The sequence below is a fragment of the Paenibacillus sp. JDR-2 genome (assembly GCF_000023585.1).
Classification (GTDB): Bacteria; Bacillota; Bacilli; order Paenibacillales; family Paenibacillaceae; genus Pristimantibacillus.
The window spans coordinates 671,369-728,540 of sequence record NC_012914.1 but is presented as its reverse complement, the minus strand read 5'-3'; the positions used below and the strand labels follow the sequence as shown (position 1 = coordinate 728,540).

The window sequence follows — 57,172 nt, the reverse complement described above, 5'->3', positions numbered from 1 at the left end:
GGAGCAAGCTCTCGCGCACGATTTCTTCGCCGGTCGTCACAACCGCAAGGCTGCGGGTTGTCGGAATGCCAAGCGCATGCATCGCTTCGCTGATGATATACTCCCGAAGCATGGGCCCCAGCGCCGCGCGTCCGTCCCCGCCGCGGGAATAAGGCGTCCTTCCGGAGCCCTTCAACTGAATATCGACTCTCTCTCCTTGCGGAGTAACCTGCTCGCCAAGCAGCACGGCGCGGCCATCGCCGAGCCGATTGAAATAAGCGAATTGGTGTCCCGCATAAGCCTGGGCAAGAGGCTCCGCGCCTTCGGGGATCTGATTGCCCGCAAATACTTGGATGCCTTCGCTGCCGCGCAGCGCGTTCGCATTAAGCCCCAGCTCCGCCGCCAGCGGTTCGTTTAACTTGATTAACCCGGGAGCGCGCACGGGGACAGGATTTTGCTTGGTATATAATAAGTCCGGCAGATCGGCGTAGCTATTCTCGAGGTTCCAACCCGCGGTTGTTTTATGGTCCGTCATCTCTTGTTCTCCAATCTCTTTTTTCCTTATTATACCCTTTTCTTTCGCTCCGCCATAAAAAAAAGACCGCCAGCCGTAAAAGGCCAGCGATCCTCATTCTTATTATTCCGTGTACATCGCTTTCAGCTTCGCGCGTTCTTGTTTTGTAATACCCAAGCCTTTTTCAAGGAAGTTGTCGATCGAGCCGTATTTCGCCTTCATCTCGTCAATGGCCGCTTGAAGGAATTCTTTCTGAACGCCCATCATTGCCGTAATCGCCGCGACAACATTCTCATCCTTCACTTGCGCTTTAACGGCTTCAATCGCCTTCTTGTTTGCCTCCGCACGGTATACGTTGCTCAGGAGGTAGTCGTCCATAACGGTCTTCTCGTCTACGCCAAGCGCCAGAAGAATGATCGCGGAGCCAAGACCCGTACGGTCTTTACCGGCTGTACAGTGCTGAACGAGACCGATATTGTCAGGGTCGTTAAGCAGCTCCATCAACTGAATGTAGAACTTCGGAGAATCGACCATTTGTTTGTTAAAGCCGGCCATCATGGCAACCGCGCTTGCCTCGTCCTTCATTAAGCCGGAAGCGATCATGGAATTCAGATCCGCTGCGGAACCTGCATTTCCCGCATCCGTACGGATGTTAGCGATACCCGGGATTACCGGATCCGGAAGAGCATTAACCTCTGCGTCCGTACGGTAGTCCACGTTTGATTTGATACCCATTTCCTGAATCGTCTTAATATCCGCGTCCGTCAAATGTCCAAGCTCTTCGCCGCGGAACAGCTTGCCCCATTTTACGGTTTTTCCGTCGGTTGTTTTGTAGCCGCCGAGGTCGCGGAAGTTGTATGCGCCCTGCAGGTTTACTTTGCGTTCCGCAACCGTAACGGTCGCGCCGCTGCTTGTCTTAATGTAGAAGTACAAGCGGGAGCCCGGCTTCGGATCCGTAGTTACGTAACCGTTGTAGCTCGCATTAATGCGCTTCAGCTGCTTGCCGTTTGTGGCGATGTTGTCCGGCGAAGTGCTCCAGAGGATTTTTGCTGCGCCAAGGTCTGCATTGGAGTTCCAGTGAATTTTCAGCTTGCCGTCAGACGTGCGTTCAACGCTAGCTTGCGTGAATACGCCTTGCACTTTTTTCTGCGATACCGCCGCCGGTGCCGCGAAGCTTGCTGCCGGTGCAGCTACCGCGCCAAGCGCGAGAGATGCGGCGAGTACGGTTGCTGCGTAAACTTTGGATACTTTCATTTTCATTTTCCCCCTACAATTTGGTTGTGTTTTCGTTGTGTTATCATTGTGTTCCGGTTGTATATAGGTTGTATTCTTGCCCTTATTGTAGGGGGACTTTATAATGGCAATTTTAAAATTTGATAAAGAAATTGTAAAAGCGAAGGCCCGCATATTTGCATGCGAATCCAACCATATTATGGCTATGCCTTAGGGACAACGGGAGGATTCTATGTTTAAAACATCTCGGGAATGGGTGAGCCGGCGTTCGCCTGCCCAAGTCATTACCGGCTACTATATTCTGGCTGTGCTTATATCCATTCTTCTATTCAGCATTCCCGCCGTGCGGAGGCCCGGAATCGAGGTCTCTTTCTTCGATACCGTCTTTACGGCCGTCAGCGTCGTAAGCGATACCGGTCTGAGCGTATTTAACGTGGCGGAAACCTACAGCGTGTTTGGCTATTTCGTTATTATGCTCGTCCTTCAATTCGGGGGGATCGGCATTATGGCGATGAGCACGTTCTTCTGGCTCTTGATCGGGCGCAAAATCGGTCTGCGCGAGCGCAGGCTGATTATGGTCGACAACAATCAGTTCGCTTTATCCGGCCTGGTCCAGCTCGTAAAAGAAATATTGAGGATTACCCTTCTGACCGAGCTGCTTGGCGCAGTCATCTTTGGGTTACGCTTCCTCCGGTACTTCCCTACCTGGCAGGAAGCCTTCCTGCAAGGGCTGTTCGCATCCGTCAGCGCAACAACAAATGCCGGAATGGATATTACCGGCCAATCGCTAATTCCGTTCAAGGACGACTATTTCGTCCAGCTGGTGACGATTCTGCTTATTATTTTCGGCGCGATCGGTTTCCCGGTATTAATTGAGCTAAAAGCATTCCTCTCCCGAAATAAGCTGGATCTGAATCATCCTTTCCGCTTCTCGTTATTTACGAAGCTTACCACTTTTACCTATTTCGCTTTGCTTGGGATTGGCACGATCTGTATCCTGCTGTTCGAGTCGCAGCATTACTTCAAAGGGTTAACTTGGCACGAAAGCTTCTTCTACGCCTTCTTCCAGGCGGCAACGACGCGGAGCGCCGGCCTTACGACGATGGACATTACCCATCTGACGCTGCCGACCCTTCTGCTGATGTGCGTCTATATGTTTATCGGAGGATCTCCCAACTCGGTAGGCGGCGGGATCCGGACAACAACCTTCGCCCTCAATATGCTGTTTATTTTCCACTTCGCCAGAGGGCGGCGGGATTACAAGGTATTCAAGCGCGAGCTTCATATAGACGATATTCTAAAATCCCTTGCCATCTCGATGATGGCGATCGTAATGTGTTCGCTGTCCGTGGTCGCCATCAGCTTCTCCGACAAGCAGCATCAACTGGTCGCGATCATTCTGGAGGTGTGCTCCGCCTTCGGAACGGTGGGCTTATCTACCGGGATTACGCCGGATTTAAGCATTTTCGCCAAATGCATTCTCATGCTGCTCATGTTTATCGGAAGAATCGGACTGACGTCTTTCCTCTATATTATTGGCGGCCAGCAGACAACCTCGAAGTACCGCTATCCGGTAGAAAGAGTGATGACGGGATAGCCGGCTTCAAAATAATCCGATCGTAGTCTTGCCCTATTCCCCGGACCGCGTTATGCTGGGTGTAATCATATGGGATAGGAACGTTGTAAACTATGACGATCGGTATTTTCGACTCCGGACTCGGAGGACTAACGGTACTGGCGGAAGCGCTGAAGCGTCTTCCTGCCGAGAATTATATATATATGGCGGACACGAAGCATGTTCCGTACGGGACCAAATCGGAAGAAGAGGTCCGCGACTTCGTGCTTCAGACGGTTGAGCAGATGGTTGCGGAGGGGATCGATGCGCTGGTCGTAGCCTGCAATACGGCGACGAGCATCGCGATCAACGAGCTGCGGGAGCGGTATTCTTTTCCCATTATCGGGATGGAGCCTGCCGTGAAGCCTGCCGTGGAGATGAACCGCGCAACGGGGAAAAAGGTTCTTGTCTGGGCGACTCCTCTAACCCTTCGTATGCCGAAATATTACGCGCTGGTCTCCCGCGTGGATGAAGAAGGAATCGTAGATTCCCTTCCGATGCCCGAACTTGTGCAATATTGCGAAGCTTTGCAATTCGATAAAGATGTGCTGAAGGATTATTTTCTCGCCAAGCTGGCGCCTTACGACTTGAACGAATACGGCATATTGGTGCTGGGCTGCACGCATTTCCCGTTCTACACGTCTATTCTGCGGAATGTTCTGCCTCCGCATATTCAGATTGTAAACGGCAATCTGGGAACGATCCGCCGTTTAACCGCGATGCTGAGCCGCTACGGAATCGGCACGGGGCGCGGAAGCGGCCAAGTACGGTTCATGTGTACCGGCGGAGAAGCCGCATATATCGAGAAGATGCGCTCTGCGCTCTCTTATTTGAAAGAACAGGATCTATAGAACCGGTACCGCTCTGTGCGGTGCCGGTTTTTTTGTTGCGGGACCGGCCACCGATACATAAGATCGCACATGTTCATCGTAGGAATGCATCTTCAGCCTGACGGGCAACTGGATTATGCTATGCACATACGACTGCTCTTCCGATTACAACCACATGACGAAAAGATTCGAAATCGCCAATACCGCGTAACCCGTTAGGTATTGGTTTTTTGTTCATTCGAATGAATGCTTGCGAAGCAAGAATGATCGGTGATAATGAATCTTTTTAGGAGGTGGTTGAATGCAGCTTTGCTCCAAAATGTAAGCGCATTAATTATTAATCATTCTATTTAGGAGGTTTTTTATGTTCGCCAATAGTAAAAGGCTAAGCCGCAATCCGTTTATGATGTTCTCTCTTGCACTTACCATTTTGTTATCGCAGCTTACGCTCTACCCTTCTGCCTCATCGGCGGCGGGCGGTTCCAACCTTGCCATAGGCAAGACGGTAACGGCAAGCGGCTACGCGGATGTTTATGTCGCAGGCAATGTAGCTGACGGGAATCAAGCTACATATTGGGAGAGCGCGAACAATGCTTTTCCGCAATGGATCCAAGTCGATCTTGGCGCAAGCACCAGCATTGATCAAGTCGTTCTGAAGCTTCCTGCCGGCTGGGGCACGCGCACCCAGACGCTGTCCGTGCAAGGCAGCACGAACGGATCGGCGTTCACCGACATTGTTGGCTCCGCAAGTTACGTCTTTAATCCTTCCGTCAGCAACAACTCGGTTACCATCAATTTCTCGGCAGCAAGCACCCGTTACGTCCGCCTGAACATTACTGCCAATACAGGTTGGCAGGCAGGCCAACTCTCCGAATTCGAAATTTACGGAGCAGCGGTAACTCCTCCGCCATCCGGCACTTATCAAGCCGAGAGCGCGGCTCTGTCCGGCGGTGCCAAAGTGAACACGGACCACGCCGGCTACTCCGGAACGGGCTTTGTTGACGGCTTCTGGACACAAGGAGCCTCAACAGCCTTCACGGTAAACGTGGCCTCCGCAGGCAGTTATGACGTCACGCTCAAATACGCTAACGCCCAAGGCTCCGCTCGCACATTGAGCATTTACGGCAATGGCACCAAGATCCGCCAGACCACGCTGAACAGCCTGGCGAACTGGGATACTTGGGGTACCAAGACCGAGACTCTGACTCTTAATGCCGGCAACAACACGATCGCCTACAAATACGATTCTACCGATTCCGGCAATGTTAATCTGGACCAGATTTCCGTGGCAGCTTCGGCGACACCAACTCCTACGCCGACACCTACTCCTACGCCGACTCCAACGCCTACACCTACGCCGACGCCTACACCTACACCGACTCCTACACCAACGCCTACACCTACACCAACGCCTACTCCTACTGCGACGCCTACACCAACGCCTACTCCAACTCCTACACCTACGCCTCCGGCCAGTGGGAACGTAGCATTAGGCAAAACCATAACCGCTTCTTCTTCAACCTTTACGTATGTAGCTGCTAACGGCAATGACGGCAGCACGTCCACTTACTGGGAAGGCAGCGGCAATCCAAGCCAGCTGACCGTTGATCTCGGCGCCAATCATGACCTTACTTCGGTCGTGGTGAAGCTGAATCCGGCCACCGAATGGAGCACGCGTACCCAAACGATTCAAGTATTGGGAGCCAACCAAAGCACAACAACCTTCAGCAATCTGGTATCCGCACAGTCCTATACGTTTAACCCTTCTTCCGGCAACACGGTTACCATTCCGGTTACCGCTACCGTGAGCAAGGTTCAACTGAATATTACGGCGAACTCCGGCGCATCTGGCGGTCAGGTAGCGGAATTCGAAATATACGGCACGCCTGCTCCAAACCCGGATCTGACGATTACGGGCATGACCTGGACGCCAGCCAATCCGGTGGAGACGGATGCCATTACCCTTAACGCAACCGTAAAAAATATCGGCAACGCCAGCTCCCCTGCCTCTTCGGTGAACTTCTACCTTGGCAACGAGCTTGTTGGCACGGCTCCCGTAGCTGCCTTGGCTGCCAATGCGACAGCTACGGTATCGGTTAATGCCGGGGCAAGAAATGCCGGCAATTATCCGGTAAGCGCAAAGGTCGATGAGAGCAATACCGTTATTGAGCAAAACAATAACAACAACAGCTACAGCAACTCGGCGGGCATCACCGTTGCCGCCGTGCAAAGCTCCGACCTAATCGTATCGACGACCTGGAACCCAAGCAACCCAAGCGCGGGCAACACGGTTACTTTTACGACTAACCTGAAAAACCAAGGGAATATCGCTTCCGCGGCCGGCGCTCATCCGATTTCCGTGGCATTGAAGAACGCATCCGGCGCAACCGTTCAGACCTGGAACGGCTCGTATACCGGATCCCTTGCGGCAGGCCAATCCGTTAACGTAACGATGGGCACTTGGACTGCGGTTAACGGCAGCTATTCGGTAACCACGACGGTAGCCGCCGACGGCAGCGAAGTCAGCACCAAGCAAACCAATAACAGCAATACCGTAAGCTTGTACTCGGGCCGCGGAGCAAACATGCCGTTCACTATCATTGAGGCGGAATCGGCCTCCAATGCGACTAACGGCACAAAGCTGGCTCCTAACTTCAAACCTGGCGATTATGCCGGCGAAGCATCCGGCCGTTCATCCGTCTATCTGGACGCTGCGGGAGAATACGTGGAATTTACGCTGACTTCCCCGGCGAACGCGTTTGTTCTCCGCAATGCGGTTGCCGAGAATACGACCGGAACGGTCAGCATCTATGCGGATGGCGTAAGCAAAGGCAAATTCAACGTATCCTCCAAGTTCTCTTACCTGTACGCAACGCCTAGCACGCTTGGCCGTTTGGGCTACGACAATGCGCCCGGCGCAGGCTTAACGGCTTATTGGCTCTATGAGGACGCGCAGCTGATGCTGGATCAGGTATATCCGGCGGGAACCAAAATCAAGATCCAGAAGGATGCCGGCGACGTATCCTGGATCTACGTCGATCTGCTCGAAACCGAGAATGTGGCACCGCCTCAAGCGAACCCGGATCCAACCAAATACGTGGCCGTATCGGCGTCCAAGTCGATTGATCAGGCGCTGACGGAGTTCAGACAGGATAATACGAAGAAAGGCATCTACATCCCAGCCGGCGAATGGACGATCAACAGCAAAATCTTCCTTTATGGCCGCGCAACGGAAATCGTAGGCGCCGGTCCTTGGTACACGAAGCTGGTTGCTCCTCAAAGCCAGTCCAATACGGATGTTGGCTTCAACATCAGCGCGGCGGCTAACGGATCAACGATTCGCGACCTGTCGGCATGGGGCAACTACATCAACCGGGTGGATGGACCGGGCAAATTCATCGATGGCAACGGCATGCAGAACGTAACGGTTCAGAACATCTGGGTCGAGCATTTTGTCTGCCTCTACTGGGGGGTTAACTCCTCCTACAACACGTTCAAGAACAACCGGATCAAGAATACCTTTGCAGACGGGATCAACATGACAAACGGCTCCTCGTACAACGTGATCGACAACAATTATGCGCGTGGTACAGGCGACGATTCCTTCGCTCTGTTCAGCGCTACCGATTCCGGCGGCTCTTACAACGTTGGCAACAAGTATACGAACCTGACGGCGACTAACGTGCGCCGCGCGGCTGCTTTTGCCGTATACGGCGGTTCGGATAACCTGTTCCAGAACCTGTACGGCGCGGATACATTGACGTATCCGGGCATCACGATCAGCAGCTACAGCTTCGGCTACAACACGCTTGGCTTCGGCGACCAGGATACCGTCATTGACGGAGCAACGCTGGACCGCACGGGCGGCGACTTCTGGACCAGCGTTGGCGCCGACGATAAGATTAACGATTACCAGAACTTTGGCGCAATCTGGATCTACGGCGGGGACCGGGCAATCAAGAACATCCTGATCAAAAACGTAGACATCAATAATCCGGTCTACTTCGGTCTTATGTTCCAGTCCATGACGCCAAACAATATGGTGATGCAAAATATCCGCGTCGAGAACGTCAACATCAACAATCCTTCCCGTTACGGCATCAAGCTTGTCTTACGCGCCGAGCAAGGCCAAGGCCCTGCTTACGGCGGAGCAAGCTTTACCAACGTGAAGGTCAACAACCCGGGCATCTCCGCCATTTACGGCGAAGCGCAAAGCCCGAACTTCACCGTTACCCGCGTGTCCGGGAATAACTGGTAATAAACAACGAAGGCCCGCCCAGTCCTCGATGACTGGGCGGGCCTTTCCGTTCTGCTGCTCGCCGCGGGCGATCCGGAAAAAGCCTTAACGATGCCGCATATCGTTAAACTGCCTGTATGCCTGGAGCAACATAATAAGCCGGCTTTACTCGTAATACTTGCTCCTTCTCCGTATAATATAGTCAATAACGTTAAAGGAGCTGATCAAATGAACGTAATGGATGTCGCGATCGAGTTTGCAGCAACCGCCCATCAAGCCCAATACCGCAAAGGAACCGGCATACCTTACATATCCCATCCTTTCGGAGTGGCGATGCTTCTATCCTCGTACAACTACAGCGAAGAAGTGATTATTGCAGCCCTTCTCCATGATGTGCTTGAAGATACGGATACGACCGAGCAGCAGCTAACCGACCGGTTTGGTCCTGAGATTACGTTTATTGTGAAGGGCTGCTCCGAGCCGGATAAATCCTTAAGCTGGGAAGAACGGAAAACCCATACGATCGAGAGTCTCCCCTCTTCTTCGCTGGAAATCCGCTTGGTAGCCTGCGCCGACAAACTGCATAACCTTCGAAGCATGAAACGGGAGTTTGAAACATCCGGTCCTTCTTTCTGGTCACGGTTCAAACGAGGCGAAAAGGAGCAAGCCTGGTATTACAAAAGCTTGGCCGAAGCGTTCGCTAAGCCTGAGGACAGCTCTTCGCATCCCCTGTTTGCCCTGTTTATTCAAGAAGTGAACGATTTTTACGGTTAACCCGCCAGAGCGGCGGAAGCTGCGGCACAATCATGCCGACCAGCATAAACATGCAGCCGATTCCCGCGCGGACGCCAAGCACCTCGTCCAGCAGCAGGTATCCTCCGATGGCGGCAAACACAGTCTCCAGGCTCAAAATAATGGCCGCCTGCGCAGGATGCGCGTTTTTCTGGCCAACAATTTGCAGCGTATACGCAATACCCACGGAACAAATCCCGCCGTATAACAACGGAATCATAGCGTCGGACAGACCGGACAGCTCCACCTTTTCCGTAGAGAAGGCTGCTATAAAGCTCAGCACCGAGCAGGTCAAAATTTGCGCAAGCGACAGCTTTAGTCCGTCCGTCTTGCGGGAGAACCGGTCGATCATCAGGATATGAACAGACCAGAACAATGCCCCGACAAGCTCGTACAAGTCCCCTTTTCCCAACGTCAGATCATTAGTCATGCATAATAAATACAGGCCGATAACCGCCAGAACGGCACCTATGCCGCTGTTCACGCCAAACCGTTGCTTCAGAAACAACCCGAAGAACGGTACGATAACAATATACAGTCCCGTAACAAAGGCTGCTTTTCCCGCGGTTGTATACATCAGTCCAATTTGCTGCAAGGAAGCCCCAACGAACAAAATAAGTCCCGTGCACACTCCGTACTTAGAGGCGCTTCTAAAGGAACCGCGAAGCTGCGCCTTGGTCTGGCCGGATTTGCGATCCATGATCCAAATAAGCGGCAATAACGATATAGCGCCCAATACAAATCGGACCGCGTTAAAGGTAAACGGCCCTGTATGCTCCATCCCCTGACGCTGGGCGACAAAAGCGAATCCCCATATAAAGGCAGCGAGTATTAATAGTAAACTGGATTTCAATTGAGCTTGTTGTTTCATTAACGTTCTTCTCTCCTACCGGCTGACTAACTGCTGAAAGATTCATTATACAAAAAACAAAGCACAGCGGTAACCCGCCATGCTTTGTTTTACAAATTCCTATTGTTCCGTTTCGCCATCGGATACCCGGCAAGCGACTTGTTCAACTTCCATTGCCATCGTGGATGATTGCTCAACCAAGCTGCGTACCGGCACATCAAGCTCCTGCTCCGGATTGGATAACGGGTAGATGCGCGCCGTCCCCCTCGCATCATCCACGTGCTGAATGTACACCTGCATTTCGTTATACTTCACGTCCTCCATCACCGGAGAAGCGGCAATTTCTTTGGCGCGGTTAATGTCCACTTCAAGATCCTCCTCTGCTTCAAACTCATTACAGTATGAGCGAAGGAGGAATGGAATATGCGCCCAATCCGTTAGGGAACTTGGGCAAACCGTTCATAGTTAAAACGCAGCAGTTCAATGGCATGGGCAAGATCGTCTTCCGTGTTCAAATAAACGGAAACCCAGCCGGACTCCGGCAGAATATGGTGTGACTTGGCTTTGCCGGTCGTTACGGCTTCATCCCGCTTAGCCTTTGGCAATAATAGATCTACCAGCCGACCGCCATGAAGATGTCCGATCTCCTTGCCGTTCACCGCAAATTCGATTCCGCCGAACCGGTGAGGCCCCGTGGTTACGCCCGGCCAGGATAACAGCAGCTCTTCCAAAACAGCTTTGCTCCCCATGAGCCCACCTCCGTACTTCCACCTTTAAAAAGCCCTAATCCCATCCTATTCCGGCTGCCCCGGAGAATTGACCTTTCACTTACACTTAACTTATCTCGTAATCACCTGATCACGTTTAGGTCCAACGGAAATCGTCGCGATCGGAACGCCAATCTCGGACTCGACAAACTCTACGTATTGTTTGGCCGCAAGAGGCAAATCATCAAATTGTCTAATCTCGGAGATCGTGCTTTTCCAACCGGGCATTGATTTGTAAACGGGCTTTGCGCCTTCAAGCTTGGAGGTAATAGGGAAGTCATCGATAACCCCGTCCGCCGTTTCATAGCCGACGCAAACCGGAATCTCGTCTAAATAGCCTAAGACATCCAGGTTCGTCAACACGACCGATGTTGCTCCCTGCAGACGGCAGCCGTATCGCGTTGCAACGGCGTCAAACCAACCGACGCGTCTAGGCCGGCCGGTCGTTACGCCGTATTCGCCGGCATCTCCGCCCCGCTTCCTAAGCTCCTCCGCCTGTGCTCCTTGAAGCTCGGATACAAACGGTCCTGCGCCAACACAGCTGGAATAGGCTTTGGTCACGGCAACGACCTGCTGGATGGCATACGGAGGAAGCCCTGCCCCAACCGACGCAAAGCCCGCGAGCGTTGAGGACGAGGTGGTATAAGGATAGATCCCATGATCGGGATCCCGAAGCGCCCCTAATTGTCCCTCCAGCAAAATAGGTTCTCCATGGATATAGGCCTTCTGGAGCAACGAGGTTGTGTCGCCTATATACGGTGCCAACAGCTTCGCTTGCTCAAGCAGCTCCGGCATCAAGTCTTCCGCCTGCATCGGAGGCTGTCCGTAAAGATGCTGCAGGAGTACGTTTTTAGCTTCAAGCAAACGCTCTACACGCTTAAGCAAACGGGCAGGTTCTAGTAAATCGGCTGCCTGTATTCCAAGCTTGGTATATTTATCCGCATAAAAAGGAGCAATACCGCGTCTCGTGGACCCAAAGCTGTTGTTTCCCAGCCTCTCCTCTTCCAGCTCATCGAATAACCGGTGCACAGGCAATACAATCTGAGCTCTATCCGAAATGATTATTTTAGGAGTTGGTACCCCTCGCGCCGACAAGGCCTTCAGCTCATCCAACAAAACTCCAATATCCAGCGCTGTGCCGGGACCAATAACATTCGTAACGTTTGGGTTAAAAACACCCGAGGGAAGCATATGCAGGGCAAACTTCCCGAAATCGTTAATAATCGTATGTCCCGCGTTGCTTCCGCCTTGGAACCGGACAACGTAAGAGGATTGCGCCGCCCATACATCGGTCATCTTCCCTTTTCCTTCGTCGCCCCAATTTGCGCCTACGATCGCCGTTACTGTCATTCTCATAACCTCCGCTTCATCAATTGCTTACTTACTAATGATAAAGCCCGAGAAGTGTATTAGAATAATTCATATAACTAATATCTGATATAAATGTGAGGAATACCTATGGAAGTGAATTTGGAGTGGTACCGCGTTTTTTATTGGATTGCCAAGACCGGAAGCTTATCGAAAGCCGCCGAGCAGCTTCATATTACCCAGCCTGCCGTAAGTCATACGGTCAAGCAGCTGGAGAGCACGCTTGGAGGGCAGCTTTTCTTCCGGACGCCTAGGGGAGTCACTTTAACCAAAGAAGGAACCGTGCTACTGCAATACATCGAGCAAGCCTTCCAATCCGTTCAGATTGGAGAAAAAGCGATAGCCGAGATGAATAATCTCCATACCGGGGAAATAGCGATAGGGGCGAGCGATACGTTGTGCAAGCATTATTTGCTGCCTTATCTGGAGCAGTTCCATGAGCAGCATCCCGGCGTCCGCGTCAGGGTTACCAACCGGACAACCCCCGAGACGCTTGCACTTCTTAAAGAAGGCAAGATCGACTTCGGCATTGTCAGCTTGCCCGTATCCGACAAGCAAGTTGCTATAAGCGAAAGCACGCTGCTTCAGGACTGTTTTGTCGGGGGCAAAGGTTATCAATCGCTCTCCGGCGGTCCGCCGCTTACTTTGGAGCAATTGAATGCCTATCCGCTGCTGCTACTCGAAAAAGGAAGCAGCACGAGACGTTACCTGGATGATTACGCGGCGTCTCACGGAAGCACGTTTACCCCTGAATTCGAACTCGGCAGCGTGGACCTGCTCGTCCAATTCGCCAAAAGCGGCTTTGGCCTGGCCTTTGTTATTCGCAACTACGTCGCGGAAGAGTTACAGCGTGGAGAGCTGGTTGAAATCCCTCTAACTGAGACTTTTCCCGGCCGCCCTATCGGCATTGCTACGCTGCGAGGCATACCTATGTCCTCGGCGACGAAGTCCTTCCTGGCTCTATTGCCTTGAGAGAATCTTACCTCTAACAAAATTCATAGCCTTATTTCATGAAAACCGGCCGATTCTCGAATCTAACGAAACATAGTAACGTTATTGGACACTTTGGCGGTAAAAAGCAAAGTTGAAGCATGGAATAGCGTCACCTAGTTTCGTTAGAATCAAAAATCCCGCCAGATCAACCGAATAGCGTTACCTAGTTTCGTTAGCCGTGATGCAGATGGCACAAGGGTGTACAAGAGTGCTCAAGGGGTACGATTAGTTTCACGGCGGCTTCTGCCACCCATTTCATACAAACTAAAGGCCGGAGCTCTCCCGTAAGAAGCCCCGGCCTATCCTATCCGAAGATGCTCAGCCCTTGTTTAACTGCTTGCCGACTGCTGCATCCAACATGGATTATAATTTTCCTTTCAAGTCCATGAGATACTTCAGGAGCACTGCGAGCGCGCCCAAGTAATAACCAACCAGAACGACCCAGCCTGTTACGTCCATTAAGGAAAGTCCCGCAAGAAGAAGCAGCGGCATCACGTAGTACAACAGGTCTTTCAGGTAGCCCAATACGAAGTCCATCGAGAATTTGCCGCCTGTTACCATTTTGAACAAGTCAACCAACAAGTTTGCACCCATCGAGCCCAGCACGACCCACAAAGCAACTTCCATCCAAAGTGTAAGCGATCCTAGCACTTTTCATCACCTCCGAATTCGAGGAATGTGATACGCTTACATTTTATGCGGGAGGTGCGAAAGTTGTCTCCTTCAATAGCCTGTATCATCAACATATTCTTTAAAATAAAAAAAGACCCTCTGAAGGGCCTTATCGTACTTTATAATCGCCGGGCTCAATAATGATTGGATTCGCATGCGGATAGGTTACCCGCCCGCTCTTCGGAGCATCTCGTTTATCCTTTTTCACCGTCCATACCCTGTAGACCGTAAGCGCCACTACAATAGCGCCTGTCGCCCCGTACATCGCCTGCGCCCAAGGATAGCTTGAATCGGAGCCGATCAGAAGACCGTGCAGGAGGGCCAGAAAGTAGCCGGGAAATGCCAGCATATGCGTCATCTTCCACGCTTTCTTGCCAAGCTTTTTCATCATGTCCGAGGACAGAATAACAATAAAGCACATATAAAACGAGAGTGTCCCCATGCCCGTTAGAACGGGATGCGATTCTGCCGTGAACGGGATCAGCAATCCGCTTAAGGAATAGCCCACGTATTGGTCGAACAGCAGTACGGCTCCATGCATCATGCCGAACAAAAAGCCGAACCAGCCAGCGGACTGATGAATGGTCAACACCATCAGCTTGGCTTTATTTTTGATTAGTCGCGACCCCATTGAAATACCGGCAATCGTGGACAGAAACAGGAACAAATACGACGTAATGCCCGACGCGCGGGTTGTGGTCCATACACTTAAAGCATCCAACAGCTGGTTCATGCGTATAATCCCCTTTCCCCTACATACTGACCGATAGCGCCAACCGTCCGGATCGATCCGTCATGCAGCACGCCTACGGCCGCACAAGCCGGATGGTTACCCGCAAGCCATTCGAAACCCTGCTCCCGGCCGAGAAGAAGGACGCATTTCGCGTACACTTCGGCATCCATCAGATTCGGAGCAAACAGGGTCACCTGAGCCAGATCCGAATCGACTGGCGCACCCGTGCGCGGATGAATAATATGATGGCGACTTTGACCGGCGCTGTCCTTCCATTGCCGTCTGACCGTATTACTGGTAGCGATCCCTGCCGGGTATCTTACCTGAAGCGTCATCAGATCCCTGCTTGCTTCCCAAGGATCACCGATACAAACCGACCATCCCTCGTCCGGCACACCCCACAGCGTAATATCGCCTCCCGCTCCAATTGCACCGGAACGTACGCCCGCATGCTGAATCATAAGGGAAAGCTGGTGGGCGCTCCATCCTTTTGCGAATCCGCCAAGGTCGACAGCAAGCTTCAAATCCAGCGTTAACGCTCTTGTACCGGAGTCCAGAATCAAGGGCTGCTCGCAGTCAAACGGCTTAGCCGTAAGCACCGGCTCCACATGCGCCGACCTCCCCGCCAAGGATTCAAACGTCCCGGAGTACCCAAGCTCGTGAATGAGTTGTCCCATATAGGGATTAAACAGACCGTCGGTTGCTTCATAGTAACGGTTGGCCTCAGCCATTACTTCATAGAGCAGCGTGGAGGCGGAAAAAGGTTGTCCGGCAGATTGGTTCATTTGGGACAGCTCACTGCGCGGATTGAACCGGCTCAGCTTCTCCTCTACGACAGTGATCCAGCTTTCCGCCATCGCCTGCGCGCCGTCATGCAGTCCTTTTGTGAAAAACTGCGAATTCATCGCCCGGAATCTATGCAAAGTCATCTATGATTCCTCCCTGCTATGAAGCATGCGTCCGCATGCCTTCGTCGCCGGAACTTGTTCCGGAGTCCGTTCCCGAGCCAAAATCCTGTCCCATGCCGCGCCCGCGGCCAAACGGCCTTTGCTCGTAGGAGCCTGTGCCGTCATTGCCCTGGATTCCTCCATCTGATGGACTGCTATTTAAAACGTCGCTGCTGACCGGAGCTGTTGCTGGATTTGCCGATGAATGATTAATAACGCCGACCATTCCCGTGAATAACGCTACGCTGGAAAGCCCGACAACCCATTTCACCCATTTGGAATTCGCCATAATATTGCCTCCTCTACACCCATCAAATGTCCTATAATTGACAGTGTATCTCCTATTCCTTAAACGTAGCTGAAATAAGATTCCGGATTAATTTTACGAATAACGTCTTCCAACCGTTTCCTGCATCCTGATATAATCGGCAGTAACGGATATTTTTATCGTCAGGCTGGTGACCACCATTAACATACTGTTGGATTCGACAACAATCCTTATTTTTCTTGGAATTGCCTATTTATTTACATTCATACTTATAAGCGCTTATTGGCGGGATGTAATCAAAGCCTTGCCGGTCAGAATCTTTTTCCTGGCCAAATGCCTTCAGTCCTGCTCCTGGTTTCTTGTTGTCCTGCGCGGGGATATCCCGGACTTTCTGACCATCTCCGTTGCCAATTCCCTCATGTTTGTCGGAGCCTCCCTTGAGACCATCTCCATGTTGCGATTAAGGAATGAATGGCGGACACGCTATAAAATCATGTACAAGCTGGCTATCCCTCTCAGCATTGCGGGGTTCCACCTCATCATGCTTATCCATAACGAGGAAGAGGCCCGGATCGCCTATTGCTCTGCCGCTCTCGCCATCATACTTGCCCCTATGTACAGGCTGATCAAAGGACCATCCCCGCTAATGAAAGTCATAGGCTATATTTATCTGTTCGTGATTGCGGCCAATCTGGTCCGTGGAACAACCGCTCTCTTTACGGATATTCCCGCAAGCTTTTACACGCCGGGGATCTACCAATTGCTCTATCTGGTGACGATCTATATTCTTACGATCCTGGGGATAATGGGCTTTATGCTGCTGTGGAAGGAAAAGACCAACCAAGAGCTGCTTCATTACGCAAGCTACGACGATCTGACCGGCGCGCTTAATCGAAGAACGTTTATGACAAGCGCCAAACGCTACTTGAATCATTATGCCAAGAAGGGCGAAGCGGTCTCGTACCTGTTGTTTGATATCGACAGCTTTAAGGACATTAACGATAAATACGGCCATCATATCGGCGATCTCGTGCTGCAGGACGTAACGAAGCGAATCCGGCATTACTTGGACAAGGACGACTTGTTCGTGCGTTACGGCGGAGACGAATTCGGCATTCTGCTTCCCGGCAAAGGCGAGCAGGAATCAAGCGCGCTGGCCGAACGGATAAAGATTATGCTGCAATCCGCACCGACCACCCTGCCTGTCTCTTATACCATAAGCATGGGAGTGCTCACCGTCGTTCCGGATCAGCACACCCATATGGAATCGATGTATACGAAATGCGACCAGGCCCTCTACACGGCCAAAAGAAACGGCCGAAACAACATCTACCGAAGCCAGTTCGGCTAGAATTAGCCCCTCTTGGAAGAGCTTGCCGGATAACCGGCGGGCTCTTTTTTCGCTGCTCCAAGCAACGCTTACACTCCCTAATATTTTTGAGGTAAAATAAAATAGATCTACATTCGACAGCAAGCAGGTGAGCGCATCATGTTAGTCATTGACCGTAACGTTGTATCCGAATTATTAACGATGGAAGCCTGCATTCCGCTTATGGAAAACGTCCTGTCCGATTTGTCCGCCGGACAAGCCGAGCAGCAGCTCCGGTCCGTTGTTCCCGTCCGCCAGGGCGGCTTGATGGGACTAATGCCGGCGTATCTCGCCTCGCAGGAGACCGTTGGAGCGAAGCTGATCAGCGTCTTCCCTCACAACCATAACCGCGGCCTTCCCTCCCATCAGGGCGTTATTGCCCTGTTTGACGCGGAAAATGGCGCAATGAACGCCATTGTTGACGGCCGTAACGTAACAGCTATACGTACCGCTGCCGTCAGCGCGGCCGCAACCAAGCTGCTCGCAAGAGAAGACTCGCGGGTTCTTGCGTTAATCGGGACAGGCGAGCAGGCCCGGACTCATCTCGAGGCGTTGCTTCTCGTACGCCCGATCGAGCTTGTCCGTATATGGAGTCCTAACCTGGAGCACGCGACCAAATTTAAAAATGAGATGGACGCCAAATATGCGGAGCTGACGATCGAAATCTCGGCTACCGCGCGGCTGGCTGTTGCGGAGGCCGATATCATCTGCACCCTGACCTCCTCAACAACTCCCGTTCTGCAGGGAGAGTGGATTCCCGAAGGCGCGCATATTAACGCCGTTGGCGCCTGCCGCGCTCCCGACCGGGAGCTGGCAACAAGCATTGTCCGGCAAGCGAAGCTGTACGTCGACCGGTATGAATCGGCCGTAAACGAAGCCGGGGACTACCTGATCCCTCTTCAGGAGGGGGCGATCGGCAGCGATCATATTATCGGCGAGATCGGCGAGGTCCTTCTTGGCCGCGCTCCGGGCAGAGCCTCGGACAAGGACGTCACTCTCTTCAAATCGCTTGGTCTAGCCGTTGAGGATTTAGCTGTGGCGGCTTATCTTCATAAGCAAGCCAAGCTTCAAGGCAAAGGCATTACTATCGCAATCTAGGAGCGTGTCATCATGAAGAATCATCAAGGGTTGTACGACTTTCACCTCACGCCGGAGCAAGAAAAGCGGGCACTGGATATCCATGAACGCAGCATCGTAATCGACCTGCTGTTCCAGGGGCCTCTGTCCCCCCGCGTTGTTCCTGCCGAAGTATCGGCGCAAATCAAAGAAGAATGCGAAGCACTGAAGGATAACCCGATGGCGTACAGTGCCCTCCCTGCCAAACGTCTGCGGCAAATGTCCGTTAGCGGCGAGCTGCCTGCCTTCAAAGAGGAATGGTACCGCTCCGGGATCACAGCCGGCAACCGGGAAGTGGATTTGTCCAGCCCGGAGGCCATCATAACCAGCATGGGCGAAATGCAGGAGCAGTTCGACCGTTTCGGCTGGCTTGTGAAGGCCCTGTCGGCAGACGATATCCGCGAGGCCAAACGCAAAGGGCTTAAAGCCGGTATCGTCACTTCGCAGGATCCGGGCGGTCTCGGCAAGAACCTCGATCTGCTTGAGGCTCTTCACGGCTTTGGCCTTCGGGTGCTTCAATTAACCTATAATAATCAGAATTCCATCGCATCCGGGTGTATGGAGCTGGCTAACGGCGGCGTCTCCAATTTCGGCGTGACGTTTATAAGCCGCATGAATGAGCTTGGCATCGTTGTCGACACCAGCCATTGCGGCGAGCAAACAACGCTGGATGCCTGCCGACTCTCCACCCAGCCGGTTATCGCTTCCCATACGGGCGTAGAAGCGATCTATCCTCACCGCCGCTGCAAAAGCGATGAAGAGCTTCGCGCGATTGCCGCTACGGGCGGCGTAATCGGCGTATTTGCCATGCCATGGTTCGTTCATGGCGATCCGCAGGCTACAACAATCGACCATGTGCTCGATCACATCGACTATATCGTTCGCCTTGTTGGCGTTGACCATGTCGGCATCGGTACCGATTGGCCGATGAGCGATCTCGACTGGTCCCTCGTCTATTTCAAGGAGCATATCGCCCCTAAGCTTGGCTTTGCCAAAGGAGACGGACCGTCAACCGAGCTTGTCGCCGGACTCGAGCAATACGGCTTGTTCATCAACTTTACTCGGGGACTAGTGGCAAGAGGTTATTCCGATGAAGAGGTCAGCAAGATCATTGGCGGCAACTGGCTGCGTATTTTCGAACAGGTATGGGGATAGGAGGAGCTGCAAATGACGATTTACAACTTTTATTGCGCAGGTGTTTACGAGGGCAAGATTCGTTTTACAGAGGATAAGGTCATGCATGCCCGAGTAGACCGCAGACGGCGCACGCAGATGCGGGAGCATGTGCTGGACCCGCAAGCGAAATATATTCTCCCGCTTCAGCAACTTCGCGAGAATCTCCCGGTCTACAGTCAGACCGAATGGTCCGGGGAGCGTGTTGTGACCGCGAATGGCGAAACCTATCACCGCCACCTAACTTATACCGATGAGCAGGGACGCACTTCGCAGGTATGGGCCAAACGCAATGACACTGCCGTAGATATCGTAACGCTGGAAGGCGCCGTTATCGCCTTCCTCTGCCCGAACCGCTACGGCATGGAGATTATCGTGCGGGAAGGACTGGAGAAGCTCACTCCGCTTGTCGTATACGACGATCCCGGGCTGTCCAAGCCCGAATACGGCGTAAATGATCTCGGCACGTTCCTTGTTCCGATGCGTGACGGTCTGAAGCTCGCAACCGACGTCTATCTGCCGGAAGGCATTCAGCCGGGTGCAAAGCTGCCGACGATTCTCGTCCGTACCTGCTATGACCGGGCCGGCAAGAAGGAGCATTTCCTGCGCTGGGCGAACAAGGGGTATGCGGTTGTGAACCAGGATGTCCGGGGACGCGCCGATTCCGAAGGCGAGCTTGTCCCGTTCTATTACGAACGCGAAGACGGCAGCGATACGATCGACTGGATTATTTCCCAAGAATGGTCGAACGGCGATGTCGGCATGTGGGGTGCCTCCTACCTCGGTTACGTCGTCATGGCGGCATCCACCAGCGGACATCCGAACCTGAAGGCGGTCGTGAACGAAGTTAATGTCGGATCTCCGTTTGTCGATACGGTCCGCCGCGGCGGCACCGTGTGCTCCTGGCCGCTGCTGTCCTGGACGCTTGCCCAATCGGTTGGCACCCGGACAGACTTCGAAATCTTTGGCGGCATTACCGTTGATCCGGCCAAGGCCGTTGAAGCGCGGCCGATTCGAGAGATTCCGCAGCAGATGATCGGCAGGGATTCCGGTCCTTGGGACTTCTGGAGCCAGCATCCCGAGTACGACGAATATTGGAAGAACTGCACCCATTCGGAGCGTGCGGATCAGATTAAGGCTCCGATGTTCGTCATCTCCGGCTGGTATGACGGCGACAGTCCCGGCGTATCGGAAACCTGGCGCCTTCTCACCGAGCATGACGTTCCGAACCGGAAAATCTGGCTTGGCCCTTGGGAGCATGGTCCAAACCGCGCCCGCGATCTGGAAGGTACCGCCTTTGGCGAGGATGCCGTCGTCTACGACTATGACGTTAACGTCCTCCGCTGGTTCGATCATTTCCTGAAGGGTGCGGCAAACGGCATTAACGAGGAGCCCCGTGCCCGCTACTACGTGGTTGGCGAGAACAAATGGCGGACATCCACGGATTGGACGCCGGTCGAAGCGTCCGTTACGCCATTCTATCTCGGAGGCGGCGGACGGGCGAACTCGGCCTTTGGCGACGGCAAGCTGACGCTGCGGCAGCCGCAGGACAGCACGCCGGATGTTTATGTCTATAACCCGGGGGACCCGGTCGTGGATTCCGGGGAGCGAATCCCGGAAAACCGGCGTACGATCGAGCTGCGCCAGGACGTGCTCTGCTATACCGGCGACAAGCTGGAGCAGCCGCTTAAGATTGCCGGCGAATTGTCCGCCGTTCTCTATGCGGCAAGCTCGGCGGTAGATACCGACTGGGTTGTCGCGCTTAGCGACGTGGATGAAGCCGGCAACTCCATTCTGCTCTCCAGCTACATCGTCCGCGCCAAATACCGTCACGGTTATGACAAGCCGGAGCTGCTGATCCCCGGCAAGGTGGAGAGGTTCGATATTTTCTTGCCTAATATCGCGCATCAGTTCCCTGCCGGGCACCGCATCCGCTTCTCGATTACGTCGTCCAGCAAGTTTGTTGCGTTCCCGAACTCCAATACGGGTCTGAACCCGTATGACGATCCAGAGCCGATTCCGGCTACGCAGACCATCTATCACTCCGGGCAATATCCAAGCCACGTTCTGCTTCCCGTGCTTGGCGAATAATACGATGCAAGGCCGGGCTTCTCTTCCAACGAGGGATTCCCGGCCTTTTTCTCATTCTTATAAATGCGATCCGCCGCTTACATCTATGCACTGCCCCGTAATCCAGCGGCTGTCGGAAGAAGCGAGAAACGCCGCAACATCCGCGATATCCGAAGGCTCTCCCCACCTGCCGAAGCTTGAATACCCGGCACCGAATTGATAGCCCGATTCATCCTGCAGCATAGCTTTGTTCATGTCCGTGGCGACAAATCCGGGCTGCAGGGCATTAACGGTTATCCCGCGGGGAGCAAGCTGGGTGGATAATGATAACGTAAGCGTATTGACAGCCCCTTTGCTCATGCTGTACGCCGCCACCCCCGGCAAGGAAATTCTCGTTACGGCAGAGGATAAGTTAATCATTCTCCCGCCGTCTCTTATTCGGGACAACGCTTGCTGAACAAGGAAAAACGGGCCCTTTACATTGGTATTCATCACATGGTCGAAGGCGGCTTCCGTTGTTTCCTCGATAGCGGTCACAAGTCCCACGCCTGCATTATTAACGAGAATATCAATGTACTTCTCTCCCGTACGCTGCTCCAAGGCCAGATCCAATCCTTCAAAAAGCTTAACAGCGCTGGCAAGCGTACCAAGCTCCTGCCCTATCGCAAAGGCTTCTCCACCCATTTGCCCGATTTGCCGTACGACGTCCGCCGCCGCATCATGATTAGAACCGTAATGAACGGCTACTATCGCCCCCTCCTCTGCAAGTCTCAGCGCAATAGCGCGGCCAATCCCTTTGCTTGCACCGGTTACCAGCGCAATTTTTCCGCTTAATCTGCTCATGCTCTGCTTCAGCTCCTCCCGTTTTTTACATCCTTATTTGTACCATAGGAGCTATTTTGTAATGTTGCGGTCTCATTCCAAGCCGAGGAAAGCTTATGGAAATAGAAAGGGATTTTTGTATTGATAAGCGAATCTATACAAAATAAGCCAATACGATAGATTGGAGCGCATCATGACTTTCCCTGTCTGGATTGATCTTGGTTTTGTAAAACTGCATCCCCATGCGGTATTTGAAACACTAGCGTATTTTATCGGATTTCGCGTCTATCTCTACACTAGAAGCAAGGACAAAATTCCAATCGTGCAAGGCATGTGGGTCATCGTTGGCGCCATCATGGGTGCGGCGGTCGGCTCTAAGCTGCTGTATTGGTTCGAGGACCCTTCCTTAACGCTTGAGAGCTGGAACAGCTACACCTATCTCATGGAAGGCAAAACGATCGTTGGAGGGCTGCTCGGCGGCCTTATCGGCGTCGAATGGACGAAGAAGCGGATCGGCTATTCCCGCTCCACGGGCGATGATATGGCTTTGCCCCTTATCGTTGGCATGGTCATCGGGCGAATCGGCTGCTTCCTGACCGGTCTTGACGATCATACGTACGGCGTGGCCACTAGCTGGATCACCGGAATCGATTTCGGCGACGGGGTACTGCGGCATCCGACGCAGCTGTATGAGATTGCTTTCCTCCTGCTGCTTGGCGCCTTCCTCTTTCACTGGAAACGAAAGGGCAGCTTGCCCGACGGAGCCGTCTTCCAATTGTTTATGACCGGTTATCTGCTGTTCCGCTTCGTTATCGATTTTATTAAGCCAACCCCTCATTTCTATCTTGGGCTAAACAATATTCAGCTTGCCTGTATCGCCGGACTCATCTATTACGCCGTTCTCTTATCCAAGTGGCTTGTACGGCCGCAACGCTCGCATAGAAAGGAATTGTAACGATGACAACCAAAAACAGACCTTATATTTTCTACGAGCTGACTAACAGCGTATGCTCCAAATGCCTGCGCAAGGTTGAAGCGAAAGTGATTATTGAGGACAATCAGGTATTCCTTCTGAAATATTGCGGACAGCACGGCCGCGAAAAGGTGCTAATCGCAAGCGATGCCGAGTATTACAAAAAGTGCCGGGAGTTTCTGAAGCCCGCGGAAATGCCGGAGGTATGGAACACTCCGATCCGCTACGGCTGTCCCTACGACTGCGGGCTATGCCCCGATCATGAGCAGCACAGCTGCCTGACGCTGCTCGAGATTACCGAGCGCTGCAACCTGCAGTGCCCGATCTGCTACGCGGAGTCCTCCCCGCATGCGGGCTCCTATCGTTCGCTTGAACAGATCGAGTTCATGCTGGATGCGATCGTCCGCAACGAAGGCGAGCCGGATATCGTGCAGATCAGCGGCGGCGAGCCTACGATTCACCCGCAGTTTTTCGAAATATTGGATCTGGTGAAGAGCAAGCCCATCAAGCATGTCATGGTGAACACCAACGGTCTGCGGATCGCCCAGGACAGGAAGTTCGCCGAACGGCTGGCCCAATATATGCCGGGCTTCGAAATCTATCTGCAGTTCGACAGCTTCGAGGAAGAGACGCTCCGGGAGCTGCGCGGCGTGGACCTTCGCGATGTGCGGCGCAGAGCGCTGGAGCATTTAAACGAGTTCAACATTTCGACAACGCTGGTTGTTACGCTCAAGAAAGGCCTGAACGATCACGAGATAGGAGATATTATCCAGTTCGGCCTGAAGCAGCGCGCCGTGCGCGGCGTAACGTTCCAGCCGATCCAGGCAGCAGGAAGACTGGAAGAGTTCGACCCTGCCAAGGACCGCCTTACGCTTAGCGAGGTACGGCAGGGCATTATTGATCAATCGGGCATTTTCCGTGCGGAGGATGTCATTCCGGTGCCTTGCCACCCGGATTGCCTTGCGATGGGCTATGCGTTAAAGCTTGGAGAAGGGGTAATACCGTTAACCGGGTTAATCGATCCTCAAATTCTGCTGGACGGCGGCCGCAATACCATCGTGTTCGAGCAGGACGAAACGCTGAAGTCGCGAATCTTCGAGCTGTTCTCGACGGCCCATTCGCCTGCTTCCTCGGCTTTATCGCTGAAGAGCCTGCTGTGCTGCCTGCCGCTCGTTTCCGTGCCCGAGCATATCAGCTACGACAATGTGTTCCGCGTCATCATCATGCAGTTTCTGGATCCGTACAACTTCGATGTGCGTTCGGTCAAGAAATCCTGCGTGCATATCGCGCATCCGGACGGCAGAATCATTCCGTTTGACACCTACAATATGTTCTATCGCACGGAAGAGCAGGAGAAGAAGCTAGCCGAGCTGAGAGAGGAATTCGATATGCGTCCGGGAGGGAAGGTCTATGACTGGAGTCAATAACGGGGATAACGGAGATAACCGGCTACCGGGAAGCCCAAACAAATCGCCTTACGAAAAATCGCCTCACCATGTGAAGCACGTATTTCTGGGTATCGGAATTTTGGCCGTGCTGCATTGCCTGCTGTTTCTTTTCCCGATCGGCTTCTTCTTTATCAGCATTGCTCAGCTTGTCTATCTGCTTCCGGCTATATTGGTGTTTAATAAAAAAACCGGCATCGTTCAGGGCCTGCTGATCGGCGCAGGCATTACGTTTCTGGTGAATGCGGCTTGCTTCGGCCTTCTGGTCAGCGGCAATCTCTCGCTTTAAGAGATAATTCCCTGTGACAATTGCCTATTGGCGGAATAGCTTAATAGAAGAGCTTTCCCTATTCGGTCACAAGGAGACTATGACATGGGTTCCCATCTTCCAATAGGCCCTGTTAATCTATTCGCGCGGTTTATCAGCCCTAATCCCGTTACGTCCGTTAATCCCTTAGAGCGGTTTCCCTATATCCGTCCTACCGCTTACGTAAGTCCGTTTACGAGCGTGATTGGCGATGTACGCATCTGCGACAATGTGTATGTTGCCCCCAGTGCCGCCCTTCGGGCCGACGAAGGAACCCCGTTTCTCATCGGCTCGAATTCGAATATTCAGGACGGCGTTATTTTGCACGGATTGGCTAATCAAAGCGTTGAAGCATGCGGTAAAAGCTACTCCGTCTTTATTGGCAAAAGAGTCTCCGTTGCGCACGGGGCTATTATCCACGGTCCTTGCCTGATCGAGGATGATGTGTTCGTAAGCTTCAAGGCGATTGTCTTTAATGCGGAGGTGGGACGCGGCTCTTATGTCTCGATGGACGCGATTGTGACAAACGGGGTAAGGATCCCGGCTAACCGGTTTGTTCCGCCAGGCGCGCATATCGATACGCAGGCAAAGGCCGATTCGCTTAGTCCGGTACCGAAGAGCTCCGAAGAGTTCGCCGAGCAGGTCATACGGATTAACACGGAATTCCCGCCTTCGTACAACGCGATGTTCGGCACCAGCCGGTGCTCCTGCGGTATCGCTTATAACCATGCGAATCTATTGAGTTAAAAAAGCCGGGATGCCTCCTTATCGGAGTCTCCCGGCTTTTATCTATTTTCATGCCTTTCTCCCAAGCTATCCTCTCGCCCGCTGTACGGGCAATCCCTTAACGTCCAGCTTGACCCGGAAAATAGCTCCGGCGAGAGGCTGCTCCTTAAGCTGCTCCTCGTCATTGCCGATTCTGGCTGTCGTAATGTACAGCTCGTCCAGATTCTCGCCGCCAAACGCGCAAGAAGTGACATTCCGGACGGGAATCGGGATCGTGGCGAGCTTTTCGCCGGTTAACGGGTTCCATCTCCCGATCTGCCAGCCTCCCCAATGTCCAATCCACAGCATCCCTTCCGAATCGATGCTCATGCCATCCGGACTGCCTTCCCCCTCCGGGAATCGGATCACAATCCGCCGATTAGCGATCTGTCCGCTGGCAGTGTCGTAATCAAAGGCGTATACCTCATTCTCGAAGGTATCGATGTAGTACATTACCGTTCCGTCTGCCGTCCAGGCCAGCCCGTTGGAGCAGCCAATCCCGCTTAACCGTTTCGATAACTTGCCGTCCTCCAGAACGTAGAGATGACCGTTCCGTTTCCTCGTGGAGATCATGGTCCCAGCCCAGAACCGGCCCGCCGGATCGCATTTGCCGTCATTCAGCCGGTTCGTCGCCGTCTCTTCCTCCGTGCGGGCAATCAAGGATATATCGCCTGACTCCAGATTCAACCGGTAAAAGCCGTCCGCCAGCGCGATTAACCATGTGCCATCCTCTGCCGGAACCGCCGCGCTGATCATTGTCTCCGTCTGGATCCGGAGCTTTCTTCCGTCGTTTGGACGGTAACGGTGTAATTGACGGCCTTCGATATCCACCCATAACAGCTCCTGCAGCCGGTCATCCCATACCGGGCCTTCCCCCAGCTCATTTCGCGCCTCCAGCAGGCATTTCGCCTCATAATTTTTCAAAATTGACTTCCTCCCCTATCCAAGAAATACAAATGAATGCCGATATAAACAGTATGAACCTGGAAGACGGGGTTTTGCAATGGATTGTCAGTACGACAAGGATTGCATTCTAAGGGGAAGGAATGATAAAGATGAAAAAGAAAATCGCAGGCATTGCTTTAGTTATACTTCTCTGCTCATACGCTTCTTTAAGCTTTGCCAACAGTAAGACCTCCGCTGATTTCACGGACTTGAAGGACCTGGACGCGGCAACAAAAGCCAAGTTTGACGCCATGATCAGCGCGGGAATCTTCGACGGTGTCTCCGACACGACCTTTGGTCTGAAGGAGGAAATGAACAGAGCCCAGTTCGCGAAGGTAGCCTCGCTGATTATGGGGCTCAAAACGGACGAATCGCTGAAGACGTCCAGCTTCAAGGATGTGACGGCCGATGATGCCGCCAACGGTTATGCTCTTCCATACATCGAAGCGTTGAAAAATGCAGGAGTAACGGAGGGCTATGGAGCTGGAGTTTACGATCCTGCGGGAAAGGTGACCAAAGAACAGCTGGCAACCTTCCTGGTGAGAGTTCTTGATAAAAACGATGACGCCAAAACAAAAACGGGATCGGATACGACCGTCTCCGATTGGGCGCAAGGTTACGTATCGCTTGCCCTCGAATTAAAGCTGTTGAGTAACGGCGCGGACGGAAAGTTTGGCGGACAAACCAACGCTACGCGCGACTTGCTTCTGACGAGCGCGTATGAAGCCAAGCAGCAATACGTACCGCCGGCTACTCCAACGCCGACGCCAACACCAACGCCGGTGCATACGTCGACTCCGTCAACTCCGCAGCCGAGCGTGACGCCGGAACAACCTACCGCAACGCCTGAAGAACCAAGCTACTCCCCAGAAGAGCCGACTAACTCTCCAGAGGAGCCAACTTATTCTCCAGAAGAACCAACCGCAACGCCTGAGGAATCGCCTACAACAACGCCTGAAATACCGTCGCCACCGGTTGAAACACCACCGACGCCGATACCTTCGATTCCGACAGTCCCTACGCCGCCGATTCCGACAATACCGGTTACTTGTCCGAATCCGATGGACATTCCGCCAATGTGCATACCTTTGTAAGCCATTCAAACAAACGGTGCAGGATTTCCTGCACCGTTGTTTTTTATCTTTTTTTATCTATAGTAAGACAGCACCCAGCACACGCCGTTCCGGTCGTTCACGATTGCCAGCAAACCGTTAAACGGAGCCTCGTACATCTCCGTAAGAACGGTTCCGCTTTGCGCAAACTCCCCGTAGATCCGCCTGAACGCTTCTTCCGTGTCAATCTTAAGGAACACCCTGACATAGTCGCCTTTTGCAAGCGGCTTTGCAGCTTGAATATCCGCGAACTTAATCGTTGTCCCCTCCACAAGCAGATCCGCATTCAGAACGGTGTCGCCCTGCTGGCGCAAAATAACGACCTCGCCGCCAAACACCTTCTGATAATACCGGATTTCCTCTTTACAGTTCTCCACCGCGATAAAAGGTTGAGCGATCATATTAATTATCCTCCCCTGTATCCGTTAAATTATGAAGCACGGTCTTTAACAGCGTTAACAGCAAGCCGTAATCCCCATCGCTAATTCCTTTCCGGGTCTTGCTCTTAACCCGGTACAGAGCCTCTTGCACCTTCGGCACGACTTCATGTCCGGCTTCCGTCAGATAGAGCAGATGGTAGCGGTTATCGGCCGGGTCAGGCTCCCTTCGCACGTATCCTTCCGCCTCCAGCTTGGCAATCGCTTTTGCTGTTGTTGTCTTGTCGATAAGCAGCTTCTCGCTTAAAACCTTCTGGGTAATAGGCTGCCTGGACGCAATCGCCATCAGGAAAATATACTGCCCGCTTCCGATGCGGTATGGTGCCAGTTCAGCCGAAATTAAGACCTGCATATGCCGGTAAATCGCCGAAATGAACTGGCCATGGGATTCCGGTTCATTCTCCTGTTTGTTATTCCAATGTTCACTCAGGTTAAATCCCCCTTTACATAGAATGCTATTGCAACTAATTTTGATATCATCATACGCGAAATATAATGCTATTGCAACTAATTTTAAAAAAAATAATCCGCCGGGTTTTTGAGAACGATCAGTAAAAAATAATTCTTTACCGATCGTTCTCAATATGATAAGCTGTGTTCAGAAAGGAGGCCGTGAACATTTGGCCAGAAGCAAAGAATTTGACATAGATGCCGTCCTGCTGAAGGCAATGAAGCTGTTCTGGACGCAAGGCTACGAGAAGACCTCCATACAGGATCTTGTTGAGCATATGGGCATTCACAGAAGAAGCATTTATGATACGTTTGGCGATAAACATGCCTTATATTTAATGGCCTTAAAACATTACAGCCACACCGTCTGGAGCTCCATTGAACAACGGGCGCAGTCCTCCCTGTCAACGAAAGCTGCCATCCGCTCCGTCATGGAGGCCGCTATCGCTCAGAATGAGGAACGGCCAAAAGGCTGCCTGATGGTTAATACCGCCGTGGAGCTGGCCATGCACGATCCCGAGCTGGAAACATGCGTTAACCAAAGCTGGTCCGGTACGGAAGAGCTTTTTCGCAAACTGATTATTAAAGGCCAGCAAGCCGGGGAGTTATCAGCCTCGCTTGATCCGGAGCTGCTAGCCCCTTACCTCAACAATGCGCTTATCGGGCTGCGGGTCATGGTAAAGACGCAAAACCATACAGAGAAATTAAAAAAGGTTATTGCTACAACAATGTCTATTTTAGACTAAATTTTTTTGAATATTTTAGAACGATCATTCTCAAACTAAAAGATAAAATAAAAAGGAGCAGTGATTGCAATGGCAAGACTAAACGGTAAAGTAGCTTTAATTACGGGTGGCAACAGCGGTATCGGGCTGGCAACAGCGAAACGATTTGTTCAGGAAGGCGCAAAGGTTGTCATTACGGGACGCAATCAAGAATCTTTAACGGCTGCGGTAAATGAGCTTGGCGCGGAAAATGCCGTTGCCGTACAGGCGGAAGCTGCGGATCCGGCCGGCTCGGAAAAGGCGGTTGCGGCAGCAATCGAACGCTTCGGCAAGCTGGACATCGTCTTCGCGAATGCGGGTATTTCCGGCGGCACTCCGCTTGGCGATACGAAGCTGGAAGACTTCGAACAGATTCTGAAGGTAAACGTGACCGGCGTCTTTTTCACGGTGCAGGCCGCTGTACCGCATTTGCAAGCAGGCGCCTCCATTATTCTCGTCGGCTCGGTGCTTGCCACTACGGGCGGAGCAACCCGGGCAGCTTACGCGGCGAGCAAAGGAGCCGTTACCAGCATGGCCAGAGTATTCGCCTCCGAGCTGTCCCCGCGCGGCATCCGCGTGAACACGGTTGTGCCGGGTGCTACGAAAACCCCGATCTGGAAAGCAACCGAACCGGAGCAAATAGCGAAGCTGGAAGCCGGTCTCTCCCGCTCCATTCCGCTTAACCGGCTTGGCGAGCCTGACGAAATCGCCAATGCCGTGCTCTTCCTCGCTTCGGACGAATCCTCCTTCGTTCAGGCTGCCCAGCTTCAAGTCGACGGCGGTGCCGATGGAGCTCCGTTAGGCGCTCCTATCTACCGTCAATAACATTCTTGCCCGATAAGCCGTTTCCGATGAAGGCATTGCCTTCCCGGAGACGGCTTTTATTAATTTAGGCCAAGCCCGCACGGACCCAGTCCATAAAGGCCGCCGCAGCCGGACGAAGCTGCTTGCCCTTCAAATGAATAAACCCCTGATGAACGGGCTCCGGCGCAGGGAAATCCAGAGCGATCAGCTTCCCAGCCCGCAGCTCCTCCTCTACATTCACCTTCGGCAATAACGATATCCCAAAGCCCGACTGAACCATACGCTTGATCAATTCCACGCTTGGGAAGCTTCTGCGGTCATGCAAGGCATATCCCGCTTCACGGAGAGACGATTCCCCAAGCTCGTGGTACAAGCAGGCATTCCCGTAGCTGATGTATACCTGCTTTGTGCCTCCCCTACCTTCCGTCGCCCCTACCCATACTAATTCCTCAATGGCCAGCGGAACAAATTCGAGACCTTCATGCCCGGGGTCACGGGGAACAATGCCCAGATCAACCTTCTGGTCAAGGACCCTGCCGCACATATCCTCCATAAAGCCTGTCGAGAGCTGAAGCTCAACCTCCGGGTAATGCTCGGCGTAAGAAGCAAGCAGCTCAGGCAGTCTTGTCACGCAATACGCTTCTAAAGCACGGACCTTCAAGACCCCGCGCGGCTGCTCCGTGCGAAGCAGATCCTCCTCCAAGGCTTGGCTTAAAGCGGCAAATTGCCTTGCAAACCGGGCCAGCGCGGCTCCTGCTTCCGTAGGCTCAACTCCTCTTGGCAGCCGGTCAAACAGTTTTTTGCCGCTTGCTTTCTCCAGCTGTGCGATATGAGTAGTCACGGTAGATTGCACGTAACCCAATTTATCGGCTGCCCGGCTGAAATTCTTCTCCTCCATTACCGTCAGGAAAGTACGGAGCGATCTTCCGTCCCATTGATCAAGCACGATATCCCGCCTTTTAGGTATTTTATTTCGAAATGATATTCATCATATATATTCATTTTTCAAATGGTTAAACACATGATACCATCGAAGCATTCGATCGTAAAGGAGAGCTGGTGCTTCATGCTTTACCGTTTATTCCGCTTCTTATTGCCGGCTATAGGTGCTTTCGCAGCCGTCCTAATCTTATTCCTGTTTGAGAATACGACCGGTCTGGCGCTGTTAATAGCCCCGTTTGGCGCCTCCTGCGTTATCGTATTCGCCCTTCCGGACAGTCCGCTGGCAAAGCCCCGCAATGTCGTTGGAGGCCACGTTATCAGCACAATCACCGGGCTGACATTGCTGCATGTATTTGGCCAGCATGCCTGGACCTTGGCTGCGGGTGTTGCGCTGTCGATCATGCTCATGCAGGTAACGAAGACCCTTCATCCGCCGGCTGGCGCGGATCCGCTGGTCGTGATTCTGGCCGGAGCAGGCTGGTCCTTCCTAATCACGCCTGTGCTCGCCGGAGCCTTGCTTCTTGTCGGAATAAGCGCCGCATACCGGTTTGCTCAACAGTCTTCTCCAACTCGGCAGACCAAAGAGAGCATTAATTCCAAATAATGGCTGAAACCTCTTTTGCGGTAATCGCGTAGAACATGTAAAGCATGCTTCACGCATAAGCTTGGTAATGGCAGAGCAGAATCTATTCGCAAGGGGGGCGTCATTCATGAAAACATACCGTTTCACCGGTCGTCTGACGCTGCTTCTCTTCCTGCTTGGCGCCTTTGTTCTGTTCAGCATGCCAACGATGATGCTTGGCAACGGCCATTTCGACGTATCGAAATCCAGCCGCACGCATATCGAGCACAGCCTGCCGAACAGCATGAAGGCCATTAAGCGCGTAACGATATCTCCTGCCACTAAGCTTTTTGCCATGCTGGCTTTGCTGGCTGTTATCTACAGCTGGGTCAGCTACCCCCGCCGGTTTTTCCTGGCGAAACGCGTTTTCTTACTCCCCTTCTTATTCCTGGAGCGGCTCAAACGCCTGCTCATGCCCCTCAAGCTGACGACTTCCTATCCCATCGTTTAAGGACCATCCCATTTTCTTCCGTTCTTCAATAAAGCGGAGGTCTGATTAGTGCTGTCCATTTAAACAGAGGAATAGAATTTCGATCATACTCGAGGAGGTACTTCCCTTATGAATATCCGTGAAATCGATCTGCCCGGTATCGGGAAAAAATTTCAGATGAATACACGCAGCGGCGACCAGCTGGTTATTATCGTGCATAACGACGGCCGCAGAGAATGCTATCACTTCCACCACGAAAATCCGGAGAGCAGCATCTCCATGATTACGCTTGATGACGATGAAGCCCGGATGGCTGCCGCCATGATTGGCGGGATGACGTATAAACCAAAAATGCTGGAGACCATCGAGGTCGCTCTCGATGAGCTTATTATCGAGTGGTATAAACTCGAGTCCCACTATGCATGTATTGGCAAAACAATCGGAGAGCTTAACATCCGTAAAAATACGGGAACAACCGTTATCGCCCTGCTCGCCGCCAATCATGCCAAGCAGATTAATCCCGGCCCAGAGGTTGTTCTGGCTGCCGATCATACGATTGTTGTTGCCGGAGAACGCGCTCAGCATAAAGTACTGAAAAAAATCCTCATGAATGGATGTGATTAATGGATGGATCACATCATACTTGAGGTTGGCCTCGCCATTGCGCTAATCGCCTTGGCTGGTTTGCTGTCGGCAAAAATCCGTTTTTCCGTCATTCCGTTCTATATTCTGATCGGGATGGCCGTTGGTCCCCATTCGGTGGAGTTCTGGCATTTCGACTTCCGTTTTATCGAAAGCGCACCGCTCATCGAGTTTATGGGCAGGCTTGGCGTACTGTTCCTGCTCTTCTATCTGGGACTGGAGTTCTCCGTTGGACGTCTGATCAAATCCGGCCGCTCGATCGCGGTCGGCGGTACGATTTATATCGCCATTAACTTCACCCTAGGCCTCCTGTTTGGATGGCTGAGCGGCTTTCCGTTTCAGGAGACGCTTGTTATTGCCGGGATTACCACGATATCCTCAAGCGCCATTGTCGCCAAGGTATTGGTTGACTTAAAGCGCACGGCCAATCCGGAGACGGAGATGATTCTTGGGATTATCATGTTCGAGGATGTCTTCCTCGCCGTCTATATTTCCATTCTGTCCGGCCTCATCTTAAGCGGTTCAACCTCGATTGGCGGCATTATTCTATCCACGGTTATCGCCCTGGTCTTTATGCTTGCGCTTCTTACCCTTGGCCGCAAAGCGGCACCCATGCTGAATAAGCTCCTCAATATCCGTTCCAACGAGCTGTTTGCTCTTGTCATCTTCGCCGGGCTGTTCCTGGTGGCCGGTCTCTCCGAAACGATCCATGTCGCCGAAGCGATTGGCGCTTTGCTGTTCGGCCTTGTGCTTGCCGAGACCGAGCATATGAAGCGGATTGAGAAGCTGATCCTCCCCTTCCGGGATTTCTTCGGCGCCGTCTTCTTCTTCAGCTTTGGCTTAACGATCGATCCAACGGCCTTAGGCGGTGCCGTATGGCTGTCGCTGGCTGCCGTTGCCGTTACGCTGATCGGCAATCTGACGGCAGGCATGCTTGCCGGACGAAGCGCGGGACTGTCTCCCAAGGCTTCGGTTAATATCGGATTAACCATCGTATCGCGCGGAGAGTTCTCCATCATTATGGCGAATATGGCCAAAGCCGGCGCCCTAATGGCTGTCATTCAGCCGTTTGCTGCCCTATATGTCCTGATTCTGGCCATTTTGGGTCCGCTCCTCACGAAAGAAAACAAGTTGATATTTAATCTGCTTAACCGTCTGTTCCGGTGGGACCGCAAGCAAACAAGTACGTCGCAGTCAAAATAAATAGGCACAGCAAAAAAGCCGTGTTCCAGCTGGAGCACGGCTTTTGCTCATGATTTTGCGGCATGGCGGTAGGCTTTAAAACAAGCGATGGAACATCAACCTACGTAACATAAGTACGAAGTAGACAGTCATTCAGCGATAAGGAGTGGAACAAGTATGACGACAAGACAATTTTTACAAGCTCCTCCACCCTATGTCCCTCCAAAGCCTCCTGTTTCCTACGTCATCGACTGCGTAAATAATTATACTTATGTGTGGCTTCGCGACGGCCAGCAGTTCTGGTATTATCCAACCAGCGTTGAATCCTTCGGCGTGTCCGGCTTTAGATGGAATGGCTTTACATGGCTCTATTACGGTATAGACAGCAGACTTATTGAAGCCGTTTCCTGCCCTCCTATACCTACTCTATTTTAAGAACCCGCTTCATTCTAGGCAGCACCTGAGCCGCATACGTTGTAGCAATAACAAATGCCGGGTGAGGTGTTGCTCCTATGACTATGGCGGAAAAGCCTAATATTCTGCTCCTTCTCGTGGACGAAATGCGTTATCCTCCACTTTACGAGAAGGCGGATATCCGGGTATGGCGCGAACAAAATCTCGTAACGCAGCAATGGCTTCGAGATAACGGACTTGAGTTTCACAGGCATTACATCGGGAGCGCGGCATGCGCGCCTAGCCGCACAACGCTATTCACCGGCCATTATCCTTCCCTGCATGGCGTCACTCAAACGAACGGAATCGCCAAGCAGGCAGCCGATTCGGATATGTTCTGGCTGGACCGGAATACGGTGCCAACGATGGGCGATTATTTCCGGGAAGCCGGCTACCGGACGTTCTATAAAGGCAAATGGCATTTGTCGTACGAGGATATTATCGTCCCGGGTACCCAGCAAGGACTCCCAAGCTATAATCCGGCTACAGGGTACCCGGACCATAATCAGGACTTGTACGAGAATGCGGACAGACTGGAGGCGTTTGGATTCTCCAGCTGGATTGGCCCCGAGCCGCATGGCCGGAATCCCCGGGATTCCGGATCGTCGGCGGGGAGCGGAGCTAGCGGCAGGGATGAGTTTTACGCGGCGGAGACGGTCCAGCTGATCGAGGCTCTGGAACAAAACAAGCTTGGCGGAGACGATGAATCGCCATGGTTAATCGTGACCTCTCTCGTAAATCCGCATGATATTACGTTGTACGGCGACCTGACGGCCAGAATCCCCGCATTCCGGTTCGATGTCGGCCCGGTGCCGGATATTGATCCGCCCCCAACCCGTCACGAGAACCTGCATACGAAGCCCCGCTGTCAGGCGAGTTACCGCGATTTATATCCGGTCGCCCTGCAGCCCATTACGAATGAACCTTTCTACCGCAAGCTCTATTATCAGCTTCAGAAAAATGCCGACGAGCAGCTTCGCAAAGTGGTCGAAGCGCTTGCCAGGACGTCCTTTTACGAAGATACCATTATCATCCTTACCTCCGATCACGGAGATTTGCTTGGCTCGCATGGAGGGCTTCATCAGAAGATGTATTGCGTTTATGAAGAGGTTCTACGGGTCCCCCTTCTGGTCTGCAATAAAAAGCGGTTTCCCGAGCCTCGGTCGGTCCACTCCCTGACCAGTCATCTGGATCTGCTCCCCACCCTGCTGGGGCTTGCAGGCATCAACAGCGATGAAATACGGGGCCGGTTGGACAGCCGGTTTAGTGAAGCACGGCCGCTTATCGGCCGAAATTTGGCCGGAGCGATGTCCATGCAGCCGGAACCCGAGGCTCCCGTTTATTTCATGACCGACGATGATATTATGCGGGGCCAGCATCAGATCAGCCCTGTGGGCATTCCTTATCCCTCCGTGGCGCAGCCCAATCATATCGAGACCGTTATCGCGCCGCTCTACCGGAACGGGCATAAAGAGTATTGGAAGCTCTCGCGCTATTATGACAACCCTCAATTCTGGAGCGAGCCCGGAATCCTGGATGTTACCTATGCGCCCGTTAAAGGCGGGCAGGACAATAAGGAAATAGCTTGGGCCTCGCGGGTTCGAACGGTGCCGGTACAGGAAGAATACGAGCTGTATTCACTGACGGACGACCCTCTTGAGACGCGCAATCTTGCCAATCCCGCGTACTCGGCAACCTATATGGAGGAATTTGCTCTGATGATGAACCTATTAACGGAGCAGCGCAGCAGGAAACGCCTGGCTCCAGGCAGGAATTAAATTAAAAAGACCGTGTTCCTCAGCAAAAGGAACACGGTCTTTCTTATGGTTACGAACGCCACCATTCGTCGGAAGGGTAAGTTCCCGTTCCGATCGGGACGGGCTCTCCTATCCGCGGCGTAGCCAGCTTCGTGCGCAGCTCCCTTGCTTTCTTGAGGGCACGCTCCGCCGGATCCCGCCAATCATGCATAGCAAGCCGGAAGGCTCCCCAATGAATAGGGATCATGACATCGCCCTTTACATCCAGATGGGCCTGTACGGACTCCTCAGGCATCATGTGAATAGCTGCCCACCGGTTATCGTATTGACCGCATTCCATTAACGTAAGGTCAAATGGGCCGTATTGCTCCCCAATCTGCCGGAAATGCGGGCCATAACCGCTGTCCCCGCTGAAGAAAATCCGCGCTTCCCGGCCATGCAGAACCCAGGAGCACCATAAGGTTCCGTTCCTGCCCGTTAATCCCCGCCCCGAGAAGTGGCGGGCAGGCGTGCATGCCATATGGATCCCTTCCCAGACGGTTTCTTCCCACCAATGAAATTCCTCGATCCGATCCGGAGCAACGCCCCAGCGCTCGAGATGGGCGGCAACGCCAAGCGGTACAAAAAAGCGGCCTACCTTGTCCTTCAGACGTTTAATTGAGCCGTAGTCCAAATGATCGTAATGATCATGGGACAGCAAAACGGCATCGATGGCAGGCAGCTCCTCGATTTCAATCGGCAGGCTGCTGCTGAACCGTTTGCCGCCGATCCACGGAACGGGCGACGGAGCTCGCCCAAGCATCGGATCGAGCAGCAGCTTTTTGCCATCCAGCTCCAGCAGCAATGCAGAATGCCCAAACCAGGTTACCTTGGGGGCTTGTCCGGCATCCTTGCCCCGAAGCGACTGCGGATGTAGCGGCATCACGGTTAACTCTTTCTCCGGCGAAGCCAACTTATTGCCCCGGGCAAATTCCATAAGAAGCCCAAGGTTCTCGCGCAAAGACATGGACATCGCGGATGGCAATACGTTTTCGAATTTGCCGTTTGAATAATGGGGAGATTGCTTCATGCGCGATAGCGTCTGCTCGCCCGGCTTGCCGCCAAATACCGGATAGATGCTAAGGAATAGAACAAGAAGCAAAATAACGACTATAGCAATGAAAATAAATACGGCCATGATGACGATCACCTCTTAGCTTTTATCAAAATCGGACTTCATGAATTGGCGCGGAAAATCGTCGTGCCCAGCACCTCAAGCGCCTCGGAAATCCGGGCCAAATCCGCCTCCGGCACATGCTCGATTTGCTGCAGGAACAGCTGTCTCATATGGTCAAAGGCCATTCCCATTTTCTCTTCGCCAAGCGGGGACAGCCGGATGTACTGCTTCCTCCGGTCCTCCGGATCCTCCACCTTCTCGCAGAGCCCCTTCTCCGTCAGCTTGCGGATCTCCCGGCTCGTATTCGGCATCGAGATGCCTTTGCATTCGCTGATTTCGCTTAAAGTAATCGGCTGTTTCACCGTCAGAAATTCCATTATTTCGTATTGCAGGGGCGTAATTTCATCCATGGGCATTCCCTTCGTCATGTCGTAATGCAATTGGTGGGAAGCTGCGATGTGGGACACCATCTGCCGGAATAGTATATCCTTGAAATCCATGCTGGACCATCTCCTTATAACCGGGCTGAAGCCATTATTTAATTATCAAATAATAATTATCTATTGACAACTATTTACGAAGCATGATAACTTCTTATCAAATGATAACAAAGAAGGTGTCCGATGAAAACCCTTATTATTTACACGCATCCGAACCATAACAGTCTCAGTTATTCCTTCCTGCAGAAAACGATCCAGGGCCTGCAAGAAAACACGCAGGTCGAAGAGATACAAGTGCTTGACCTGTACGCCGAATCCTTCGATCCGCTGCTTGTCTTTAACGAGAATAAACGAAGACGGGATATGCATGCCGATCCGGAGCTCGACAAGCACCGCAAGCAGCTGCTCTGGGCCGAGAAAATCGTCTTCGTCTACCCGATCTGGTGGGGCCGGCCGCCGGCGATGCTGCTTGGCTACATTGACCGGTTGTTTGCTGCTAACTTCGCATACCGCGACAATGGAAAGCACCTTCCCGGAGGTCTCTTGAAGGGCAAATCGGTCGTATGCATCTCCACCATGAAAGGTCCATCCCTCTATCCGCTGTTCTGGCTCAACAATGCTCATAAGGTGCTTATGCGGAAAGCCCTCTTCAGTTATGTGGGCATCAAGAAAGTGAAGTTCTTCGAATTCGGCGGCATGGAGAAGAAGCAAGGCAAGCAAGAGCGGAAGCTCGAACGGATTTATCGCTATTTCAAGACCGTTGCGCAGTAATTCTAACTCTACAGGATCGTCGTTGCATAGCTGCCCAGGACATGAACGTCATGACCAAAGGTTTCGATAATTTTAATCGCTTTATCCATACGCTGCTCATTGCCCCCGGCTTCCGTCTCGATCAGGAACCTGTACTCGCCAAGCTTGCGGCCGGTTGGCCGCGACTCGATCCAAGAGAGGTTGATCGCAAGCGCGGAGAATACGTTCAGAATCGAAGACAATACACCCGGATACTCCTCGTTTGGAGTAATCAGCATCATCGTTTTCTTTTGCCCCGTATCCTCGTTAGGCTTCTTGCTCACCACGATAAAACGGGTATGATTCGCCGAATGGTCCTGCACGCCGCTCTCCAGAATCTGCAGGCCGTACTTCTCGGCAACCGAAGCCGATCCGATCGCGGCTGTTCCGGCATCGCCGGATTCCTTGACCGACAAGGCAGCATGGGCCGTGCTGTCGGCATAGTCAAGCTTCAGCGCATGCTCCTTAATGAACTGACGGCATTGATTAATGGCGGGCATGATGGATCTTACCGTATGGATATCGCTCATCGCGCTGCCGGGATTTCCGATCAAATGGAGCGATACCTTAAAGACGACATCGGCTTCAATCCTCAGGTTATAGAGAAGCAGGCCGTCGATGGTCATATGTATATTACCCGCAATGGAGTTCTCGATCGGCACCATGCATTTGTCTACCTCATCCCGGCTGACCGCCTCCAGAACGTCCGGAATCGAGCTCAGCATAACCCACTCCGTATCCGTTCCTTCGAAAAACTTCAAGGCCGCCTCTTCCGAGAAGGTGCCGTTAGGTCCCAAATAAGCAACTTTGTTCATGTTCAAGCTCCTTTAATAAATCTAATATCTATCTTTATATTAATAGAAAAACAGGCAGCATGCGAATTCACGCATCTGCCTGTTCGTATTCATGCCGTTATACGTCGTACTCCAATTCCTTGCGGGCCCGGGTAATCCACTCCAGAGGAGTGGGGGTTTCTTCCCGGTTGTATTCGTAAGCGCCCATCTTAAGGTTGAGCTCGAAGCGGTTGCTGGTCGCCCTCTCCGATTCGTTAATCTCCGCCAGCCTGCTGCGGAGCCGGTTCATGACAATATCCGCTCCGTCCCGGTCCGTGAACAGCAGAAGGCCCCAGGTCGGATTCTCCTGACTCAGCATGTAGAGAGAATCGTTCGCCCGAATGCTGGTCTGGCTGATCGCCGTGATGTTATAGACGGCTGCGTTCAGCTGCTCCTCGCCAATCATCCGTCTCAGCTCGTTCCAGTACTTCACGTTCAGAACGAGCAGCGTCAGCGGAATCTTATACCGGTCGGACAACGCCATAAATACCGTCGTGTCCTTCTGGAAGGAGAGCATGTTTTTCAGGTTGGTGCCCTCATCCATCGTGGCGAGCGAAGCATTCTTCTTCTGCAGCGCTTCATTCTCCTCCTGCAGCTGCTTGCTTGCCAGCGTGAACATCCAGGTAATCGCGGTGAATACCGGCGTCATGATCAGCCAGAAATAGCTTTGGCTGGTCACCACGCCCCCTTGCACGACGGTCTGGTAGATGGTGAATGTACCGTAGCCGAACACAAACGCGATATTCAAGATGAGCCCGGTGGTGATCGTCGTAAAATAAGTGACAATCGCGATCAAAAACGCGACGTTCAAGAAAATGATGTTATGCAGATAAAGATTAGGATCACGCGCTGTAAACACGATGCAGACAAAGCACGCGATGAACAGCAGCAGAAAGCCGCCGTCCGACAACAAGCTTGTGTTACGCCTCATGATTCCTACCCCCTTCTCTTCTTCCGGTGCTTGCGGACGAGAAGCACAAGCGATACGAGCACCAGAGCAAGCACTAGCATAAACGCGATCATAAAGCTTACCACGTCGCCGCGCTCCAGCACTTGCGTAACAACGGCCGGCGCTTCAGACACCGCTTCCTTCTTGAAGCGGAAGGCATGAACCTCTCCGTCCTTGTCTACCATAGCGCCGTCGCCAAAAATCTTGTACAGGCTGCCGGCGTTCCCGACCAGCTTCGACGCCAGATAGACGTATTCGGGGCTGCTGCCCGTAATAGCCAGGAAGCCATGCCCCTTGCCGTATGGCGAGTCGATCAGCTGCAGCGTTCCGATCCGCTTGCCGTAGCCTTCTTCGATGCTTATCTTCTCATTGGACAAGAAGCCTTCGCCTTGCTTGTCATATTGGAAATACAGCTTATCGTTATTCTCCCGGATATACCGGTTATCCGCATAGGAACCAATCGCGATAATCTGCCGGTCCTTCAGCTCGCTGTCCTTGACATCGTCCGTGTAAAAGCGGATTTCGCCCGTGTTGGAGGTAGCGAACTGCCCCATCAGGTTAAACAGATTGGAGAGGGCCGCATAGGTGTAGTTGTCGCGGTTTTGCGGCAGGACTACGGCTACCCGGTTAAAGCTGCCGTCCCGGAGGAACGGATAAGGATAGTTGTTAAACAGCATGTCCGTACGGTCCTTCGTATTCAGCTGGAGCACGGAGTCCTTGGAGACAAATGCCCATGGCATTTGATCCTGGTTGCCGGTACATACCGCATTCTTGATCTCCAGGTCGAATGCCGTCGTGATCGTGAAGTTGCCCGAGATTCCAAGATTCTTCGGAATGGTCAGTTCGAGATTATCGCCCCCCGCAAGCTCGGCGGAAAGCTTCTTGCTTCCGATCGGAACGTTGTTCACCAGAACCGTTACCATCGAACGGTCAAAGTCCAGATTCGTCGCATAGCGGAAGTCCAGACTCAGCTTGCTCGCTTCCGCAATGGAGCGGTTGCTTGGCAGCGTAATGAAGTAGCTTTTCTCCCGGTGCGACGGGCCTGTGAGCTTATCGCCGGATTCCGTCAGCGGGAAATACCGGCTTATGCTTTGCGCCGGCGTATTCACCTCCGTCGATTCATCCACCAGTTTCGACGATCCTTGCAATTGCTCCATCAGGGCAGGGTTGCCGATAAAGCGTCCGGCTTTTTTCAGCATGTCCGCATTGTCGGAGGTTACAACAAGCAAGGAAGATGTATCGCTCTGAATCAATTGAATCAACGCTTTGTCCTGCAGCCCGGTCTCGCTCAACTTCGAACGAATATCGGAAGGCAGATGCTGCTGAAGAGCAACCAGGATACGAAGCGTTTTCCCTTGCAGGTCGCTCGTCTGGTATGGCAGGAGAGGAATAGGATGCGAGGTGTCCTGGCTTACGCCCGTTAATCCGGACAACGCATAGACGGCAGCTTCCGTCTCGTTCAGATCGCCTTCCTCCGGCACAAAGACGCCGGCTTGTCCATCCTGAATGGTGTCGAGGCCCAAGAAATGGCGGTTGAATTCGCTAATGCTCGCTCCTACCGGCTTCGGCGAGTATTTCACGTCAACACCCGAGCTGTCGAAAATTTGCAGCCAGCTGCCCTGATCCTGCGCAGGGACGCACATCTGATCCGAGTTGTTTCTCGTCTGAATAACGCCTTCAATGGTCAGTTCGTTAACACCGCTCTTCAAATATTCAAGCGGAAGCCCGATTGACCGGGTAACCTTCTGGTTCGTCTCGGTGCCGGGCTTTAACGTGTAAAACGGCTTGCCGTTCAGCTTAAGCGTAACAACCGATAAATCATTAAGGGTAAGCTGGGATACTTTATAGTCCAGCCTGAAAGTGGCACTCTCCACGTTCCAGTAATCCGGTACCTGAAAGAACTGCTGCGCATACGCATTGGTGCCAAGAAGCGAGGTTTCCGACATAGGCGTTTCGTAAGTTTTCTGTACCCCCGGCGCTGCGGATAGCGTCCCCGCCCCAGGGACCAGCAGCGCTACAATCAGCGCGACGACCCATGCCGTAAATCCGGCTTTTCTCATAAATTCACTTCCTTTCGGTCAGAACCGTTCTGTTTTATACCATTTGGCCTCGCGTTTAAAAATCACGTCCTTCAAATATTGGAACATGCCATTTGCGGCAACAAGCATCCACAGCTGGCAGTAAGTAACGTACATAAGCAGAATAATGACGAGATTCGAAGGGCGCATTTCGCCTTTTTCCGTGATAAGCGTGATGAACGTCCCTACCACGAACAAGGTAATGGCCAGTATCCACAAGTAGAAGCTTAGTCCCTCAATCGTCGTATGCACGTAACCGAGCGCATGCAGAATGAGCAAAGCGTCCGACGTTAAGAGCGAGGTGACAAGCAAGAAATAAATTGCCAGAAAATATAGAATGTCGAAGCGGATTCGGCGCGCTTCCGGCCGGAAAAGCAGCGGGACGTTTTTGACGATAACGTAAATATTCCCCTTCGCCCAACGCGTTCGCTGTTTGAACCACACCTTGAGCGTCTGGGGCTCCTGCTCCCAGGTAACCGACTTCGGCTGGAACTTAATCCGGTAACCCATCATGTAGATCCGGAAGCTGATCTCGGTATCCTCCGCGATGGCTTTCGTATCCCAGCCTCCGATAGCTTCGATGATATGGCGGCGCATAATGAAGTTGGTGCCCGGAATCGTGCACAGCTTGAACAGCTTCCACCTGCCGGCTTGAGCCATCCATTGGAACGATAACGTCTCGATATTGATAAATCGGGTAAGCAGGTTCTGGTCCCGGTTCCGTGTCCGGAACTTGCCGATAACCGCCCCAAGCTTGGCGTCATTCACGATTTCGGCTACCAGATAACGAAGCGCCGTCCGCTCCGGCGTATTATCCGCATCGTAGATGGCGATAAGCTCGCCCTTGCTTCGGGTGAAGCCGATGTTAAGCGCATTGGACTTTCCTTTGCCGCCGGTAACGTTATCGGTATTAATGATAATCAGATTGCGCCCCTTGTATTTCTCCTGCAGCTGACCCAGCAGCACGCTGCTGTTATCCGAAGAATTATCGTTAATCACGATAATCTCGTAACGGTCATGCGGATAATCGAGCGCAAGCAGCGACTCTACCGTTTTGACGATAACCTTGCCTTCATTATGGGCCGGTACCATAATCGACACGAAGGGCTCTTCTCCGGGAAGAAGCTCGGGCGGCTTCTCGTTCTCCAGCTTTATATAGTAGAAGTAGCCGGCGATAATCAGCGCGATATTAACGAGCAGCAGGGACCAGATACACAGCACGCATATGACCATTAATATATCCGGTATCGTCATAGGCCACCTCCCGACTTGTAGTATTTTTTCTTATATAGCCGGTATCCAATCAAGAGGAACACGGCGAACAGCATCAAGGTTGTAATAATAAGGACAATCAGGATCCGGCTCTGCACCGAAAATAAAGCATGAAAAGTGACCTTTTGTTCCGGCTGAGCGACGACGGCCGCTTGCTCTTCCGGCTCGGCCTGATCCTGCAGATCGGCCGGCTTGCCATCCAGAAGAAGCGCTCCGCTGCGCGACTCGGCCTTGTGCGCGCTGCTGCTGAGGCTATGCGTCTCCGACTTGAAGTCCGCAAACGGCAGCCAGCTGCCGGCAGCCTCACGAACGGCTTCTTCCTGACTGGCATCGCTCTCGAACCAGTCAAAGGTTACGGCCAGATTTACCGGAAACGCTGGCCAGATCTTATTCTCGTGGCTGATCTGGAGCAGCACACTCGCAGGCATGGTATACGGAGATGCGGCAAAAGGCTGTACGGCCTCCGTTTCCCGGGTCGTCACCCCTGATTCGTTGGCGAACAGGATGGTTGTATCCGAGAACGCAAAGCCCGCTTCGCGCCCTTCCTTCTCCTGTGCCCGCTTCATATCTCCCGTCATCCCGAGAGGGGCAATTCCCGCATCGGCCAGATGATTCAGAAAGCCGTCCATCTGCGTCTTCAGAATAGAAGGATCCTGCCCCGCCGACGTTGGCGTCGGCACTTGAACGAGCACGCTGCCGTTATAGGATTGGACGGTTTGCAGAGCAGCCAAATATCGCTGCATCGCCGGATAATCGGTATTGTTGAAGAGCGGGCTTACGCTGACCAGGAACGGAATTCCGGCATTGTACAGCTGCTCCGATAACGCCTCCAGCCGGTCCAGATCAATAAAAGGCGTAATGCCGCGAATGAGCAGATGAGATTGTGTCGGAGCCTCCACCCCAAGCCAAGTACGCAGAACATAAGCGACTGCCAATTCGCTCAGGTTGCCCGATTCGAAATACGGTACGTACGCATAACCGCCAGCCGATACCGCAAACGGCGTCTTGACCGCTCCCTCCGAAGAGGTCATCTGCCCGTAAGTCTCGCCTTTTCCTTCCGTAATATAGGCAAGACGATTCACAAAGATATGATCCTCGAAGAGCCCGCCTACTGACAGCTTTAAGGACTGTCTGCTTGCTGTTTCCGTCCGAAGAGCAAGCTTCCCGCGAAGGACCTCCGGTGGATTAGGCCCGATATGCAGCCATTCACCTGTAAATGCCGCCATGCCCGCCGTAATGGATCCGCATAAATCTTCCGTATTGCATACGGTAACCAGCTTCGCGTAATCTTCAGCCATTTCGGGCTTGTAAGCATCCGAAGCGATTGTCGTCACTGTCGCTCCTAAGGAAAGCAGCATCCGCTGCAAAGCTTCTATATTGCCTGCCGCCGGACTATCCACTCCGAGACTGTCATAGACGAGCAGCACCCTGGAAGCATTCTTGGAATTCTGCGCGGCCGCGGCCGGCGCCGATGCCGGGACTAGCACCACCGCCGGCAAAGAGAGACAGAGCATGACGAGCAGACACAGCTTGATTCCTGTCAGTCTTCTCATTGCCGTCCCCCCTGTAGCAACGCGGATGGTTCAGGGTCCTCTTCGCCCGCATTTTTCTTCGCGTTCGGCCCCCATAAGCGGCGGCATACGCAGTCGGCAATAACCCAGAAGGTCACGAGATCAAACGCCACCGCAAATAAAAACTCATGCTTGGCGAGGTCCGCGTCCCCGGCCCCAATAACCGAAACCGCCATTGCGCAAAGTCCCGATAGCATCATCATGAGAATCATCGACAGCCGAAGCGTTCGCCGAAGCGCCCGCTCCTTCACCGCATGGTAGAAGGATGCGGCGTACAGTCCCGCAATGACGATCATCCATAAGACTACAAACCCGGAAGTCTTCGGTGCAGCCCATTCTTTCAGATAGCTGTACCCGGAAAAGGCCAACGTACGCTTGCCAAACGGTTTATCCGCCGACTTCTCGTAATTACCAAGCTTGGTCCGGTTAGAAAAAGCATTGCGGGCCGCCGTCTCGAAAATCCTTCCCGCTGAATCGGGATGGGTCAAGTAATACCTAGCGATGGAGGGGAATCCATACTTATCCAAAAACTGTTTCTGCATCTCTTCCGACTCGACTGGGATTGGAGAGAATTGGTCATAATAAATGGCACCGGTCAATACCGCAAACTGCCTGTCGATTTCGAAGAAATCGAGTGCTTCCTCCGGATTATCCGCGGTCATCAATACGCCCCTTGTCATGGCGTGGTACTTGTTGATGTTGACGAACTGCTCCGGAATGAGGACATAGGTGCCTACCGCCGTCAGAATCAAGATAACCGCCTGCATTCCGGCGAGCGTACGGAAGATCCTGTTCCTCTTCAGGAAGACAAACAGTACCGCCACCGCGGCGACAATAAGGCCAATCGGCGCATTCTGCTGCTTGCTTGTCGTTAGAATCAAAGCGCTCGCCCCAAAGAGGAACAGCAGGAAGTAGTCGTTGTACTGCCGCTGATACAGCAGCATCCCCGCGCTGAAGAGATACATCAGCATGATCAGAACGACGCTCTCACTATAGAAAGAGTTAAAATACGCAAGATACCCAATATCCCCAAATACAAAAATAGCCCCAAGCGCCAGTCCGTAGCCCGCAAGGCGCGAAGCTTTCCAGGTGGCAGCCTTCACGAGCAGGTATACCGCACCGACATACAGCACGCTGTATAATGCCGCCTGAATCCGGATATCGAACTGACGGCCATAACCAAACCACTCGCTGATCATAAGCGACAGACGGACAAAAAGAGTCTGAGAGGAATACAGCAAGGCGCTATTCTCGTTGTAGTATTGGAAAATTCCGAAATTTTTGACAAAATACCCAAGAGTCTGGCTCGTATAATCCGGCGCATTGAAGTACAAACCGTTGCTGTATAGGATCCGGTAGTAGTCCCCGTTGTCCGCCATTCCGATATAAGGCGGAATAAAGAGCTCGATCAGCAAAATAAGCGCAACGCCAAACGCCGCCAGCGAGGCCGGAGATATGTATTTTTGCCATATGATTATCGTTTGTACGAGCTTCATTCGCTGCAGCTTATTCATGCCATGCCCCCTTCCTTACGCGTTCTATGAAGTCTTAATAGGCATAAGCCAATAAAGCCGTCAAATTATCGAACGAATACGCTTCTTCCGTCGCCGAATTCCCGAAGCTTCCGGCAATCGGGCTTGCTTTATCTTCCACGCGGAACTGCTCCATGCGTTTAACGCTGTTCTGGTAAAGCGCTTGATCTCCTATCGTCGAGCCAATCATCGCAGCAATCGCGTAAGCGGCCGTAGATTGGATATCCGTCACCGGCTTGCCGTCCCGGCTGTAACGTCCGTACAGCGTTCCCGCTTCCACCGCCTGTTTGAGATAGGCGATGCTTGCGGCACGTTCCTGATCAATTTCAGCGAGCGACAATACCGTCAGCAGCGACTCAACGGTAATGATTTCTCCTTCATGATCGCCGTACTTGCCTGATATGTAATCATAGCGGGTTTCGTAAAAAGGGAATTTATCGGATAAATACCCTCCCGAGACGATTGTAAGCAGCCCGTCTTCCAATTCCCGTTTATCCTTGGACGAGACCTCAAGCAACCGGAGAGATTGAAAATCGGCGTAGCATAAAGTTAGGAAATTATTAGTTGTTCCATAGGCTCCGTCATAGAAATCGTACAGCTTGTCCTCGTGGACATTGTGTTCATAGACGAGCCCGCCGTAATGAGCGGCCTCGCGGCCGTAGTTGCCGCCATTGCCAAAAGCCGTCTGCGCCTCATACAACGCACGGATGATCCGCAGATCGTCGACGACGGCATTAACGGTATATTTTTTGTCGTGAAGAGGACTATAACGATAGCTGAAGCCATAATCCGCTGCCAGCGTTTCTCTAGCCCGCGACCATGCGGCATCAAAAGCTTCCTTCTGCCCGGTAAGCGCGTAATAACGCATAAGCAGACCGGCCGACTCGCTTAGTGTCTCATGACCGGTAGCGGTCTCAGCCGCCTCATCCGTTTCCTTGTAGTTCGTGTAGACACCGGCATCACCCGTAAGCTTCTGCCCAATGAATTGCTGCAGTTCCTCCCGATGCGGCGTAAGCTGAGGCGTATCGCCGTATTTCGAGGGCAAGGACACACTGCTTTTGCTGCGTTCCTCCGCGTTCTCCATGCTGCTATAAACCCAATACACGGCCAGCAGGATCACAATCAAAGCGGCCGCAAAACCCCATCGCTTGTTCACCGTCTTCAACCCCATATCTTAAATCTGTTACTCTATCCCCATTATAAATATCATACCTTTTGCTTCATTCCTAAGACGAGTAGCAATTAAAGGAAGTTTCATATCTTGCGCCAAAAAATTGACTTAATTCAAGCATAACCGATAAATGTTGCTAAAATATGAGAATTTTTGACTAAATTTTGAGCTTTGGCCGGTTTAACCGTTCTCATTTTTTTCAGACTTGTGATCTATTTCAAATGATAAAACAACAAAGGAAAAAAGCGGAAACCAGCCCCAGGTAAGGAGGCCAAACCTCCATATTTGACATTAATAGCGCATTAAAGTATCTTGACTATAAAGTATCTTGATGATCAAGATAAGTAGGAGGATTACATGATGGCCAGCAATCAACCGGGTCAAGCGACGGAGCAGCAAGAAAATCTTACGAGGGGCATGCGCAGGCTGGGAACCAGAACCGTGCTCTACCAGCAAAGCGTAGCTGCCTCCTTGGGGCTCTATAACAACGATTTTTTATCCATCGACATTCTTCATGAGAAAGGTCCCGTCACCGCCGGCGAGCTCTCGAAACTAACCGGACTCACGACTGGTAGCGTTACTTCATTGATTGACCGTCTGGAAAAAGAAGGGTTCGTGCGCAGACAGCCCGATCCCCGTGACCGCCGCAAAGTCATTATCGAGCCCGTCTATGAGAATAAAGAAGAAGTCAGCGTTACGTATCTTCAGCTGCACGCGGCGATGGTCAAACTGGCTTCAGCCTATACGGATCAAGAGCTTGAACTCATCACGCAATTTTTATCCGAGGCGGGCAGCGTCCTTGAAGAGCAGATCCGTCAGCTTCATTCAAATGCGCGCAAGAATAGAGAATAAGGAGTGAGCCAAGTGGGAGCATTGATTATCTACGCTACGAAAACCGGGGCAACCGGGCAATGCGTAAAGGTTCTGGCAGAGGAAATTCCGAATTGCACGGTTTGCGATCTTGAAGCGGAGAAGCCCCTGATCGAAGAGTATGACCGCATTATTTTGGGCGCGGGAGTCCGGGACGGGAAGATCTACAAACCGGTTCGCGATTTTATCAAAAAGAATCATGATCAGTTATTGAATAAGAAAATGGGCTATTTTATTTGCAATGAGAAACCAAAGGAGACCGAAGACATCATTGAGAGGAATATTCCTGCCGACCTGAAAGAAGCTGCCGTCTGCACGGAATCGTTTGGCGGCTATAAAGCTTATAAAGCGCCCAAAGAAGGCACCGATCAGCTGAAGGGAATTTTTGTGGATAAAATCAAAGCTTTTTCCGAAAAATTCAAGTAGCAGGCAAAAAAAATACACCGCCGGAGCACGCGGCTCCGTGGCGATGTATTCGTCATCTCAATCCCTTATCTCTGGGTCTGCATAGCCCAGGCTTCCACGTCCCATGTTTTCGTTGCCCAATCCTCGTAGAAGTCAGGCTCGTGGGAAACGAGAACGATCGTACCCTTGTAGGCCTTCAGCGCACGCTTTAATTCAGCCTTGGCAACGATGTCCAAATGGTTCGTCGGTTCATCGAACAGAATCCAGTTGCTCTCCCGCATCATCAGCTTGCACAGACGAACCTTCGCCTGTTCTCCCCCGCTGAGCTGGTTAAGCGGGCGGGTAATATGCTCGTTCTTCAATCCGCAGCGGGCAAGCGCTGCCCGAACCTCGTGCTGGCTCATGAAGGAAAACTCATCCCATACATCCTCCAGCGGAGTCATCGTCGGCGCCTTCGCTTCCTGCTCGAAATAGGCTGGAGATAGATAATCCCCAAGGTACGTTTTGCCTTCAAATGGCGGAATAACGCCAAGAATCGATTTCAGGAGCGTGGATTTACCCACGCCGTTGCAGCCTACGATCGCAATCTTATCGCCGCGTTCAATGACCATATCCATTTTGGGAAGAAGAGGCTTGTTGTAGCCGATAACCATTCCCTGTGCTTCAAATACAGTCTTGCCGCTTGTTCTGGACTCTTTGAAGTTAAAGGTTGGTTTCGCCGCTTCCTCCGGCTTATCGATCAGGTCGATGCGGCCCAGCTGCTTCTCGCGGCTCTTCGCGCGCCCGGACGTAGATGCGCGCGCCTTATTTTTCTGAATAAACTCTTCTTGCTTCTTAATATAATCCTGCTGTTTCGCGTAGGCGTCGATATGCTGGGCTTTGTTCAGCTCAGCCATCTCCAGGAACTTCTCATAGTTCGCGGTGTAACGCGTCAGCCTCGTAAATTCAAGATGATAAATCACGTTAACGACCTGATTCATAAAGCCGGTCTCATGGGAAATAAGAACAAAGGCATGGGGGTAGTTCTTCAAATAGTTCGTCAACCAGTTAATATGCTCTTCGTCCAAATAGTTGGTAGGCTCATCAAGCAATAAGACGCCCGGCTTCTCAAGCAGCAGCTTGGCAAGCAGAACCTTCGTCCGCTGTCCGCCGCTAAGCGCCGTAACGTCACGGTCAAGGCCGATTGCGTTAAGACCCAGACCATTCGCCATCTCATCGACCTTCACGTCGATCAAATAGAAATCGCCGATTTCGAGCTCTTCCTGAATTTCTCCCATCCTCACTAGAAGCTGCTCCAGCGTATCCGAATCCGCATCGCCCATTTGCGCGGCAATATCGTTAAGCTCCTCCTCTAACACAAGCAGCGGCAGGAACGCGTCCTTGAGCACATCGCGGATCGTCTTTCCCGCTTCAAGCTTCGTATGCTGGTCCAGATAACCGTAACGAACGCGAGGTGTCCATTCTACCTTGCCTTCATCCTTCAACAACTTGCCCGTCAAAATATTCATCAGGGTCGATTTCCCTGTACCGTTCGCTCCAACAAGGCCGATATGCTCTCCTTCAAGCAATCGAAAGGACACATCCTTAAACAATACCCGGTCGCCAAACGTATGCGATAACTGCTCCACTGTTAACAAACTCATTATTCTTTATCTCCATTCCTGTATACGCTACCGTTAAACCCGACATTCTCTCGATTCGTCATTGTACCATAAAACATTCTATTCCAGTTTATAATACGTAAAGTTATATGAATATGACCAATCATTAGGCGACAAATAAAAAAGCCTCGCGCATGGCGAAGCTTTTTTGCATCCTCTTTTTCTACCGCCCGACGAACATAGCAGAACCATTATCTCCCGAATAAGGCGGATCTCCGGGGATGGTAACGTAACATATAATAAGCTTGTACGACATCCCCTTGGTAATCGGCTGCATAAACGTGAGTATGAAGCTCTTGTTCTGCGCGTCCACCGGTTGAATCGTGACCCGATTAGCCGTCAGGGCATTCTGCGGCCCTACCGCGTCATTTTTGCCCAATGTGGCAATCCCGGACGGTATCGCTTCGGTTGTGCTCTGTATCCAATAGTTAGACGGATTAACGCCTTTAGCCTGATCAACCGTCCGGTCATACGTGATTTGAAGTTGATTCTGGGACAATTGCGCCGCCGACTGAAGCATTGGGATCGTCTGAGGAGCCGCATGCGCCGAGGTTGACGCCAATATAAACATAAACGCCATCAGACCTACCATCTTCCTAACACCTGCTATTTTCATCTTAACGCTCCTTTCTTCTCAACAACCATCATTAGCGTATCCTCGGGTTTCCATTTTATTCAGGAAGCATTTCATACAGACGGATGCACGGATCCATAGCTATTCCAATCATAAGAAAAGCCGGAATCCTCAGCGGATTTCCGGCTCTTTTACGTCTATGTATAAACCTAGCGGTATCTTTGCCTTCTCATCCATTGGGTTGCTACCCACTTCTCTCCGGCTTCGACGGGATGTCCTGCATGCAGCGTTAACTCGTTCAAGCGGGTATCGTTATAAAAATATTCAAAGTAGACCGCGCTGCCTTTCTTGGGCGTTACCGAAAAATGAAGAGAAGGGAAATACGTCTCGCCGCCTTCTTCCACGTCATTCAAATACATGACCAGCGTGCTGATCCGATTGTTCATACTGCTGCCTTGCGTAAAATAGTCGAAATGAGGATGATATTGTTCTCCGGGCTGATACCGCAGCACCTGCAGAGGTTCCGCGTGGGAGACCGGGATATTCATAAGCTCGGCCACCCGGGCCTCTACTTGTCCGATACACTCATTTTCGCTTTCCTCAAAAAACATGCTGCTGCTTGTTCTGACTTCGCTGACATCGTGAGAGCTCCCGATTTTGGCCCGCTGCATTCTAGCCGAAGCCAAGTCAATCAATAAATCGCATTCCGCCCAGCTTAATACATTATCCAGAATCAAAATAAGCGGTTCATCCAGCTTCCCAACGATTCGAATCTCTTTGTCCTTGGTTAAGATCTTGTTCCCTGAAGACGTTACGATCGTCTGCTCTTTAATGGTCATCGCTTTAGTTCCTCCAATATAGAATACTGAGGACGTATTCGATTCTGCATCTAGTCAGTCGATTAGTAATTCTCCGTTCTAACCGGCAATCCCTTTATGGCAGTACTCCGGCAATTTGCAGGACCGTCAGAATAACCTCTATGACAATGAGAATAACGATAATCCATTCAACGAACAATCCGCGTATTGAATGGCTGATCGTCGAGAATCCTTCTATAATGTGATGCAGGAATTCCGTTTTGTTCTTTAATATTTTATACCGGTCATTCAATTCGAAGAAATCCAGCATCTTGTCGTAAAACTCGCTGGCATGGCTGCTGCTCCAAGTAATATCGGGCTTATCCAAAATCATAATGTAAGCCAGCGAATTATACTCGTAGCGCAGGATGATCGCCGTCGTCCGGGCCAGCTCCTTGTTGCCGATCCGGAGCTTTCCTTTCTCGAGCCGTTCAATCACCGTCTCCAGCTTGTCGTTGATTTTCCCCAGCTGCTCTTCCACTTTCTCGAAAGCGACCGATTTCGCAAGAACGGTAGATATAAGTTCGGGATGGAAATGCTCGAATTCAGACACTTCCACATACTCATCCGTCAATTCGAAGGACTCTTTCTCCCCGTAATGAAGGCTGTAATCATCGGAGTAACGATCGGCGTTCGAAATATCGATCTCCGGTTCAAAAGCTGTTATGTATCTCAGGAATGCGATAATGTCCTGCGGGCGTGAATGATTAATGAAGACAATGCTCCCAAATGAAAAGACAAGCACCTGCTGCGACTCCTCGACTCGATGCTGGAGAATGGACTCCAGAATGTCGCCCTTCAGAATTAAAGGCTGCTCCCAGGTAAACTTCTTGGGAATTCCGCAATGGATCGCAATCTTGTTCAGATCAATTTCATTCGTGAGGGCAAAAGCTTTAAAGGTCATTTCCTTCATTTCGATCACTCTTTTCAGTCGAACTGAAATTTAAGGCGTATTATTACATTATTCCCTGTCCTCCTTTCTTATACCCCGTTCTGCCCCGCTGACAAAAAAGCCGGAATCCTGAAATAGGATCCCGACTTCTTCCTCTTATGAACTAGCTCGCATTGAAATATTGAATGATGCCGACGGTAACGACGAAGATAGCGATATAAACGAGCAGATTTCTTGCCCATCGGTAGCTCTTTTTCCGTGTAACTCGGCTGCGGGTAGCGTGCTTGAATTGGCTCCACTCTTCTTCGGTAAAACTCCTGCGGGGGAATATATGGGCCGTGACGCCGTTCACCAATAAATAAATGGCCGATTTGGTAGCGAATAGACCGGTAAAGTCCTCCCACTGCATTCTCACAGTCAACGAGTCGCTCTCCAAAATCATTCCTTCATCCGACCATGTATATTTTTTCTCTTCTCTCAAAAATCGATTATTGATATTTTTCTTATGACCTTTTACAAGGAGGATAGCAAAGAGAGGCACAAAGATAAAGATGAAAATCATGAATGGATTTAGACTGGAGATGTCTCTGTCCACAATAACAATGATGATGTTTAACAGGGACATGAGATACATAAAACCAAGAATCCAGGGATATGCTTTCTTTTTCAGAAAAGTTAATTGCAGCTTTACCAAATCTTCTTTGGTGAGTGTAACGGAACAAGATCCTTGCATGGTTTTCCCTCCGCGTAATCATTTCCATAATATTCAAATCCGACTATACCATGCCAAAGTGCCTATGTATAGAAAAAAAGACCAGAAATCATCCGGCGAGGATCTCTGATCTTTCGTGCTTTGTATTATTCATTTGTGCTTATCGCGTAACTGAACCTACCGACCCGCCTCGAATAAGAGAGACATAGATTCTTTCCTGCTCGACTTCTTGTCCGCCGATAACCTTAAGAAGCTGCTCCGCCGCAATTGCTCCCCATTTGCGCTTCGAATAATCAATCGTTGCGAGGCGAGGGTGCATGAAGGAGGCCAGCTCCAGATTATCAAAGCCGATCAAGTGCAGGTCCCGGCCAATCACAATATCCGGATGATTCCTTTGCAAGTAATGGCACATCCCGATCGCCATCTCGTCGTTGAAGCAGAATATCGCCGCCGGTTCGCCCTTCGAGCTGATAATGCCGTCTGCGGCTAATCTTGCCGCTGCATGCTCGCCCGATGACTTGTTGAAATCGCCTTCAATAACAGTAAGCGAAGCATCGCTTGCGCGCTCTACGACCTGGGTGGCCGCCGCCAAGCGCTGTTTGGAATCAAAGGAACCTCCCGGCCCCGTTATAGCGTACAGCTTCCGGTGTCCCTGCTCCAGCAAGTATTCGATTGCCAGAGCCGCTCCGGCTTTATTGTCGAGCAGCACCTGGTTAACGTTCGCATGGTTCAGCTCCCGGTCCAGCACGACCAGCTTATGCCCGCGTTCCGCGTAGCTGGCCAGCTCTTTGCTGTCGAAAGTCTCGTCAAGGATAATCGCTCCGTCGATCAATCTCTCCGGAAGCATGCGGTGCGACTGCTTGCCGCTGCATACGATCAGATCATAGCCTTTGACCGACAGCACTTCCTTCATCCCCTGAAGGAGGTCTCCATAGAACGCCCCGCTGAAATCGGTCAGAAACACTCCGATGATTTTCGTTTCTCTCCGCTTGAGCGATCGCGCGGCAGCATTCGGGACATAGTTCAATTCATTTGCAACCGCCAGTATTCTGGCCGTTGTTTCTTCCGTTACTTTCGGATTGCCGTTTAACGCGTAAGATACGGTCGATATTGAAACGCCCGCTTGTTTGGCGATGTCTTTAATGCTGACCACAGTTCCCACTCCTCCTTGTCCTTATTCTACTATAACACAAGGACTGGCGGCACCTAGATACCACCAGTCCTTCCGATTACATCATTATTTCAATCCGGTTGCCTTCAGGTCGCAGACTTGCAGTCAGCTGCTCTTCCGTAATACGCACGCCGCCATCGCGATAACGGTTATCCGTATAGGTGAACTCCGTTTCCTGACCGTTTATGAGGATGCGGCTTACGCGCGCTCCTCCGCCAAGACGGTAGACAAACGTAACCGGCTTGCCGTTCCAGCCAAAATCAAACGTCAGTCCGTCCAGCTTCTCCGGCAATACCGGATCGACAACAAGGTCGCAGCCGGACTGGCGGATCCCGAGTGCATTCGAGATCAGCTGGTTCATGTAGATCCCCGGGCCGCTCGAATAAATACGCCATCCGCCCTTCACCTGCACGCTGCCGTCACGCAATTCACCGAAGCGCTCTTGAGCGTCGTAACGGTTCATGAACTTGCCGTCGGAGCTGCTGAAGTAGGAGTTGCTTTGACGCAGCTCGGCGTTAGGCACAACATCGCGAATACCTACGGGATTGATCGTCAGAAGTCCCTTCCATACTTCATCCGTCTTGCCCAGCTTCGCCATTGCTTCCACGAAACGGATATGCGCATGGACATACTGCAGGCCGATTTCCCGTCCGAAGTTAGCCGCCTGCTCCGCGCGCTTGAAGTTCACGCTGACGCCACCCGCGTAATTCGCAGGCCGGTCCATCAGACGTACGCCGTCCGGACAATACAGCTTCTCTTTAATAATGCGGTAGTGAGCTTCCGCCTGTTCTTCCGTCAGGAGCTCGCTGATCATGCTGCGCGTCATCGGAAGCAGACGGTATTGGATACCCGTAGTCGTATCCGTCGGATGCAGCATCAGCTTCGCTTCCTCCGGCTTCTCCATGTAGACAAAGCCCGGAATAACCTCTTCCGCAAGCATGTAGCGGTTGAAGTCTGTCTGAATACCTGCCGCCAGCTGCGTAAGCTCTTCGGCAAGCGCGGAATCGAAGCTGTCCAGCACGCGGCCGAATTGGGCGATAACCTGGTAAGTCAGCGAAACCGTCCAGCTGCTGATCATGTATTTTTTGAGCTGGGCATTTGCCGGCTGCAGCGTATCGTCCCAGTCTCCGTCGCCGTAGGAGGACAGATGCGTGCCGTGCAGGAAATGCTCTTTAATGTAGTCGATTTCCTTGATTGCATGATCAAGCAAAGTCGCGGATTGCTCCGTGAATTCGCCCGTATGGCGGATCGAGTAAGGAACGCGTTGCTCCAGAATGCCATAATCTTTGGTTGCGGCCAGATAATCGCCAAGCACCTTCAGCGGCCATACGATAATATCGCCATGGCTCTCTTCCTGCTGGATCTGGTAATAACGGTCGAACATAAACCATTGGGGCCAGTTGCCTTCGTCTTCGTATTGATGCGAGTAAACGGTCTTCAAAATTTCCGTCACTTGCCCATACTTATGCGTGGACAGGAAGTATTCCGCCGGTCCTTGGCATACGTCGCGAGTACCCCAAGCCGCTCCGCCGTACTGCTCCAGGCCATGCGGCACCGAATAGTGGACGAGCATATTATGCGTATACCACCATGCGAGCGAGTTCATTTTGACGAGTTCGTCCTGCGCAGCGCCGTCATGGGACAGCTGGAAGCCGTTCATTACCTGACGCAAAAAGTCTCTATAGCGCTCGATCTCGCCTGCCGCCTGTTTTTCTTCAAACGGCAGATCTTCGCCTTGCAGCAGCCCTTGAACCGTGATCGTCCAAGCCGAAGTTGCCGCCAGCTCAAGAACGACAAGCGATGCCGCACCCGGCGTTAGCCCTTCGGCAAGCACGCTCTCGTCCAGAGCGGTAACCGACGC

56 protein-coding genes (2 of these 56 cut by a window edge) are annotated in these 57,172 nt (G+C 52.2%); 25 read left to right on the top strand and 31 right to left on the bottom strand.

What is annotated here, in order from left to right; genetic code table 11:
• Both PJDR2_RS03255 and PJDR2_RS03250 read right to left on the bottom strand, forming a co-directional pair.
• On the bottom strand, positions 1-514 hold the 5' portion of the coding sequence (locus PJDR2_RS03255; RefSeq protein WP_012772622.1) for a protein adenylyltransferase SelO. The gene continues 953 nt to the left of window position 1, outside the view; 514 of the gene's 1,467 nt are visible here — the first part of the coding sequence; its start codon is at positions 512-514; its stop codon lies off the left edge, out of view.
• 102 nt (positions 515-616) lie between these two features.
• A complete protein-coding gene (locus PJDR2_RS03250; protein ID WP_012772621.1) occupies positions 617-1,747 on the bottom strand; it encodes a tyrosine-protein phosphatase in 1,131 nt (376 codons plus the stop codon).
• A 211-nt stretch (positions 1,748-1,958) separates the two neighbouring features.
• Between PJDR2_RS03250 and PJDR2_RS03245 the strand changes: the two genes are divergently transcribed.
• From PJDR2_RS03245 to PJDR2_RS03230, 4 genes are all read left to right on the top strand, one after another.
• Complete coding sequence (locus tag PJDR2_RS03245) at positions 1,959-3,323, top strand: TrkH family potassium uptake protein (protein WP_012772620.1); 1,365 nt, start codon at positions 1,959-1,961, stop codon at positions 3,321-3,323.
• A gap of 92 nt (positions 3,324-3,415) precedes the next feature.
• Positions 3,416-4,192, top strand: coding sequence for a glutamate racemase (gene murI / locus PJDR2_RS03240; RefSeq protein WP_012772619.1), 777 nt, complete (start codon positions 3,416-3,418; stop codon positions 4,190-4,192).
• Between the two features lie 343 nt (positions 4,193-4,535).
• Positions 4,536-8,429 carry a CARDB domain-containing protein gene (locus tag PJDR2_RS03235; RefSeq protein WP_012772618.1) on the top strand — a complete coding sequence of 1,298 codons (3,894 nt, stop codon included), beginning with the start codon at positions 4,536-4,538 and terminating at the stop codon, positions 8,427-8,429.
• A 207-nt stretch (positions 8,430-8,636) separates the two neighbouring features.
• Positions 8,637-9,182 carry an HD domain-containing protein gene (locus PJDR2_RS03230; RefSeq protein ID WP_012772617.1) on the top strand — a complete coding sequence of 182 codons (546 nt, stop codon included), beginning with the start codon at positions 8,637-8,639 and terminating at the stop codon, positions 9,180-9,182.
• Here PJDR2_RS03230 and PJDR2_RS03225 read toward each other — a convergent pair.
• From PJDR2_RS03225 to PJDR2_RS03210, 4 genes are all read right to left on the bottom strand, one after another.
• Entirely contained in the window at positions 9,151-10,071 is a 921-nt protein-coding gene (locus PJDR2_RS03225) for a DMT family transporter (RefSeq protein ID WP_012772616.1), read from the bottom strand. The two genes, PJDR2_RS03230 and PJDR2_RS03225, sit on opposite strands and share 32 nt — an antisense overlap.
• A gap of 99 nt (positions 10,072-10,170) precedes the next feature.
• Complete coding sequence (locus tag PJDR2_RS03220; protein ID WP_012772615.1) at positions 10,171-10,416, bottom strand: H-type small acid-soluble spore protein; 246 nt, start codon at positions 10,414-10,416, stop codon at positions 10,171-10,173.
• A 71-nt stretch (positions 10,417-10,487) separates the two neighbouring features.
• Positions 10,488-10,799: a luciferase family protein gene (locus tag PJDR2_RS03215; RefSeq protein ID WP_012772614.1), complete on the bottom strand. Its 312-nt coding sequence runs from the start codon at positions 10,797-10,799 to the stop codon at positions 10,488-10,490.
• A 90-nt stretch (positions 10,800-10,889) separates the two neighbouring features.
• A complete protein-coding gene (locus PJDR2_RS03210; RefSeq protein ID WP_012772613.1) occupies positions 10,890-12,167 on the bottom strand; it encodes an adenylosuccinate synthase in 1,278 nt (425 codons plus the stop codon).
• 108 nt (positions 12,168-12,275) lie between these two features.
• Between PJDR2_RS03210 and PJDR2_RS03205 the strand changes: the two genes are divergently transcribed.
• Complete coding sequence (locus PJDR2_RS03205) at positions 12,276-13,157, top strand: LysR family transcriptional regulator (RefSeq protein WP_012772612.1); 882 nt, start codon at positions 12,276-12,278, stop codon at positions 13,155-13,157.
• A gap of 384 nt (positions 13,158-13,541) precedes the next feature.
• On the opposite strand, the gene PJDR2_RS03200 is transcribed toward PJDR2_RS03205, so the two are convergent.
• The 4 genes from PJDR2_RS03200 to PJDR2_RS03185 form a co-directional block, all read right to left on the bottom strand.
• Positions 13,542-13,829, bottom strand: coding sequence for a hypothetical protein (locus PJDR2_RS03200; protein ID WP_012772611.1), 288 nt, complete (start codon positions 13,827-13,829; stop codon positions 13,542-13,544).
• 130 nt (positions 13,830-13,959) lie between these two features.
• Positions 13,960-14,583, bottom strand: coding sequence for a ferric reductase-like transmembrane domain-containing protein (locus PJDR2_RS03195; RefSeq protein WP_012772610.1), 624 nt, complete (start codon positions 14,581-14,583; stop codon positions 13,960-13,962).
• Positions 14,580-15,512, bottom strand: coding sequence for an FAD:protein FMN transferase (locus PJDR2_RS03190; RefSeq protein WP_012772609.1), 933 nt, complete (start codon positions 15,510-15,512; stop codon positions 14,580-14,582). The genes PJDR2_RS03195 and PJDR2_RS03190 overlap by 4 nt, the downstream gene beginning before the upstream one ends.
• 16 nt (positions 15,513-15,528) lie before the next feature.
• Complete coding sequence (locus PJDR2_RS03185; protein WP_012772608.1) at positions 15,529-15,819, bottom strand: hypothetical protein; 291 nt, start codon at positions 15,817-15,819, stop codon at positions 15,529-15,531.
• 283 nt (positions 15,820-16,102) lie between these two features.
• Here PJDR2_RS03185 and PJDR2_RS03180 point away from each other — a divergent pair, with 283 nt between their 5' ends.
• The 4 genes from PJDR2_RS03180 to PJDR2_RS03165 all read left to right on the top strand — a co-directional run bounded on the left by PJDR2_RS03180 (position 16,103) and on the right by PJDR2_RS03165 (position 21,547).
• Positions 16,103-17,149 carry a GGDEF domain-containing protein gene (locus PJDR2_RS03180; RefSeq protein ID WP_190276177.1) on the top strand — a complete coding sequence of 349 codons (1,047 nt, stop codon included), beginning with the start codon at positions 16,103-16,105 and terminating at the stop codon, positions 17,147-17,149.
• A gap of 138 nt (positions 17,150-17,287) precedes the next feature.
• Positions 17,288-18,265: an ornithine cyclodeaminase family protein gene (locus tag PJDR2_RS03175; RefSeq protein WP_012772606.1), complete on the top strand. Its 978-nt coding sequence runs from the start codon at positions 17,288-17,290 to the stop codon at positions 18,263-18,265.
• A gap of 12 nt (positions 18,266-18,277) precedes the next feature.
• Positions 18,278-19,438 (top strand): dipeptidase, encoded by a 1,161-nt coding sequence (locus PJDR2_RS03170; RefSeq protein WP_012772605.1) that lies wholly within the window; start codon positions 18,278-18,280, stop codon positions 19,436-19,438.
• A 12-nt stretch (positions 19,439-19,450) separates the two neighbouring features.
• A complete protein-coding gene (locus PJDR2_RS03165) occupies positions 19,451-21,547 on the top strand; it encodes a CocE/NonD family hydrolase (protein WP_012772604.1) in 2,097 nt (698 codons plus the stop codon).
• A 57-nt stretch (positions 21,548-21,604) separates the two neighbouring features.
• Here PJDR2_RS03165 and PJDR2_RS03160 read toward each other — a convergent pair whose 3' ends face one another.
• Entirely contained in the window at positions 21,605-22,369 is a 765-nt protein-coding gene (locus PJDR2_RS03160; protein ID WP_012772603.1) for an SDR family oxidoreductase, read from the bottom strand.
• A 172-nt stretch (positions 22,370-22,541) separates the two neighbouring features.
• Here PJDR2_RS03160 and PJDR2_RS03155 point away from each other — a divergent pair, with 172 nt between their 5' ends.
• The 4 genes from PJDR2_RS03155 (at position 22,542) to PJDR2_RS03140 (ending at position 25,820) form a co-directional block, all read left to right on the top strand.
• Positions 22,542-23,303 carry a prolipoprotein diacylglyceryl transferase gene (locus PJDR2_RS03155; RefSeq protein ID WP_012772602.1) on the top strand — a complete coding sequence of 254 codons (762 nt, stop codon included), beginning with the start codon at positions 22,542-22,544 and terminating at the stop codon, positions 23,301-23,303.
• 2 nt (positions 23,304-23,305) lie between these two features.
• Complete coding sequence (locus PJDR2_RS03150) at positions 23,306-24,748, top strand: radical SAM protein (protein ID WP_012772601.1); 1,443 nt, start codon at positions 23,306-23,308, stop codon at positions 24,746-24,748.
• The gene (locus PJDR2_RS03145) at positions 24,732-25,055 is read left to right on the top strand and encodes a hypothetical protein (RefSeq protein WP_012772600.1); all 324 of its coding nucleotides are present in this window, start codon (positions 24,732-24,734) and stop codon (positions 25,053-25,055) included. Before PJDR2_RS03150 ends, PJDR2_RS03145 begins: the two co-directional genes overlap by 17 nt.
• 84 nt (positions 25,056-25,139) lie before the next feature.
• A complete protein-coding gene (locus PJDR2_RS03140; protein ID WP_012772599.1) occupies positions 25,140-25,820 on the top strand; it encodes a carbonate dehydratase in 681 nt (226 codons plus the stop codon).
• A 66-nt stretch (positions 25,821-25,886) separates the two neighbouring features.
• On the opposite strand, the gene PJDR2_RS03135 is transcribed toward PJDR2_RS03140, so the two are convergent.
• Positions 25,887-26,762, bottom strand: a complete 876-nt coding sequence (locus tag PJDR2_RS03135) for an SMP-30/gluconolactonase/LRE family protein (protein ID WP_012772598.1) — start codon at positions 26,760-26,762, stop codon at positions 25,887-25,889.
• A 131-nt stretch (positions 26,763-26,893) separates the two neighbouring features.
• On the opposite strand from PJDR2_RS03135, the gene PJDR2_RS31680 reads away from it, so the two are divergent.
• Positions 26,894-27,877, top strand: coding sequence for an S-layer homology domain-containing protein (locus PJDR2_RS31680; protein ID WP_012772597.1), 984 nt, complete (start codon positions 26,894-26,896; stop codon positions 27,875-27,877).
• 53 nt (positions 27,878-27,930) lie between these two features.
• On the opposite strand, the gene PJDR2_RS03125 is transcribed toward PJDR2_RS31680, so the two are convergent.
• Positions 27,931-28,296, bottom strand: a complete 366-nt coding sequence (locus PJDR2_RS03125) for a VOC family protein (RefSeq protein ID WP_012772596.1) — start codon at positions 28,294-28,296, stop codon at positions 27,931-27,933.
• A 1-nt stretch (position 28,297) separates the two neighbouring features.
• Entirely contained in the window at positions 28,298-28,684 is a 387-nt protein-coding gene (locus tag PJDR2_RS03120; RefSeq protein WP_150106418.1) for a MarR family winged helix-turn-helix transcriptional regulator, read from the bottom strand.
• Between the two features lie 268 nt (positions 28,685-28,952).
• On the opposite strand from PJDR2_RS03120, the gene PJDR2_RS03115 reads away from it, so the two are divergent.
• Positions 28,953-29,528 carry a TetR/AcrR family transcriptional regulator gene (locus PJDR2_RS03115; RefSeq protein ID WP_012772594.1) on the top strand — a complete coding sequence of 192 codons (576 nt, stop codon included), beginning with the start codon at positions 28,953-28,955 and terminating at the stop codon, positions 29,526-29,528.
• Between the two features lie 69 nt (positions 29,529-29,597).
• Positions 29,598-30,371, top strand: a complete 774-nt coding sequence (locus tag PJDR2_RS03110; RefSeq protein ID WP_012772593.1) for an SDR family NAD(P)-dependent oxidoreductase — start codon at positions 29,598-29,600, stop codon at positions 30,369-30,371.
• 64 nt (positions 30,372-30,435) lie between these two features.
• Here PJDR2_RS03110 and PJDR2_RS03105 read toward each other — a convergent pair whose 3' ends face one another.
• Positions 30,436-31,296 carry a LysR family transcriptional regulator gene (locus PJDR2_RS03105; RefSeq protein ID WP_012772592.1) on the bottom strand — a complete coding sequence of 287 codons (861 nt, stop codon included), beginning with the start codon at positions 31,294-31,296 and terminating at the stop codon, positions 30,436-30,438.
• 120 nt (positions 31,297-31,416) lie between these two features.
• Between PJDR2_RS03105 and PJDR2_RS03100 the strand changes: the two genes are divergently transcribed.
• From PJDR2_RS03100 to PJDR2_RS03080, 6 genes are all read left to right on the top strand, one after another.
• On the top strand, positions 31,417-31,896 hold the full coding sequence (locus PJDR2_RS03100) for an HPP family protein (RefSeq protein WP_012772591.1): 480 nt from the start codon (positions 31,417-31,419) through the stop codon (positions 31,894-31,896).
• Between the two features lie 106 nt (positions 31,897-32,002).
• Complete coding sequence (locus PJDR2_RS03095) at positions 32,003-32,365, top strand: hypothetical protein (protein WP_012772590.1); 363 nt, start codon at positions 32,003-32,005, stop codon at positions 32,363-32,365.
• A 108-nt stretch (positions 32,366-32,473) separates the two neighbouring features.
• Entirely contained in the window at positions 32,474-32,968 is a 495-nt protein-coding gene (locus PJDR2_RS03090) for a cation:proton antiporter regulatory subunit (RefSeq protein ID WP_012772589.1), read from the top strand.
• Positions 32,969-32,971: 3 nt separating this feature from the next.
• Entirely contained in the window at positions 32,972-34,189 is a 1,218-nt protein-coding gene (locus tag PJDR2_RS03085) for a cation:proton antiporter (RefSeq protein ID WP_012772588.1), read from the top strand.
• 156 nt (positions 34,190-34,345) lie between these two features.
• Positions 34,346-34,603 (top strand): hypothetical protein, encoded by a 258-nt coding sequence (locus PJDR2_RS32310; RefSeq protein ID WP_012772587.1) that lies wholly within the window; start codon positions 34,346-34,348, stop codon positions 34,601-34,603.
• Between the two features lie 77 nt (positions 34,604-34,680).
• On the top strand, positions 34,681-36,399 hold the full coding sequence (locus PJDR2_RS03080; RefSeq protein WP_012772586.1) for a sulfatase-like hydrolase/transferase: 1,719 nt from the start codon (positions 34,681-34,683) through the stop codon (positions 36,397-36,399).
• 49 nt (positions 36,400-36,448) lie between these two features.
• On the opposite strand, the gene PJDR2_RS03075 is transcribed toward PJDR2_RS03080, so the two are convergent.
• Positions 36,449-37,555 (bottom strand): MBL fold metallo-hydrolase, encoded by a 1,107-nt coding sequence (locus tag PJDR2_RS03075; RefSeq protein WP_012772585.1) that lies wholly within the window; start codon positions 37,553-37,555, stop codon positions 36,449-36,451.
• A 38-nt stretch (positions 37,556-37,593) separates the two neighbouring features.
• Positions 37,594-38,034: a MarR family winged helix-turn-helix transcriptional regulator gene (locus tag PJDR2_RS03070; protein WP_012772584.1), complete on the bottom strand. Its 441-nt coding sequence runs from the start codon at positions 38,032-38,034 to the stop codon at positions 37,594-37,596.
• Between the two features lie 123 nt (positions 38,035-38,157).
• Between PJDR2_RS03070 and PJDR2_RS03065 the strand changes: the two genes are divergently transcribed.
• Positions 38,158-38,745, top strand: a complete 588-nt coding sequence (locus PJDR2_RS03065; protein ID WP_012772583.1) for an NAD(P)H-dependent oxidoreductase — start codon at positions 38,158-38,160, stop codon at positions 38,743-38,745.
• Between the two features lie 8 nt (positions 38,746-38,753).
• On the opposite strand, the gene pheA is transcribed toward PJDR2_RS03065, so the two are convergent.
• The 7 genes from pheA to PJDR2_RS03030 all read right to left on the bottom strand — a co-directional run bounded on the left by pheA (position 38,754) and on the right by PJDR2_RS03030 (position 48,154).
• Entirely contained in the window at positions 38,754-39,578 is an 825-nt protein-coding gene (gene pheA, locus PJDR2_RS03060) for a prephenate dehydratase (RefSeq protein ID WP_012772582.1), read from the bottom strand.
• A gap of 97 nt (positions 39,579-39,675) precedes the next feature.
• Positions 39,676-40,527: a diguanylate cyclase domain-containing protein gene (locus PJDR2_RS03055; protein ID WP_012772581.1), complete on the bottom strand. Its 852-nt coding sequence runs from the start codon at positions 40,525-40,527 to the stop codon at positions 39,676-39,678.
• A 5-nt stretch (positions 40,528-40,532) separates the two neighbouring features.
• Positions 40,533-42,605, bottom strand: a complete 2,073-nt coding sequence (locus PJDR2_RS03050) for a cellulose biosynthesis cyclic di-GMP-binding regulatory protein BcsB (RefSeq protein ID WP_012772580.1) — start codon at positions 42,603-42,605, stop codon at positions 40,533-40,535.
• An 18-nt stretch (positions 42,606-42,623) separates the two neighbouring features.
• Complete coding sequence (locus tag PJDR2_RS03045) at positions 42,624-43,877, bottom strand: glycosyltransferase family 2 protein (protein WP_012772579.1); 1,254 nt, start codon at positions 43,875-43,877, stop codon at positions 42,624-42,626.
• Entirely contained in the window at positions 43,874-45,448 is a 1,575-nt protein-coding gene (locus tag PJDR2_RS03040) for a hypothetical protein (protein ID WP_012772578.1), read from the bottom strand. Before PJDR2_RS03040 ends, PJDR2_RS03045 begins: the two co-directional genes overlap by 4 nt.
• The gene (locus PJDR2_RS03035) at positions 45,445-46,980 is read right to left on the bottom strand and encodes a hypothetical protein (protein ID WP_012772577.1); all 1,536 of its coding nucleotides are present in this window, start codon (positions 46,978-46,980) and stop codon (positions 45,445-45,447) included. Before PJDR2_RS03035 ends, PJDR2_RS03040 begins: the two co-directional genes overlap by 4 nt.
• A gap of 34 nt (positions 46,981-47,014) precedes the next feature.
• Positions 47,015-48,154, bottom strand: a complete 1,140-nt coding sequence (locus tag PJDR2_RS03030) for a hypothetical protein (protein ID WP_150106416.1) — start codon at positions 48,152-48,154, stop codon at positions 47,015-47,017.
• 372 nt (positions 48,155-48,526) lie between these two features.
• Between PJDR2_RS03030 and PJDR2_RS03025 the strand changes: the two genes are divergently transcribed.
• Positions 48,527-49,021, top strand: a complete 495-nt coding sequence (locus PJDR2_RS03025; protein ID WP_012772575.1) for a MarR family winged helix-turn-helix transcriptional regulator — start codon at positions 48,527-48,529, stop codon at positions 49,019-49,021.
• A 12-nt stretch (positions 49,022-49,033) separates the two neighbouring features.
• Complete coding sequence (locus PJDR2_RS03020; RefSeq protein ID WP_012772574.1) at positions 49,034-49,465, top strand: flavodoxin domain-containing protein; 432 nt, start codon at positions 49,034-49,036, stop codon at positions 49,463-49,465.
• 65 nt (positions 49,466-49,530) lie between these two features.
• On the opposite strand, the gene PJDR2_RS03015 is transcribed toward PJDR2_RS03020, so the two are convergent.
• From PJDR2_RS03015 to PJDR2_RS02985, 7 genes are all read right to left on the bottom strand, one after another.
• Positions 49,531-51,087 (bottom strand): ABC-F family ATP-binding cassette domain-containing protein, encoded by a 1,557-nt coding sequence (locus PJDR2_RS03015; protein WP_012772573.1) that lies wholly within the window; start codon positions 51,085-51,087, stop codon positions 49,531-49,533.
• Positions 51,088-51,268: 181 nt separating this feature from the next.
• Entirely contained in the window at positions 51,269-51,721 is a 453-nt protein-coding gene (locus tag PJDR2_RS03010) for a hypothetical protein (protein WP_012772572.1), read from the bottom strand.
• A gap of 167 nt (positions 51,722-51,888) precedes the next feature.
• Entirely contained in the window at positions 51,889-52,518 is a 630-nt protein-coding gene (locus tag PJDR2_RS03005; RefSeq protein WP_012772571.1) for a 2OG-Fe(II) oxygenase, read from the bottom strand.
• A gap of 94 nt (positions 52,519-52,612) precedes the next feature.
• Positions 52,613-53,449, bottom strand: a complete 837-nt coding sequence (locus PJDR2_RS03000; RefSeq protein WP_012772570.1) for an RMD1 family protein — start codon at positions 53,447-53,449, stop codon at positions 52,613-52,615.
• Positions 53,450-53,591: 142 nt separating this feature from the next.
• Complete coding sequence (locus tag PJDR2_RS02995) at positions 53,592-54,161, bottom strand: YcxB family protein (RefSeq protein ID WP_012772569.1); 570 nt, start codon at positions 54,159-54,161, stop codon at positions 53,592-53,594.
• A gap of 139 nt (positions 54,162-54,300) precedes the next feature.
• A complete protein-coding gene (locus tag PJDR2_RS02990) occupies positions 54,301-55,293 on the bottom strand; it encodes a LacI family DNA-binding transcriptional regulator (protein WP_012772568.1) in 993 nt (330 codons plus the stop codon).
• 76 nt (positions 55,294-55,369) lie between these two features.
• On the bottom strand, positions 55,370-57,172 hold the 3' portion of the coding sequence (locus tag PJDR2_RS02985; RefSeq protein ID WP_012772567.1) for a GH36-type glycosyl hydrolase domain-containing protein. Its footprint extends 1,560 nt past the window's final position; only the last 1,803 of its 3,363 coding nucleotides appear in the window; the start codon falls outside the window, past its right edge — the gene reads right to left on this strand; it ends in the stop codon at positions 55,370-55,372.

What these genes read in the sequence shown, in the direction of transcription:
- PJDR2_RS03250 (WP_012772621.1), bottom strand. Translation starts at nt 1,747, where the DNA reads ATGAAAGTATCCAAAGTTTACGCAGCAACCGTACTCGCCGCATCTCTC.
- PJDR2_RS03245 (WP_012772620.1), top strand. Translation starts at nt 1,959, where the DNA reads ATGTTTAAAACATCTCGGGAATGGGTGAGCCGGCGTTCGCCTGCCCAA.
- murI (WP_012772619.1), top strand. Translation starts at nt 3,416, where the DNA reads ATGACGATCGGTATTTTCGACTCCGGACTCGGAGGACTAACGGTACTG.
- PJDR2_RS03235 (WP_012772618.1), top strand. Translation starts at nt 4,536, where the DNA reads ATGTTCGCCAATAGTAAAAGGCTAAGCCGCAATCCGTTTATGATGTTC.
- PJDR2_RS03230 (WP_012772617.1), top strand. Translation starts at nt 8,637, where the DNA reads ATGAACGTAATGGATGTCGCGATCGAGTTTGCAGCAACCGCCCATCAA.
- PJDR2_RS03225 (WP_012772616.1), bottom strand. Translation starts at nt 10,071, where the DNA reads ATGAAACAACAAGCTCAATTGAAATCCAGTTTACTATTAATACTCGCT.
- PJDR2_RS03215 (WP_012772614.1), bottom strand. Translation starts at nt 10,799, where the DNA reads ATGGGGAGCAAAGCTGTTTTGGAAGAGCTGCTGTTATCCTGGCCGGGC.
- PJDR2_RS03210 (WP_012772613.1), bottom strand. Translation starts at nt 12,167, where the DNA reads ATGACAGTAACGGCGATCGTAGGCGCAAATTGGGGCGACGAAGGAAAA.
- PJDR2_RS03205 (WP_012772612.1), top strand. Translation starts at nt 12,276, where the DNA reads ATGGAAGTGAATTTGGAGTGGTACCGCGTTTTTTATTGGATTGCCAAG.
- PJDR2_RS03195 (WP_012772610.1), bottom strand. Translation starts at nt 14,583, where the DNA reads ATGAACCAGCTGTTGGATGCTTTAAGTGTATGGACCACAACCCGCGCG.
- PJDR2_RS03190 (WP_012772609.1), bottom strand. Translation starts at nt 15,512, where the DNA reads ATGACTTTGCATAGATTCCGGGCGATGAATTCGCAGTTTTTCACAAAA.
- PJDR2_RS03185 (WP_012772608.1), bottom strand. Translation starts at nt 15,819, where the DNA reads ATGGCGAATTCCAAATGGGTGAAATGGGTTGTCGGGCTTTCCAGCGTA.
- PJDR2_RS03175 (WP_012772606.1), top strand. Translation starts at nt 17,288, where the DNA reads ATGTTAGTCATTGACCGTAACGTTGTATCCGAATTATTAACGATGGAA.
- PJDR2_RS03170 (WP_012772605.1), top strand. Translation starts at nt 18,278, where the DNA reads ATGAAGAATCATCAAGGGTTGTACGACTTTCACCTCACGCCGGAGCAA.
- PJDR2_RS03165 (WP_012772604.1), top strand. Translation starts at nt 19,451, where the DNA reads ATGACGATTTACAACTTTTATTGCGCAGGTGTTTACGAGGGCAAGATT.
- PJDR2_RS03160 (WP_012772603.1), bottom strand. Translation starts at nt 22,369, where the DNA reads ATGAGCAGATTAAGCGGAAAAATTGCGCTGGTAACCGGTGCAAGCAAA.
- PJDR2_RS03155 (WP_012772602.1), top strand. Translation starts at nt 22,542, where the DNA reads ATGACTTTCCCTGTCTGGATTGATCTTGGTTTTGTAAAACTGCATCCC.
- PJDR2_RS03150 (WP_012772601.1), top strand. Translation starts at nt 23,306, where the DNA reads ATGACAACCAAAAACAGACCTTATATTTTCTACGAGCTGACTAACAGC.
- PJDR2_RS03145 (WP_012772600.1), top strand. Translation starts at nt 24,732, where the DNA reads ATGACTGGAGTCAATAACGGGGATAACGGAGATAACCGGCTACCGGGA.
- PJDR2_RS03140 (WP_012772599.1), top strand. Translation starts at nt 25,140, where the DNA reads ATGGGTTCCCATCTTCCAATAGGCCCTGTTAATCTATTCGCGCGGTTT.
- PJDR2_RS31680 (WP_012772597.1), top strand. Translation starts at nt 26,894, where the DNA reads ATGAAAAAGAAAATCGCAGGCATTGCTTTAGTTATACTTCTCTGCTCA.
- PJDR2_RS03125 (WP_012772596.1), bottom strand. Translation starts at nt 28,296, where the DNA reads ATGATCGCTCAACCTTTTATCGCGGTGGAGAACTGTAAAGAGGAAATC.
- PJDR2_RS03120 (WP_150106418.1), bottom strand. Translation starts at nt 28,684, where the DNA reads ATGCAGGTCTTAATTTCGGCTGAACTGGCACCATACCGCATCGGAAGC.
- PJDR2_RS03110 (WP_012772593.1), top strand. Translation starts at nt 29,598, where the DNA reads ATGGCAAGACTAAACGGTAAAGTAGCTTTAATTACGGGTGGCAACAGC.
- PJDR2_RS03100 (WP_012772591.1), top strand. Translation starts at nt 31,417, where the DNA reads ATGCTTTACCGTTTATTCCGCTTCTTATTGCCGGCTATAGGTGCTTTC.
- PJDR2_RS03095 (WP_012772590.1), top strand. Translation starts at nt 32,003, where the DNA reads ATGAAAACATACCGTTTCACCGGTCGTCTGACGCTGCTTCTCTTCCTG.
- PJDR2_RS03090 (WP_012772589.1), top strand. Translation starts at nt 32,474, where the DNA reads ATGAATATCCGTGAAATCGATCTGCCCGGTATCGGGAAAAAATTTCAG.
- PJDR2_RS03085 (WP_012772588.1), top strand. Translation starts at nt 32,972, where the DNA reads ATGGATCACATCATACTTGAGGTTGGCCTCGCCATTGCGCTAATCGCC.
- PJDR2_RS32310 (WP_012772587.1), top strand. Translation starts at nt 34,346, where the DNA reads ATGACGACAAGACAATTTTTACAAGCTCCTCCACCCTATGTCCCTCCA.
- PJDR2_RS03080 (WP_012772586.1), top strand. Translation starts at nt 34,681, where the DNA reads ATGACTATGGCGGAAAAGCCTAATATTCTGCTCCTTCTCGTGGACGAA.
- PJDR2_RS03075 (WP_012772585.1), bottom strand. Translation starts at nt 37,555, where the DNA reads ATGGCCGTATTTATTTTCATTGCTATAGTCGTTATTTTGCTTCTTGTT.
- PJDR2_RS03070 (WP_012772584.1), bottom strand. Translation starts at nt 38,034, where the DNA reads ATGGATTTCAAGGATATACTATTCCGGCAGATGGTGTCCCACATCGCA.
- PJDR2_RS03065 (WP_012772583.1), top strand. Translation starts at nt 38,158, where the DNA reads ATGAAAACCCTTATTATTTACACGCATCCGAACCATAACAGTCTCAGT.
- pheA (WP_012772582.1), bottom strand. Translation starts at nt 39,578, where the DNA reads ATGAACAAAGTTGCTTATTTGGGACCTAACGGCACCTTCTCGGAAGAG.
- PJDR2_RS03055 (WP_012772581.1), bottom strand. Translation starts at nt 40,527, where the DNA reads ATGAGGCGTAACACAAGCTTGTTGTCGGACGGCGGCTTTCTGCTGCTG.
- PJDR2_RS03050 (WP_012772580.1), bottom strand. Translation starts at nt 42,605, where the DNA reads ATGAGAAAAGCCGGATTTACGGCATGGGTCGTCGCGCTGATTGTAGCG.
- PJDR2_RS03045 (WP_012772579.1), bottom strand. Translation starts at nt 43,877, where the DNA reads ATGACGATACCGGATATATTAATGGTCATATGCGTGCTGTGTATCTGG.
- PJDR2_RS03040 (WP_012772578.1), bottom strand. Translation starts at nt 45,448, where the DNA reads ATGAGAAGACTGACAGGAATCAAGCTGTGTCTGCTCGTCATGCTCTGT.
- PJDR2_RS03035 (WP_012772577.1), bottom strand. Translation starts at nt 46,980, where the DNA reads ATGAATAAGCTGCAGCGAATGAAGCTCGTACAAACGATAATCATATGG.
- PJDR2_RS03025 (WP_012772575.1), top strand. Translation starts at nt 48,527, where the DNA reads ATGATGGCCAGCAATCAACCGGGTCAAGCGACGGAGCAGCAAGAAAAT.
- PJDR2_RS03015 (WP_012772573.1), bottom strand. Translation starts at nt 51,087, where the DNA reads ATGAGTTTGTTAACAGTGGAGCAGTTATCGCATACGTTTGGCGACCGG.
- PJDR2_RS03010 (WP_012772572.1), bottom strand. Translation starts at nt 51,721, where the DNA reads ATGAAAATAGCAGGTGTTAGGAAGATGGTAGGTCTGATGGCGTTTATG.
- PJDR2_RS03005 (WP_012772571.1), bottom strand. Translation starts at nt 52,518, where the DNA reads ATGACCATTAAAGAGCAGACGATCGTAACGTCTTCAGGGAACAAGATC.
- PJDR2_RS03000 (WP_012772570.1), bottom strand. Translation starts at nt 53,449, where the DNA reads ATGAAGGAAATGACCTTTAAAGCTTTTGCCCTCACGAATGAAATTGAT.
- PJDR2_RS02995 (WP_012772569.1), bottom strand. Translation starts at nt 54,161, where the DNA reads ATGCAAGGATCTTGTTCCGTTACACTCACCAAAGAAGATTTGGTAAAG.